General features: G+C 66.6%; 42 protein-coding genes and 1 pseudogene (1 of these 43 running past the window's edge). 31 read left to right on the top strand and 12 right to left on the bottom strand.

Annotated features, from left to right (window positions below):
* Positions 1-2,681 carry the final stretch of a putative Ig domain-containing protein gene (locus AVT10_RS18285; RefSeq protein ID WP_066691626.1) on the top strand. 7,729 nt of this gene lie to the left of the window's left edge, so the window shows 2,681 of its 10,410 coding nt (coding positions 7,730-10,410); the start codon falls outside the window, past its left edge; it ends in the stop codon at positions 2,679-2,681.
* A gap of 65 nt (positions 2,682-2,746) precedes the next feature.
* Here the strand turns inward: AVT10_RS18285 and AVT10_RS11950 are convergent, their stop codons facing one another.
* A complete protein-coding gene (locus AVT10_RS11950) occupies positions 2,747-5,173 on the bottom strand; it encodes an ABC transporter permease (protein ID WP_066691625.1) in 2,427 nt (808 codons plus the stop codon).
* Between the two features lie 180 nt (positions 5,174-5,353).
* Here AVT10_RS11950 and AVT10_RS11945 point away from each other — a divergent pair, with 180 nt between their 5' ends.
* From AVT10_RS11945 to uxuA, 3 genes are all read left to right on the top strand, one after another.
* Complete coding sequence (locus AVT10_RS11945; RefSeq protein ID WP_066691623.1) at positions 5,354-6,595, top strand: sigma-54-dependent transcriptional regulator; 1,242 nt, start codon at positions 5,354-5,356, stop codon at positions 6,593-6,595.
* Between the two features lie 28 nt (positions 6,596-6,623).
* The gene (locus AVT10_RS11940; protein WP_232308007.1) at positions 6,624-7,718 is read left to right on the top strand and encodes a sensor histidine kinase; all 1,095 of its coding nucleotides are present in this window, start codon (positions 6,624-6,626) and stop codon (positions 7,716-7,718) included.
* Between the two features lie 70 nt (positions 7,719-7,788).
* Entirely contained in the window at positions 7,789-8,952 is a 1,164-nt protein-coding gene (gene uxuA, locus AVT10_RS11935) for a mannonate dehydratase (RefSeq protein WP_198158581.1), read from the top strand.
* 63 nt (positions 8,953-9,015) lie between these two features.
* Here the strand turns inward: uxuA and AVT10_RS11930 are convergent, their stop codons facing one another.
* Together AVT10_RS11930 and AVT10_RS11925 are read right to left on the bottom strand one after the other, a co-directional pair.
* Positions 9,016-12,015 carry a glycosyl hydrolase family 28-related protein gene (locus AVT10_RS11930; RefSeq protein WP_066691615.1) on the bottom strand — a complete coding sequence of 1,000 codons (3,000 nt, stop codon included), beginning with the start codon at positions 12,013-12,015 and terminating at the stop codon, positions 9,016-9,018.
* Between the two features lie 59 nt (positions 12,016-12,074).
* The gene (locus AVT10_RS11925; protein ID WP_066691611.1) at positions 12,075-12,323 is read right to left on the bottom strand and encodes a response regulator transcription factor; all 249 of its coding nucleotides are present in this window, start codon (positions 12,321-12,323) and stop codon (positions 12,075-12,077) included.
* Positions 12,324-12,573: 250 nt separating this feature from the next.
* Between AVT10_RS11925 and AVT10_RS11920 the strand changes: the two genes are divergently transcribed.
* Both AVT10_RS11920 and AVT10_RS11915 read left to right on the top strand, forming a co-directional pair.
* Positions 12,574-13,926, top strand: a complete 1,353-nt coding sequence (locus AVT10_RS11920) for a GntT/GntP/DsdX family permease (protein WP_066691608.1) — start codon at positions 12,574-12,576, stop codon at positions 13,924-13,926.
* A 27-nt stretch (positions 13,927-13,953) separates the two neighbouring features.
* Positions 13,954-14,631, top strand: a complete 678-nt coding sequence (locus AVT10_RS11915) for a FadR/GntR family transcriptional regulator (RefSeq protein ID WP_066691660.1) — start codon at positions 13,954-13,956, stop codon at positions 14,629-14,631.
* Positions 14,632-14,751: 120 nt separating this feature from the next.
* Here AVT10_RS11915 and AVT10_RS11910 read toward each other — a convergent pair whose 3' ends face one another.
* Positions 14,752-15,213: a gluconokinase gene (locus tag AVT10_RS11910; protein WP_232308006.1), complete on the bottom strand. Its 462-nt coding sequence runs from the start codon at positions 15,211-15,213 to the stop codon at positions 14,752-14,754.
* Positions 15,214-15,444: 231 nt separating this feature from the next.
* On the opposite strand from AVT10_RS11910, the gene AVT10_RS11905 reads away from it, so the two are divergent.
* From AVT10_RS11905 to AVT10_RS11870, 8 genes are all read left to right on the top strand, one after another.
* The gene (locus AVT10_RS11905; protein ID WP_420038508.1) at positions 15,445-18,519 is read left to right on the top strand and encodes a glycosyl hydrolase family 28-related protein; all 3,075 of its coding nucleotides are present in this window, start codon (positions 15,445-15,447) and stop codon (positions 18,517-18,519) included.
* 127 nt (positions 18,520-18,646) lie between these two features.
* The gene (locus AVT10_RS11900) at positions 18,647-21,616 is read left to right on the top strand and encodes a TonB-dependent receptor plug domain-containing protein (RefSeq protein WP_066691602.1); all 2,970 of its coding nucleotides are present in this window, start codon (positions 18,647-18,649) and stop codon (positions 21,614-21,616) included.
* A gap of 126 nt (positions 21,617-21,742) precedes the next feature.
* Entirely contained in the window at positions 21,743-21,937 is a 195-nt protein-coding gene (locus AVT10_RS11895) for a hypothetical protein (protein ID WP_066691596.1), read from the top strand.
* 253 nt (positions 21,938-22,190) lie between these two features.
* Complete coding sequence (locus AVT10_RS11890; RefSeq protein WP_232308005.1) at positions 22,191-24,320, top strand: M3 family metallopeptidase; 2,130 nt, start codon at positions 22,191-22,193, stop codon at positions 24,318-24,320.
* 225 nt (positions 24,321-24,545) lie between these two features.
* The gene (locus tag AVT10_RS11885) at positions 24,546-26,894 is read left to right on the top strand and encodes a TonB-dependent receptor (RefSeq protein ID WP_198158580.1); all 2,349 of its coding nucleotides are present in this window, start codon (positions 24,546-24,548) and stop codon (positions 26,892-26,894) included.
* Between the two features lie 73 nt (positions 26,895-26,967).
* Positions 26,968-28,266, top strand: coding sequence for a glycoside hydrolase family 1 protein (locus AVT10_RS11880; RefSeq protein ID WP_198158579.1), 1,299 nt, complete (start codon positions 26,968-26,970; stop codon positions 28,264-28,266).
* Between the two features lie 9 nt (positions 28,267-28,275).
* Positions 28,276-28,917: a TetR/AcrR family transcriptional regulator gene (locus AVT10_RS11875; RefSeq protein ID WP_198158578.1), complete on the top strand. Its 642-nt coding sequence runs from the start codon at positions 28,276-28,278 to the stop codon at positions 28,915-28,917.
* A 77-nt stretch (positions 28,918-28,994) separates the two neighbouring features.
* The gene (locus tag AVT10_RS11870) at positions 28,995-31,181 is read left to right on the top strand and encodes a beta-glucosidase (protein ID WP_232308004.1); all 2,187 of its coding nucleotides are present in this window, start codon (positions 28,995-28,997) and stop codon (positions 31,179-31,181) included.
* 85 nt (positions 31,182-31,266) lie between these two features.
* On the opposite strand, the gene AVT10_RS11865 is transcribed toward AVT10_RS11870, so the two are convergent.
* Positions 31,267-32,895: an acyl-CoA synthetase gene (locus AVT10_RS11865; protein ID WP_066691583.1), complete on the bottom strand. Its 1,629-nt coding sequence runs from the start codon at positions 32,893-32,895 to the stop codon at positions 31,267-31,269.
* Positions 32,896-32,897: 2 nt separating this feature from the next.
* The gene (locus tag AVT10_RS18580; RefSeq protein WP_198158577.1) at positions 32,898-33,056 is read right to left on the bottom strand and encodes a hypothetical protein; all 159 of its coding nucleotides are present in this window, start codon (positions 33,054-33,056) and stop codon (positions 32,898-32,900) included.
* Positions 33,057-33,244: 188 nt separating this feature from the next.
* Here AVT10_RS18580 and AVT10_RS11860 point away from each other — a divergent pair, with 188 nt between their 5' ends.
* On the top strand, positions 33,245-33,904 hold the full coding sequence (locus AVT10_RS11860; RefSeq protein WP_066691581.1) for a TetR/AcrR family transcriptional regulator: 660 nt from the start codon (positions 33,245-33,247) through the stop codon (positions 33,902-33,904).
* Between the two features lie 67 nt (positions 33,905-33,971).
* Here the strand turns inward: AVT10_RS11860 and AVT10_RS11855 are convergent, their stop codons facing one another.
* Positions 33,972-34,772, bottom strand: coding sequence for an MBL fold metallo-hydrolase (locus tag AVT10_RS11855; RefSeq protein WP_066691578.1), 801 nt, complete (start codon positions 34,770-34,772; stop codon positions 33,972-33,974).
* 26 nt (positions 34,773-34,798) lie between these two features.
* The gene (locus AVT10_RS11850) at positions 34,799-36,220 is read right to left on the bottom strand and encodes an MFS transporter (protein WP_066691571.1); all 1,422 of its coding nucleotides are present in this window, start codon (positions 36,218-36,220) and stop codon (positions 34,799-34,801) included.
* Between the two features lie 109 nt (positions 36,221-36,329).
* On the opposite strand from AVT10_RS11850, the gene AVT10_RS11845 reads away from it, so the two are divergent.
* The 3 genes from AVT10_RS11845 to AVT10_RS11835 are packed head-to-tail and all read left to right on the top strand — an operon-like array spanning position 36,330 to position 38,979.
* A complete protein-coding gene (locus AVT10_RS11845) occupies positions 36,330-37,562 on the top strand; it encodes an MFS transporter (protein ID WP_084401655.1) in 1,233 nt (410 codons plus the stop codon).
* A gap of 20 nt (positions 37,563-37,582) precedes the next feature.
* A complete protein-coding gene (locus tag AVT10_RS11840) occupies positions 37,583-38,593 on the top strand; it encodes a sugar phosphate isomerase/epimerase family protein (RefSeq protein WP_066691568.1) in 1,011 nt (336 codons plus the stop codon).
* A gap of 11 nt (positions 38,594-38,604) precedes the next feature.
* Positions 38,605-38,979: a C-glycoside deglycosidase beta subunit domain-containing protein gene (locus AVT10_RS11835; RefSeq protein WP_066691565.1), complete on the top strand. Its 375-nt coding sequence runs from the start codon at positions 38,605-38,607 to the stop codon at positions 38,977-38,979.
* A gap of 566 nt (positions 38,980-39,545) precedes the next feature.
* Here AVT10_RS11835 and AVT10_RS11830 read toward each other — a convergent pair.
* The 4 genes from AVT10_RS11830 to AVT10_RS11815 form a co-directional block, all read right to left on the bottom strand.
* Complete coding sequence (locus tag AVT10_RS11830) at positions 39,546-40,862, bottom strand: MFS transporter (RefSeq protein ID WP_198158576.1); 1,317 nt, start codon at positions 40,860-40,862, stop codon at positions 39,546-39,548.
* A 166-nt stretch (positions 40,863-41,028) separates the two neighbouring features.
* Entirely contained in the window at positions 41,029-42,723 is a 1,695-nt protein-coding gene (locus tag AVT10_RS11825; RefSeq protein WP_066691555.1) for a GMC oxidoreductase, read from the bottom strand.
* Positions 42,723-43,364, bottom strand: a complete 642-nt coding sequence (locus AVT10_RS11820) for a gluconate 2-dehydrogenase subunit 3 family protein (RefSeq protein ID WP_232308003.1) — start codon at positions 43,362-43,364, stop codon at positions 42,723-42,725. The genes AVT10_RS11825 and AVT10_RS11820 overlap by 1 nt, the downstream gene beginning before the upstream one ends.
* Positions 43,365-43,439: 75 nt before the next feature.
* Positions 43,440-44,108: a TetR/AcrR family transcriptional regulator gene (locus tag AVT10_RS11815; RefSeq protein WP_066691548.1), complete on the bottom strand. Its 669-nt coding sequence runs from the start codon at positions 44,106-44,108 to the stop codon at positions 43,440-43,442.
* Positions 44,109-44,236: 128 nt separating this feature from the next.
* On the opposite strand from AVT10_RS11815, the gene AVT10_RS11810 reads away from it, so the two are divergent.
* The 13 genes and pseudogenes from AVT10_RS11810 to AVT10_RS11755 all read left to right on the top strand — a co-directional run.
* Entirely contained in the window at positions 44,237-45,340 is a 1,104-nt protein-coding gene (locus tag AVT10_RS11810) for an LLM class flavin-dependent oxidoreductase (protein WP_066691545.1), read from the top strand.
* A 5-nt stretch (positions 45,341-45,345) separates the two neighbouring features.
* Positions 45,346-45,912, top strand: coding sequence for an NADPH-dependent FMN reductase (locus tag AVT10_RS11805; RefSeq protein ID WP_066691533.1), 567 nt, complete (start codon positions 45,346-45,348; stop codon positions 45,910-45,912).
* Positions 45,909-48,254 (top strand): glycoside hydrolase family 3 protein, encoded by a 2,346-nt coding sequence (locus tag AVT10_RS11800; protein ID WP_157092768.1) that lies wholly within the window; start codon positions 45,909-45,911, stop codon positions 48,252-48,254. Before AVT10_RS11805 ends, AVT10_RS11800 begins: the two co-directional genes overlap by 4 nt.
* A complete protein-coding gene (locus AVT10_RS11795; protein ID WP_066691526.1) occupies positions 48,251-48,703 on the top strand; it encodes a nuclear transport factor 2 family protein in 453 nt (150 codons plus the stop codon). The genes AVT10_RS11800 and AVT10_RS11795 overlap by 4 nt, the downstream gene beginning before the upstream one ends.
* A 125-nt stretch (positions 48,704-48,828) precedes the next feature.
* Complete coding sequence (locus AVT10_RS11790; protein WP_066691524.1) at positions 48,829-51,147, top strand: TonB-dependent receptor; 2,319 nt, start codon at positions 48,829-48,831, stop codon at positions 51,145-51,147.
* Positions 51,148-51,209: 62 nt separating this feature from the next.
* Positions 51,210-52,112, top strand: a complete 903-nt coding sequence (locus AVT10_RS11785; RefSeq protein ID WP_066691643.1) for a VOC family protein — start codon at positions 51,210-51,212, stop codon at positions 52,110-52,112.
* Between the two features lie 5 nt (positions 52,113-52,117).
* On the top strand, positions 52,118-53,275 hold the full coding sequence (locus tag AVT10_RS11780; RefSeq protein ID WP_066691522.1) for an alpha/beta hydrolase family protein: 1,158 nt from the start codon (positions 52,118-52,120) through the stop codon (positions 53,273-53,275).
* Positions 53,272-54,057, top strand: a complete 786-nt coding sequence (locus AVT10_RS11775) for a cyclase family protein (protein ID WP_066691521.1) — start codon at positions 53,272-53,274, stop codon at positions 54,055-54,057. Before AVT10_RS11780 ends, AVT10_RS11775 begins: the two co-directional genes overlap by 4 nt.
* Positions 54,054-54,992 carry a fumarylacetoacetate hydrolase family protein gene (locus AVT10_RS11770; RefSeq protein ID WP_066691518.1) on the top strand — a complete coding sequence of 313 codons (939 nt, stop codon included), beginning with the start codon at positions 54,054-54,056 and terminating at the stop codon, positions 54,990-54,992. The genes AVT10_RS11775 and AVT10_RS11770 overlap by 4 nt, the downstream gene beginning before the upstream one ends.
* A gap of 240 nt (positions 54,993-55,232) precedes the next feature.
* Entirely contained in the window at positions 55,233-55,355 is a 123-nt protein-coding gene (locus AVT10_RS18870; RefSeq protein ID WP_269746914.1) for a hypothetical protein, read from the top strand.
* 146 nt (positions 55,356-55,501) lie between these two features.
* On the top strand, positions 55,502-56,275 hold the full coding sequence (locus AVT10_RS11765) for a sugar phosphate isomerase/epimerase family protein (RefSeq protein WP_066691516.1): 774 nt from the start codon (positions 55,502-55,504) through the stop codon (positions 56,273-56,275).
* A gap of 63 nt (positions 56,276-56,338) precedes the next feature.
* Positions 56,339-57,295 carry a sugar phosphate isomerase/epimerase family protein gene (locus AVT10_RS11760; protein WP_066691514.1) on the top strand — a complete coding sequence of 319 codons (957 nt, stop codon included), beginning with the start codon at positions 56,339-56,341 and terminating at the stop codon, positions 57,293-57,295.
* A 19-nt stretch (positions 57,296-57,314) separates the two neighbouring features.
* A pseudogene (locus tag AVT10_RS11755) lies at positions 57,315-57,671 on the top strand (sugar phosphate isomerase/epimerase family protein); the annotation flags it as partial.

Below are 57,671 nucleotides of genomic sequence, written 5' to 3'. Positions count from 1 at the left end.
CCTATAGCCAGACGCTCACCGCATCGGGCGGCACCGCGCCCTATCGCTATGCGGTCACCGACGGCGCGTTGCCGGCGGGGGTGACGCTGGCGGCCGATGGCACGCTGAGCGGAACGCCGAGCACGTTCGGGCGCTTCGCCTTCACCATGACCGCGACCGACAGCTCGACGGGGGCGGGGCCGTATAGCGGGGCCAAGGCCTATAGCCTGGTCATCGCCGCACCCGACGTGCCGGTCGCGGCCAATGTCAGCCTGGCGGTCGGTTACAATGCGGCGGCCACGGTGGTTCCGCTGAAGGTGAGCGGCGGTGCGGCGACCGGTGTCGCCATCGCCACCGCGCCCGCGCACGGCACCGCGACGGTCAACGGCACCGCGATCAGCTATACGCCGGCGGCCGGCTATGCCGGGGCCGACAGCTTCACCTATACCGCGTCGAATGCGGGCGGCGCCTCGGCCCCCGCGACGGTCAGCATCACGGTCGCGCAGCCGAGCCTGGCGCTCACCCCGGCGACGCTGCCGGCGGGCCAGGAGGATGTCGCCTATAGCCAACAACTGAGCACCAGCGGCGGCACCGCGCCCTATGCTTATGCGGTCACCGCCGGGCGGCTGCCGGCCGGGGTGACGCTGTCGACGGGCGGGTTGCTGGCGGGCACGCCGCAGGAGAGCGGGCGCTATACGGTCACCGTCACCGCGACCGACAGCTCGTCGGGCAATGGCCCCTTCACGGCGGCCAATGCCTATACGCTGGAGATCGCGCTGCCCGCCCCGCCGGTCGCTCGGCCGGGTTCCGCCGCGACCGGCGCCGCCACCACGGCGCAGAACGGCGCGGTGGCGATCGACCTGTCGGCGCTGGTCACCGGCGACTATCGCCAGATCCGCATCACCACCCAGCCGCAGCACGGCACGGTGTCGATCGACGGCGGCCAGCAGGGTGTGGCCGAGACGAGCCCGCGCATCACGCCACCGTCGCAGGGTCTGGTCGCTGCCGCCCGCCCGCAGGCCGCGACCGGGTCGAGCCCGCGCATCACCGCCACTTACACCCCCGAGCCGGGCTATATCGGCGAGGACGGCTTCGGCTATGTCGCGATCGGCGACGGCGGGACCTCGAACGAGGCGCGCATCGCGGTGACGGTGACCGGCAGCGCCCCCATCGCGCCCGCGGTCAAGGCCGGCGTCGCCAACGGCCAGACGCAGATCGTCGACCTGACCGGGACCGCGATCGGCGGTCCGTTCGTCGGCGCCGCCATCCTGTCGGTCACGCCGGCCGAGGGCGTCGAGGCGACGCTGGTCGAGAGCGGCAGCGTCGGCGACCGCCGCTATCAGCTGCGCATCACCCCGCGCGGCCGGTTCAGCGGCACCGCAACCGTCCGCTACACGCTGACCAACGCCTATGGCACCTCCGCCCCGGCCGTGGTCAGCATCAGCGTCGTCCAGCGCGCCGACCCGTCGCAGGACGCGACCGTCACCGGCATCTCGGCCGCGCAGGCTGAGGCGACGCGCCGCTTCGCACAGGCCCAGCTCGACAATTTCCAGCGCCGCAACGAGCAGCTGCACAATGGCGGCGCGGGCAGCATGGCCCGGCCGATGGGGATCAGCATCGCGGGCGGCAACAGCTTCGGCGGGCGCGATCCCGATCCGGCGTCGAGCGCGCTCGACGTGGCGATGCTGAAGTCGGAACATGCGACCGAGGTGATGGGGCGCGAGCGGGCGGCGGGGATCATCGCCATCGACGGCGACGGCCGCACGATGCCGGTCGCCGGCCTGGCGGCCGCACGCAGCGAACGGGGTCGGATGCTGCCGGGCGACCGTGCCGCCCCCGCAGGCGCGGACACGACCGATGCGATCGAAGGAACCGGCCGCCCGGTCGGATCGACCGCGCTCTGGTCGGGCGGGGCGATCCTGCTTGGTACGCAGGATGCGACGCGTGGTCGTGGCAAGCTGACCGTCTCCAGCGGCGGGCTCAGCAGCGGCGCCGACGTGAAGCTGTCCGAAACGCTGACGGTGGGCGTCGGCGGCGGCTATGGCGGCGAGCGGACCGAGGTCGGCCGCAACCAGGGTCGCGTCGACAGCAGCAGCTGGATGGGCGCGATCTATGGCAGCCTCGCCCCGGCCGATGGCCTGTTCCTTGACGGCGTCGCCGGCGCGGGGCGGCTGGCGTTCGATACGGTCCGAACCGTGACCGGCGGCAATGCTGTGGCGCGCGGCCATCGCAGCGGGACGATGCTCTTCGGTTCGCTGACCGGCGGCTTCGACCGGACCCGCGATACCCACGCCCTGTCGGCCTATGGCCGGGTCGACCTGCTGTCGGCCGATCTGAACCGCTACACCGAAACCGGAGTCGGCACCGCCAACCTGGTGTTCGACCGTCGCAACCTGACCTCGCTGTCCGGCGTGCTGGGCCTGCGCGGATCGTTCGTCACCGGGCGTTTCGTCCCGCGCCTGCGGGCGGAATGGCGGCACGAGTTCAGGAACGGCGGCGTCCAGGCGCTTGATTATGCCGATCTCGGCGGGTTCACCTATGCCATTCGCGGCGACGACTGGACCCGCGACAATGTCTCGGTCGAGCTTGGCACCGACTATGTCTTCGACAATGGCTGGCGCATCGGGCTGGGGCTAAGCGGTTCGCTGGGACAGGGCAGCCGCTACGCGACCGAGACGATCACGATCCGCAAGCAGTTCTGACCGGTCGGGATCGGGGGGTACGCCACGACGCATGGCGTACCCCCGGTCATCGATCGCTCCGGTCGCTAATCGTGGCGCAAGGCCCAGGCCGGCGCCGCCCGGCTGGCGCGGATCGCCTGTGCCAGTACCGTCAGGACCGCGATGGCGAGTGCGAGCAGCCCCGCTCCGACGAAGTACAGCAGCGACAAGGCGATCCGGTCCGCAAACCCCGCCAGCCACGCCCGCATCGCCAGATAGGCCAACGGCCACGCGATGACGTTGGCGATCAGGACCGGGCGCAGGAACTGGCCGAACAGCAGCCGGACGATGTCGCCCGACGACGCGCCCAGCGTCTTGCGAATGCCGATCTCGCGCGTCCTGCGCGCGGTGTTGAACGCGGCCAGTCCCCACAGGCCGATACAGGCGATGGCCACGGCCAGTCCGCCGCCGATCGCGAACAATCGCATGGCTTGTTCGTCGGCGCGGTAGAATTCTGCCAGCCGATCCTCGGCGGTCTGTGCGACAAAGGGCACGTCGGGGATCAACCGCCGCCACGTCGCCCGAACCCGGTCAAGCATCGCCGCCGGATCGCCGGTGAAGCGGATCGCGGCCACCGGCTTGGCCACGCCATCGCGGTTATACTGATAATAGGTCGCTTGGTCGGCGATCCGCGGCGTGAAGAATCGCAGCGTGTCGATCACCCCGACGATCGTGCGCGGCATGGCGCCGTCCACCGTCCGGCCGACCGCGTCGGCAGGCGAGCGGAACCCCAGCGCGGCCACCGCCGCACGGTTGAGGACGATGTTGCGCCCCTGCGGCCATCGGGTCCAGTCGCTCGCATCGTCGGAACGGTGGGCGTCGTCGAAGAACCGCCCGGCCAGCAGAGTCGGGCTGTAGGTCCGGAAGAATCCGGGCCCCACATTCTGCGCCATCACCGTCACCCCCGGGCCGGCATCGGCCGGCATCGCGATGATATCGACATTGGTCTCGCCATCGCCACCCGCGCCGGTGCCGCCTTCACCCACCGCTACCACCCCCGGCAATTGCCGGAATGCCGCCAGCACCGGACGCGCGCGATCGGCAAAGATCCGCTTGTCGGCCAGCGACGGTACCACCAGCAGCCCGTCCCGACGAAAGCCGAGATCGGCCTGTCGCAGATGTGCGACCTGCACCGACACGACGGCCGTACCGATGATGAACGCGATCGCCATCCCGAACTGGACGATCACCAACGCCTCGCGCAGTCGGTTGCCGGCGCGTCCGCCACCAGGACTGTGCGCGGCGGCCAGCACGGCGGCAGCGGGAAAGCGCGAGAGCAGCAGCGCGGGATACAGCCCGGCCAGCACCCCGATCACCAGCACCAGCACGATCAGGACCGGCACCACCAGTGCATAGGGAAAGGCGAGCGTCAGCCCGCCGGCTGCGTTCAACAGCGGCAGGCTCAGTTCGGCCAGCACCAGCCCGGCAAAAGCCGCGATCGCCACCGTCACCATCGCTTCGCCCAGAAACTGCCGGACCAGCGTAGCGCGGTCCGCGCCCAGCACCTTGCGCATCGCCACTTCGCGGGCGCGCAAGCCGGCACGGGCGGTGGCGAGGTTTACATAATTGACGACCGCGATCAGCAGCGTCAGCACCCCGACGATTCCGAGCGCCACGACGGTCAGCCGCCGCCCGCCGCTCTCCGCGCCCGGCGGTTCCAGGTGCATTCGCGTGATCGGCAGCAGCGACAACGCGATGACCTTGTCCGGCGTCGGCCCCAGATCCTGTTTCGCGCGTCGCCGGACGAACGCGGGCAGCTTCGCCGCAAACGCCCAGTCGTCGGCCGTATCGGCGAAGCGCAGATAGGTGCCGACATCCGCCGTACCCCATCGATACCAGGTCCATTGCGCGGGCGGCGGGGTACGCGGGATGGGTATCACGACCGACAGCTTCATGTCGCTATTGGCCGGCAGGTCGTCGAAAACGCCGACGACATGATAGCGCTCAGGCGCATCGACCGCGATGGTCAGCGTCTGGCCGATCGGGTCGCCATCGCCGAACAGCCGCTGTGCCTGACGGCGGCTGACCAGCGCGGCGGTCGGGTCGGACAGCGCGTCGCCGCCGCGCCCCTGGACGATCGGCAGGGCGAAGATGTCCAGAAAGGTAGGATCGACTTGCGCGACATCGGCACGGATAGCCTCGCCGTCGCGTAGGATCGTGCCGCCATCCGTGCCGCCACGAATGCGCGTGCCGACGACCCCCGGAAAATCCTGCCGCATCTGTTCCAGCATCCCGGCCATCGTACCGGGATAGGCACCGTTCAGCGGACTGCCCGGCAGATGCAGTTCGGTCTGGACCAGATAGATTTCGTCATGGTGCGGCAGCCATGTCTCGAAACTGGTTTCGAACCGGACGTAGAGCGCCAACACGCAGAACACCGCGATGCCGAGCGCCAGCCCGCCGATATTGAGGGTCGCGTACAGCTTGTGACGGACCAGCGAACGGTAGAGCGAAACCCAGGCGGAGCCGTTCATTCCTCGCCCTCCGTCATGGCGTGTCGGCCCCGGTGCCCGCCGATCCGGGCGGTTGCGTCTGTTGCATCTTCGGTCATCATGGACCCGGTTATCACTGTCCAGCTCCGGAAATGCCAAGTCGTTATGAATGAACCGCTTTCCTCCATCGACCTTGCCGATTCGGACGGGGCGTTGGACAGAATGTCCGGCGACGGACACCCGGTCGCCGCGTCAAGCGGCTGGAACATCCTGTTGATCGAGGATGATCCGGTCGTCGCCCGGACGACCAATATCCTGTTCCGCCTTGCCGGACACCGGGTCGAATTGGCCGGCCATCCCGACACAGCCTTTTCGTTGCTCGCGCGGCGTCGCTATGACGCGATCCTGCTCGACCTGAACTTCACGATGGGGCGTTCGGACGGGGCGGAGGGGCTGGCTTGCCTGCGCCGGATCATGGCCGGCGATCCGTCCGCCTGCGTCGTGGTCATCACCGCGCATAGCGGCATCCGCATCGCCATCGAAGCGATGCAGGCGGGTGCCCGCGATTTCGTGATGAAGCCGTGGCGTCGTGAGGTGCTGCTGGACAAGGTCGCCGGCGCGGTCGGCCGGTCCGTACGGCCGGCAGCGGGCCGTCCGACCGGGAATCAGGGTTCGTCCGGTCCCGTGCTGCTGGGTACGTCCGTGCAGATGGCGGCGATCCGCGATCTCGTCCGGCGGGTTGGGCCGACGATTGCGTCGGTCTGCATCTCCGGCAGGTCGGGGACGGGACGGTCGCTTGTCGCGGCGGCGGTGCATGCCGCGTCCGGCGATGCCGACCGGGTGCCGCTGCGCCTCGACCTCCGATCGGCCGAGGACTGGGCGTTGCTCGACGGCGCGAGCGGCACCGCGTTGTTGCGCCATGTCGATCGGCTGGATGCGGTGGGGCAGGGGCGGCTGTTCGATCGCCTGCCCCCGGGCCTGCGGGGTATCACTATCGTCGACGATGCCGCGCGGCTGCTGCCCGCGCTGCGGCGGCGGCTGTGCACGGTGGAGATTGCGGTGCCCCGCCTGATCGATCGGCGCGGCGATGCGGTGCTGCTCGCCCGCCATTTCGCGGCGGTGGCCGGGGAAAGCTATCGGCGGCCTGCGCCGGCCCTGACCCCGGCGGCGGAGGCGATGATCGCCGCGACCGATTGGCCGGACGAGGTACGCGGGCTGGCAATGGCGATCGAGCGTGCGGTGCTGCTGGCCGATGACGGCGTGATCGACGCGGCGGCGATCCGTCCAGCGGATGGCGATGCTCCGCCGCCTGTGCCGGGTACGCCCTTCGGTCTGGGCGATGCGGAACGGCTGCTTATCGCCGCTGCGCTCAAGGATCATCGCCACAACGTATCACGCGCGGCGACGGCGTTAGGGATCAGTCGCGGCACGCTGTACCGGCGCATGGCCCAATATGGCCTCTGACATCTCGCTCACTCACCGGGATCGTGCCGTGCTCGTCGCGGCCCTGCTGCTCGTGCTGTGCGGCGCGGCGATGGGCGGTGCGGCGGCGCATGGCCTGTGGCTGGCTTGCGGCGCGGCGCTGATGGTGGCGCTATGGCTCGGCGGGCATCTGCTCGGCCGGGTCCGGCAACCGCCGATTTCGCCGGCGGTAGCCGCGCCGGTGGAGCGCGACGGTATGATCGACCGCCTGCTGCTCGACGCCGCTCCCACGCCGCTGGTGTCGGTGGAGCAGGGAGTCGTCCGGGTGTTGAACCGCTCGGCCCGCACGCTCTTTGCCGCCGACGATCGCGTCGTTTCGGCACCCCCGGCGCTGTTCGACCGCACATCGACCCATGTCCGCTACGCTGCGCGGCATTGGCGGATGGATCGGGTCGCGGTCGGTCCGAACGACGTGGTCGCGCTGATCGATATCGAGAGCGAGGAACGGACCGCCGAGGCGCGGGCGAGCGCGGACATGGTGCGGGTGCTGGGGCATGAGATGCTGAACGGGCTGGTGCCGATCGTGTCGCTTGCCGAATGCGGGGTGGCCGCTGCCGATCCGCAGCGGGGCGATCCGGCATTGCTGCCGGAGATATTGTCGACCCTCGCCCGCCATGCCGAAGGGTTGCAGCGTTTCACCGAAGCCTATCGCGCGCTCGCCCGGCTGCCGCCGCCGTTCCGGCAGACGGTGTCGGTGGCGGAACTGGTCGACGACCTCGCGCGGCTCTTTGCCGGCCGCTGGCCCGACGCCCGCCTGACCGTCCGCGTCGGTCGCGATCTCTGCGCTGCGCTCGACCGCGATCAGCTGAACCAGGCGCTATGGGCGCTGCTGCAGAACGCGGTCGAGGCCGCCGAACCCGGCAACGCGGCCATCGTCCACCTCAACGCCTATGCCGCCCAGGGCAAGTTGATCCTGGAAATCCAGGACGAAGGCCCCGATTTCCCCACTGACACGTTGAAGATCCGTTGCCCATTCCACTCCACCAAACCCACCGGCACCGGCATCGGGCTCAGTCTGGCTCGGCAGATCGTGCAGGCCCATGGGGGCGTGCTGACGTTTTGCCGAACGGACGTGACGACGTTTTCCTGTACTGTCCCGCTGTAACGTGCGGCCCTATGAAGCAAACCGGTCGCGTGCCGCTCGGGCGGTTGGAGAAGGACGGATAGTCATGTTGATGACCCAGACGATGCGCTGGTTCGGGCCGAACGACCCGGTCCGGCTGCGCGACATCCGACAGGCGGGTGCGACCGGGATCGTGACCGCTCTGCACGAGGTGCCGAATGGCGCGGTGTGGGAGCGGGACGCGATCGCCGTGCGGAAAGCGATGATCGAGGACGCGGGGCTCGAATGGCGGGTGGTCGAAAGTCTGCCGGTCGACGAAGGGATCAAGACCCGTTCGGGCGACTGGGACCGGCTGATCGACCATTACCGCCGCAGCCTGACTCATCTCGCGGCGTGCGGCATCGACGTCGTGACCTACAACTTCATGCCGTTGCTCGACTGGACCCGAACCGATCTGGCGTGGGAGCTACCCTATGGCGCCCGGGCACTGCGGTTCGAAGCGGTGGCGGTCGCGGCATATGATATGTTCATCCTGAAGCGTCCCGGGGCCGAGGCGAGCTATTCGGACGCGATGCGCGCCGCAGCCGAGAAGCGCCACGCATCGATGGACGAACGGGCAAGGATCGCGCTGGAACGCACGATCATCGCCGGACTGCCGGGCAGCGAGGAGGGGTTCACGTCGCCCCAATTCCTGGCGGCGATCGAAACCTATGCCGGGATCGATGCGGCACGGCTACGCGACAATCATGTCGCGTTTCTGGAGGCGGTCTGTCCGGTCGCCGACGATCTCGGCATCCGACTGGTCGTGCATCCCGACGATCCGCCCTTCCCGATTTTCGGCCTGCCGCGCGTGGTCAGCACCGAGGCAGATGTGGCCGAGCTGTTCGCGCGCGTGCCGAACGCGTCGAACGGCCTGTGTTTCTGCACCGGATCGTTCGGCGTGCGTGCCGACAATGATCTGCCGGGCATGGTTGACCGGCTGGGCAGCCGGATCGGATTCCTTCACCTGCGATCGGTCGAGCGCGAGGCGGATGACGCGTTCCACGAAGCCGACCATCTGGGCGGGGACGCCGGCATGGCGGCAGTGGTGGCGGCGGTCCATCGCCTGTCGACCTGCGAAGGCCGCAGCATCCCGATGCGGCCCGATCACGGGCACCAGATGCTCGACGACCTGAACCGCACCGCCAATCCCGGCTATTCGCTGCTCGGCCGGATGCGGGGGCTGGCCGAATTGCGCGGGCTTGAACGCGGGATTGCGCACGGCGCGGCATCATAGCGTCGGCGGCGACCGCTTTCGTGGCCGACATCCGCCGACGCGCCGTACGCCTATCAGGACCGATCAAAGATCGATCGCGTACAGCGCATGATGCGCCAGGATGAAGAGCGTGCGCGACTCCTTGCCACCGATCAGTAGCTGGAGGGGGCGTTCGGGCACGTCGATGCGCCGTATTTCGCGACCGTCCTTGTCGTACACCCATATCTGCCCATTGGCGACGTACAGTTCGCCGCCCGGCCCGCGTACCACGCTTTCGCCGCCGCGCGGGGCGACGACGCGCAGGTCGGTCAGCGCACCGCCGGTCGTAACCCGGCCGCTATAGGTAAGGTTCTCCGATGCGTTGGTCAGGGTCACCCGCTCGCCCATCCGTGCGGTGACCAGCCCGTAGCTGTCGAGCGTGTCGGACCAGCGCCAGCCCTGATGATCGTCCGGCCCCTGGTTCCAGACGCGGAAGGCCGGGATCGCGACCGATCCGTCGGGGGAGACATAGGCTTGTCGCTTCGCCTCGGCCATCTTGCTGGTGAAGAAGCTCGACAGCGGCAGGAAGGCGTAGGTCTTCTGGTCGATACGATCGGCGAACTCGCCATTGGCCCAGACATTGACCGGCAGGGCGATGGCGTTCTCGGAGCGAAAGCTCGTGGCCGGGATGGCGCGGACATCGTCCGGTGCCCTAGGATCGATGCTGTAGACCGTCCCGTCCCGCCCGGCGCTGGAGAGGATCAGCAACCGTCCCGATCGATCGATGGTCAGGTTCACCGGGTCGAGGCTCGCCTGCGAAACGGTGGTGAGCCCTTCGGCGGCCGACCAGCCGTGAATGCGCTGATGGAACCGGTCGATGAAGTAGAGCTTGCCCTGCGCATCGATGGCGCCGCCGGCGATCGAATAGAAGCCGTCCGCCAATCGGGTCACGCCGGGTGTCGCCGGCACCGCAGCAACGGTGGCGGGGCGCGGCGTAGCGGCGGGCACGTCGAGCTTTGCGAATTCCCGCTCGCGTACTTCCTGTCCGGTGGTCAGGTCGCGGATCGCGTTCTCGAACGGATATTTGCTCGCCCGGACAAAGGTACCGCAGCCTTCGGTGTCGCAATGGGCATAGGCGCTTTCGGCATTCACATGGACGTTGCGGAAGCGGATGTCGCCCGAATTGACCAGCCGTACCGCCGTGTCCATCGGCTTGGCGGTCCGGGTGACGCGGTAGCCATGATAATTGGCGAACAGGATGTTGCGGCTGTTGTGGAACTCGGTCGACACCGCATAGACGCCGTCGCGCACCTCCTGTTCGGTCTGGGGGGCGAGAAACTCCCAATTCTCGACGTTGCGCAGCACGATCTCGTTCTTGAAATGATGCTCGGCCGACAGTTCATAGACATGGCCGGGCGTCTTCGTATCGCTGACATAGAAGCCGGTGGAGGCGAGCCCGTTCGGCGTCCAGATGGCGTTGAACGTGCCGCCGCCGCCATCGGTCACCCAGATGCTGGCCTTTTGCCCGTCCCAGCGCGCCTCGGGGTCGATCCCGCCGCCGCTCGCCTTGCCCTGGTTGTAGATGACCGGCCCGTGGATGCGGACGTCGTTGACCATTGACCCTTCGCCAGCGCGCCAGATAATGTTGGACGCACGGGGGTTCACGCCGCCGGCATAGAGACCGAGGCCGTAGACGATCGCGTTACCGCCCTTCGCGCTTTCCACCATCGCCTTGGCCGCGCCGACGCCGGCAAAGCGCGGGGCGTTGTCGGGCAGATAGAGCTGCGTCCGGTTCGGGTGGAGCGCGATCAGCACGCTGTCGGGGCGGAGCTTCAGCGTGTCGCTGATGCGGTAGCGGCCGGTCGGCAGGTACACGACGCGGTGCTTGTCCACCGCGCGTTGCAAGGCGGCCGTGTCGTCGGTCCGGTCGTCGCCCCTGGCACCGAGCGCGCGGGCGTTGGCCCATTCGCTGACCGGGGGCAGCAGCGGGAGCGCAGGGGCTGAACGCGCCGGAACCGTGGTCAGCGGGCTCATGGTAATGTCGGTCGCGGTCCTGCCCATCTCCCCGACCCGCGCGAGCTTCAGCCCGTGCGAAAAGTCGGCGACACGCCATTGCTGGCCGGCTCCGGCAATGGTGCGGCCGCTTTCCCGAAATCTTGCGAACACCGGCGTGTTGATGCCGATGGCGTTATCGAAGCCGACCTGGGTGAATACGCTCTGTTCGCTGGAGATGACGACGCCGGCATCGCGGACGTTTTCGAACCGCACATTCTTGCCCCAGAGTGAGTCCGAATAGCCGCGATCGATCTCGATCCCGACGGGTGTATCGCGGATCGCGACGTTGACCAGCGTCAGGTCGACCTCATGTTCGCGGATCGCGGCGTCGCGCTGGCCGGTAAACTCCGAATCGATCAGCGTGAACTGCCACGCCGGCGACGTCTTTTCGGTGACGATGCCATAGCGTCCGCCGAAGAAGCGCAGATTGTCGGCTTCGTTCCCCGCCTGGTAAATGCCGGCAAAACCCGAGCCGAGCCGGAAATCGATGTGGCGCAGAAAGCCGTGTTGCGCGACGCGGAAGCGCACCGCGACCGCACCGGCATTGCCCTCGCCGATCTCGAAATCGACATTGGCCAGCGCCGAATAGAAGGTGGTCGAGGTCGCGTCGAACACCGCGTCGTTGGCCGGCACGCTGGTGGGCGGCGGCACCGGCGGCTTGCCCGCACGATATTGATCCTCCCCGGTGAAGCTCAGCATCGCGCCGATGCCCGACGCATAGCCCGGCGTATGGTCGGCGAGCAGCAGCACGGGGCGGGTCGGACCGACGCCGAACATCCGCACGCCCGATCGCAGGAACAGGGTGCGCGAGATGCGATACCGGCCGGACGGAAGGAACACGACGCCGCCACCGCCGCTCTGCCGGTCGGCGGCGACCGCGTCGATCGCCCGCTGGATGGCGGCGGTATCGTCCGCGCGACCGTCGCCGATGCCGCGGACGGTCACCGCACGCGGATCGTCCGGGGCGGTAAGGAAGACCGACGTCGATTGCGCGGCGGCAGGCATGGGGGCGAGCAGGATCGCAGCGAACAGCAGGCTGTGCACCTTCATGGGGAAGCTCCGTCGATGGAGGAGCCCGGTGCAGGGATCGGCCCCGTACCGGGCAGGGGTCAGGCGGTGTGCGGCACCAGCGATTGTGCCGCGATCGCCACCTGTGTGCGGTTCTGCACGTTCAGCTTGCGCATCAGCGCGGTCATGTGCGCCTTCACCGTCGCCTCGGCGATGCCCAGGTCGTGTGCGATCTGCTTGTTGAACTGTCCGGAACGGACGCCGTGGAGCACCTTTGCCTCGGTCGGTGTCAGTCGCACCCGGGTGCCGACGTCGCGTGCCGATGGCTGTGCGGTTGCGAGCGCTACCATTGCTGCCCTTTCATTGCTCTCTCTCCCTCGTCATACGGATCTGACGCGCGGGCAAAGCCGCCGGAAGATCCTGCCATTACGTTCCGGTTGGTCCGGAATCGGTTGGACAGGTTTGAGTATGTCTGACTATAACTGCTTTGTTCAAGCGGTTTTTTCAATGAAGTCGGTTTGATCTGTTGGACAACTCGCGCAACAGCGAGGGCCATGGGGAGGGTGTGATGACGCAGCGGAATGTGCGTGGAGGGGCGGAATGACGGGTGGCGACGACCTGCGGCTGGCGGTGGCGGCAATCGCCGGGATCGCGCTGGCGATCATCCTGATCGTGCGTGGCCGGCTGCATCCTTTTATCGGCCTGTTGTGCGGCGCCTTCGCCGTCGGCCTGTTTGCCGGACTGCCGCTGATCGACACGGCGAAGGCGGTTCAGAAGGGCGTCGGCGATATCATCGGCGGCACCGGGCTGGTGGTGGCGCTCGGCCTGTCGCTCGGTGCGATGCTGCATCTGTCGGGCGCGGCATCGGCGCTGGCGACCAGTGCGCTGCGTCTCACCGGCCCGCGCGCCGCGCCATGGGCGACGCTGGGCATCGCCATCGTCATCGGCCTGCCGCTGTTCTTCGAAACGGGACTGGTGCTGCTGCTGCCGATCGTGGTCGCCGCCGCCAAGGAAATGGCGAGCGGAGCGACGGCGGAGGAGCGCGATGCGGCGAAGCTGCGGCTCATCATGCCGGCGCTTGCGGGGTTGGGCGTCGTCCATGCGCTGGTGCCGCCGCATCCCGGACCGCTGCTTGCGGTCGAGGCGCTGGGCGCCAATCTCGGCCTGACCATGCTCTATGGCGTGGCGATCGCCATTCCGATCGCGATCCTCGCCGGCCCGGTGCTGGCCCGGTTCGTCACACCCGGCATCCGGCTGACCGAACCGGTACTGAGCAACCCGGTGACCGATCTGGTCACCCCGTCGCGCGCCAGTGCGCTGTTCATCGTGCTGCTGCCGATCGTGCTGATCGCCAGCGGCGAACTGGCCAAGCTGGTCCCGGCGCTTGTGGATTCGGCGATCCTTGCGGCGGCGGCGAACCCGGTGCTGGCGCTACTGATCGCCAACCTCGTCGCGCTGCCGGTGCTGTTCGGGCGGCGGTTGAGCGAAGCGGCGATCCAAGAATCGATCTGGCACGAAACCATGGGTGCGGCCGGCGCGATCCTGCTGGCGATCGGGGCGGGCGGGGCATTGAAGCAAGTGCTGGTCAGCGCCGGCCTGTCCGACCTGCTCGCGCGACTGGTAATGATGTACCCGATCTCGCCGCTGCTGCTCGGATGGCTGGTCGCGGTCGGCATCCGCCTGGCGGCAGGGTCGGCGACGGTCGCCACCATCACCGCGGTCGGCGTGATGCCGGGCGTCGTCGCCGCCTCGGGCGCCTCGCCCGAACTGGTCGTGCTGGCGATCGGCGCGGGGTCGGTGTTCTTCAGCCATGTCAACGATCCGGGCTTCTGGCTGGTGAAGGGCTATATGGGCACCAGCACCGCTGATACGTTCCGCACCTGGTCCTTGCTGGAGACCGTGATTTCGGTCGCTGGACTCATCATGGTCGCAGGGTTGAGCTACATCGTCTGACCGGATGCAATGGAGATACGGAAGCGCGTGACGGGGGAACGACTGGCGGATCGCGCCTATACGGCGATCGTCCGCATCATCGACGAGGACGACCTCGCCCCCGGCGACCGGCTGCCGTCCGAGGCGCGGCTGGCGGAAATGTTCGGCATGTCGCGCACCATCGTGCGCGAGGCGCTGGTCCGCCTTGCCGCTGATGGCATCACCGAGGCGCGGCGCGGCGCCGGTTCCTATGTGAAGCGGCGCCCGTCCGAGCGGCTGGGCGCGCATGTCCCGCTCGACGGACTGGCCGCGACGCTCGGCACCTATGAGGTGCGCTTCGTGGTCGAGGCGGAGGCGGCACGGCTGGCGGCGCAGCGGCGGTCGCACCACGACCTCGAAGTGATCGAGAAGCGGCTGGCGGCACTACGCGGCGCGTTGCTGTCGAGCGCGCCGGCGCATGAAGAGGACTGGCAGCTTCACCGCGCCATTTCGGAGGCGACCGGCAACGACGCCTTCGTCGCGATCTTCGACCAGTTGCAGGAAGGCGTGATGCGCATCCTGCGCGCCGGCGTCGACATTTCCCGCGCCCGTCCGCCGCACGTGATCGAGGCGATGATGGAGGAGCATGACGCTATCGTCGACGCGATCCGCACGCAGGACGGCGACGGTGCCGCCCTGGCGATGCGCTGGCACCTGTCGCAGGGGCGCAAGCGGTTGATGCCGTAGGGGGGATCGAACCGCCCGACCCCAACGTCACCCCGGGCTTGACCCGGGGTCCCGCTTCTTCTCCGCCCGCCGCAGCAAGCGGGACCCCAACCTTCGCTGGGGTGACGTCTGGATCGAACGTTAGATCGCAGCCTCGCTCCGCACCCGACCCAGCACCGCATCACGCAGCCGCCTGACCGGCCACGAACAGGGCAGCACCACCGCCCTCTCGTCAACCGCAGGCCGTTCCAGCGTGGCAAGCTGGCTGTCGAGCAGGCTGGGCGGCATATAATGCCCCTTGCGCCGCCCAAGCCGCTCCGCGAAATCGGCCCGCTCGCCGTCGAGCAGCACGAACAGCAGCGGCACCCCCGCCGCCTGTTCCAGCCGCTCGCGATAGCTCCGCTTCAGCGCCGAACACGCCGCGACCGCCTGTCCCTCGCTGCGCACCGCATCGCCGATCGCGCTGCCGAGCCGGTCGAGCCACGGCCAGCGATCGGCATCGTCGAGCGGATGGCCGGCGCGCATCTTGGCGACGTTCGCCTCACCGTGGAACGCATCCCCTTCGAACCCCACGCAGTTCAGCCGATCCGCGAGCTTGCGCATCAGCGTCGACTTGCCGCAACCGCACACGCCCATGACGATGATGGCACTATGGCGCAGGGCAACGCGGGGCGGGGGCGATGACAGGTGATTCGTCCTTGCTGGCGACCCGGCCGGGTTCGTTCGTGCGTGCTGCCCGCTTCGGCGCGTGCTGACCACCACGACCTTGGTCGCGGTCACGCAGGCGCTGTGCAGTGCTAAGGCCGATAATGATAGAGCGGAAAGGAAGTTTCGATGGGCAGACTGGCATTCTCGATCTGGAGCGGCGTCATGCTCGCCGCGCTGCCCGTCGGTGCAGCCGCCATCGCCCAGCCGACGCGGGGACCATCGGTGTTTCAGAGTGCGCCGAACGATCCCCGCGCCGTCACGGTTCGGGCGAAGGGCGATGGCGTCGCCGACGACAGCGCCGCGCTCCAACAGGCGATCGATACCGCGTCGGCGAAGCCCGGCGGCGGGATCGTGTTCCTGCCCGCCGGCAAATACCGCATCACCCGCACGCTGTTCATCTGGCCGGGCGTGCGCGTGTTCGGCGTGGGACGAACGCGGCCGGTGCTGATGCTCGCGGCCAATACGCCCGGCTTCCAGCGCGGCGTCGGCACGATGGTGCTGTTCGCCGGCAACAATCCGCGCGGGGTGACGCTCGACAATTGGGGCAATCCGATCAAGGGCACGCCGACCGTCCCGGTGCCGCCGCCGAACAGCGTGCCGTTCGACGCCAGCATCGCCGACGCCAATTCGGGCACCTTCTATTCCGCGCTGTCGAACGTCGATTTCGAGATCGGCGAGGGTAATCCGGCGGCGACCGGCGTACGGCAACATACCGCCCAGCACACCTATCTGGCGCATATCGACTTCCGCCTCGGCTCGGCGCTGGCCGGGGTGTATCAGGTCGGCAATCTGGGCATGGACCTACGCTTCTTCGGCGGGCGTTATGGCATCCTCGCCGAAAAGACGTCGCCGGCATGGCAGTACACGCTGCTCGATTCGACCTTCGACGGACAGCGTGATGCGGCGATCCGCGAACATGACGCCAGCTTCACTCTCGTCAACACGCTGATCCGCAATACGCCGGTCGGCATCGACATCGACCGGGGCCATAGCGACCGCCTGTGGGGCAGCGACGTCCGGTTCGAAAATGTGTCGCAGGCCGGTGTCGTCATCAGCAACGAAGGCAGCGTCTTCACCCAGATCGGATTTGCCGGCGCGCTGGCCAGCAATACGCCGACCTTCGCCCGGTTTCGCGACAGCGGCCGCACGGTGGCGGGGAAGGGGGCGCGCTACCGCGTGGGCGAGTTCACCCATGGCTTGACCGTCGACGGCCTGAACCAGCCGGGCAGCTACCAGACGCGCTTCGACGCTGCCCCGATCACCAGCCTGCCCAAGCGTCGCGACCCGGCGATCCGCGCGCTGCCGCCGGTGTCGAGCTGGGTCGATGTCCGCACGCTGGGCGTGAAGGGCGACAACACGGCCGACGATACGCAGGCGATCCAGCGGGCAATCGACCGCAACCGCGTGCTCTATTTCCCCGCCGGCTTCTACCGCGTCACCCATACGCTGAAGCTCCGCCCCGATACCGTGTTGATCGGCCTGCATCCCGGGCTGACCCAGATCGTGCTGCCCGACGACCTGCCGAACTACCGCGACGTCGGCTCGCCCAAGGCGCTGATCGAAAGTGCGAAGGGCGGCGATGCGATCGTCAGCGGCGTCGGGCTGTTCACCGGCGGCGTCAATCCACGCGCGACCGCGATGCTGTGGCGGGCGGGCGAACGTTCGCTGGTCGACGATGTGAAGTTCCAGGGCGGGCACGGCACCACGCTGGCCGATGGCAGCCGGTTCGAACCTTATAACCCCAACCATACCGCCGACGCCGATGTGACCAAGCGGTGGGACGGGCAGTTTTCCAGCCTGTGGGTCACCGACAATGGCGGCGGCACCTTCAACGGGCTGTGGACGCCCAATACCTATGCCCATGCCGGGCTGTACGTGTCGAACACCAGCACGCCGGGCCATGTGTACGAAATGTCAGCCGAGCATCACGCCCGTGCCGAGATCGTGCTCGATGGCGTGCGCAACTGGAATTTCTATGCACCCCAGACCGAGGAGGAAGCGGGCGAGAGCCGCAATGCCGTCGCGCTGGAGGTGCGCAATTCGCGCAACATCCTGTTTGCCAATTTCCACGGCTATCGCGTCACCCGATCGATCCAGCCCGCCCCGGCGGCGGTCAAGCTGTACGGGTCGACCGATATCCGCTTCCGCAACGTCCATGTGAACGCGGAAAGCGGCTTTGCGACCTGCGACGACAATGGCTGCGGCACCTATTTGCGGGCGAGCAAATTCCCTTACGAGAATGCACTGACCGACGTGACGCGCGGCGGAAGCGTGCGGGAGCGCGAATTCGCGGTGCTCGATATCTCCGATGCGACCGGGACGATCCCGACCACAGCGACGATGGCGCCGGTCAGCAAGCTGGCGGACGGATTCTATTCGATCGGTGGCGGCGCGGTGGACCAGAGTGGCAAGCTGTATTTCATCGACCGCCAGTTCCAGCGCATTCATGGCTGGAGCGACCGGGACCGGCTGTCGGTCGTCGCAGACGCGCCGCTGGACGCGATCAATCTGGCGGTGGACGGGTCGAGCGACCTGCTGGTGATGTCGTCGGATGGACCCGAAACCACGGTCTATGCGATCGATCCCAAGACGCCGAACGCGGTTCGCCCGATCGCTCCGACAGCTGCACGGGGCGGACGCAGCGCCCGCGTCGCGCTGCCCGGCAGCTTCTGGAACAATGGCGAGTTCCGCGACCAATATGATCCGGCGCGCGACCATTTCACGACGCTGCCCGAAATGTTCGCGCGTGACATGGCCGCACCCAAGCCCCGCGAATATGTCTCGCCGGACGGCAGCTTGGTCCTGCCCGCCTGGCGCGTGTGGCAGCAGGGGCCGGCCAACCATCTCGGCTGGCGTTTCTCCGACCTGCTCGACACCTATGGCTGGATCACCGGCAAGGTCGGCGACCGGATCCACGTCATCAACGCGTCGGAGAACCGCACCTATAGCGGTTTGCTGGGCGCGGGCGGGGCGGTCAGCGACCTCAAACCCTTCGCCCCGCGCGGCGGGGAGAGCGTGGCGGCCGGTCCCGATGGCCGCGTCTATGTCGCGAATGGGCAAGTGTTCGTCTATGACGCCGCAGGTGTCGAGGTAGGCCGCATCGACGTTCCCGACCGTCCGCTCCAGCTATTGTTTGGGGGAGAGGATAAGCGGACACTGTACATCCTGACCCACCATGCGCTTTACTCTGCCCGTCCCTGACGACAGCTGATTGCCAATACCCAAGACCATGGTCGTAGATGTTAGCGCGAACAGTATCCGCTACATCTGATTCAACGGTCTGCTGCTGAAAAGTTGACGGACCGGCCATGAGCTTGGGGGTTGGATCATGTATCGTTTCTCGCCGGATCACCGTCGCCTGGGAACTGCGACGAGCCTGTTCGCACTGGCCTTCGTCCTCGGCACATCGCCGGCCGTCGCACAGGATAGTGCGAATGTCGCGACGGCTGCGCCGCAGGAGGCTCCCGCTGCCGATCAGGACCGGGATTCGTCCGAGATCGTGGTCACCGGAAGCCGCATCGTCGCCAACGGCTTCAATGCGCCGACGCCGACCACCGTGATCGGCGAGGAGCAGATCGCCAACAACGCCCAGCCCAACATCTTCAACACCATCCAGCAGTTGCCCTCGCTGCAGGGATCGACCGGCGCATCGACCGGCACGTTCAGCACGTCGAGCGGGACGCAGGGCCTCAGCTCCTTCTCGCTGCGCGGCCTGCAGCCGATCCGGACGCTGACCCTGCTCGACGGGCAGCGCGTCGTTGGTGCCAACGTCACCGGCGTGCCCGACATCAGCATGTTCCCGCAGCTGCTCGTGAAGCGGGTCGACATCGTCAATGGCGGTGCATCGGCGTCCTATGGCTCGGATGCGGTCGGCGGCGTGGTGAACTTCATCACCGATACCCGGTTCAAGGGGTTCAAGGCCAATGTGCTGGGCAGCATCACCACCTATGGCGATGACGAGACCGCGCTGGTGCAGGCCGCCTATGGCACGTCGCTGTTCGGCGACCGGCTGCACCTGATCGTCAGCGGCGAATATGATAATGAGGGCGGGGTGGGGCCTGGCAATTACGGCATCGACCTGGCCGGTCGTCGCGACTGGCATCGCGCCTCGACCTTGCTCAACACCGGCATCACCAACGGACCCGGGCCGCAGTTCATCTATTCCGATTTCGCGCAACCCTATCAGTACGCGAAATACGGCCTGATCAACAATGGCCCGCTACAGGGGATTGCGTTCGACGCGAACGGGACGCCGGTCAATTTCAACTATGGTTCGGGCGGCGTGCCGCTGGGCAATGGTCGCGTGTCGAACTGCTATCCGGGCAACAGCTTTTGCGTCGGTGGCGACCTGTCGGGTGCGCCGGGGTCGAGCGCGTCGCTCAAGTCCAAGCTGGAACGGATCAACGGTTATGGCCGGATCGGCTACGACCTCGACGCGACCAACGAGGTCTATGCGACCGTCAACATCGCGCAGGTGCAGACCAGCAACCAGCCCAGCCCGGGCTATAACCGTCCCAATCTGACCGTGCAGTGCGCCAACCCGTTCCTGCCGCAGCTGATCCGCGATCGCTGTGCCGCTGCCGGGATCACGTCGTTCAACTTCGGGTCGAGCAATGGGCAGCTGCCCAACCAGCTGGTCCAGACCGACCGCGACCAGTATCGCTTTGTCGTGGGCGCCAAGGGCAAGGTCGACCTGGCCGGCACCGGCTGGACCTATGACGCCTATTATCAGCACGGCACGACCAAGGTCGCGATCGATGTCGACCGCATCGTGCTCCAGCCCCGCTATGTCGCCGCGACCAATGCGGTGGTGCTGAACGGCGCGATCGTCTGCGCCGACGAACGCGCCCGCGCGCTGGGGTGCCAGCCGATCAACATCTTCGGCAATTTTCGGCCGAGCCAGGCGGCGCTCGACTATATCATGCCGCAGGCGGGGCCGCTCCAGCGCACGACGTTGAAGCAGGATGTCGTCAGCCTGAACTTCTCCGGCCAGCCGGTCGACCTGTGGGCCGGGCCGCTGTCGGTCGCATTCGGTGGCGAATATCGCCGCGAATATTATCGGGTGCGCGGTGACGCCTATGGCGCCGGAGTCGCGGCGGTCAGCCCGAACAATGCCCTCTATCCCGCCGACCCGCTGCTGAATTCGGCGCAGGGCAGCAACTGGGCGGCCGGCAACTATAAGAACGGCACCGGCAAGTACGACGTTCTCGAAGGGTTCGTCGAAGTCGATCTGCCGCTGTTCGACAGCGACGCCGCCGGGCGCGCCAACCTGAACGCCGCCGCGCGCCTGACCGATTACAGCACCTCGGGGACCATCTGGGCGTGGAAGGTCGGCGGTACGTGGAACACGCCGCTCGACGGCCTGACGTTGCGCGCGGTGACGTCGCGCGACGTCCGTGCGCCCAACCTGTCGGAACTGTTCGCCGCGCCGACCGTCACCACGCTGCCGAGCTTCAACGATCCGTTCCGCAACGTCGCGGTGCAGGTGTTCCAGAACACGGTCGGCAACCCCAATCTGAAGCCTGAAACCGCGCGCGATACCGAACTGGGCATCGTCTATTCACGGCCGTCGTGGCTGCCGGGGCTGAGCCTGTCGGTAGATTACTACCAGATCAAGCTGAGCGGCGTCGTCTCCAGCCTCTCGCCCGATCAGATCGTGCGCTTCTGCTTCGAAGGCGACCAGACCTTCTGCGGCGGGTTCCAGCTCGACGGGCCGCAGGGCAGCAATTTCGTCAATGTCCAGCCGTTCAACCTGGCATCGTGGAAGACGAGCGGCTTCAATCTCGAGGCGAGCTACCAATGGCGGCAGCCGCTGGGCCTGCCGGGCAACTTCACCGTCCGGGCGCTCGGCACCCATGTCCGCGATTTCATCGTCGATGCCGGGATCGCGGGCGTCGCCAAGCGGGACGATGCCGGCGCGAACAGCGGCGCCATCCCCGACTGGAAATGGCTGGCGACGCAAACCTATGACAGCGGCCGCTTCACGTTGACGGTGCAGGAACGCTGGTTCTCGGATGGCGTGTTCAATAACAACTATGTCGTCTGCCAGACGAACTGCCCGGTTTCGACCGGCAACTACAACACGGTCAATTTCAACAAGATGAAGGGCGAATTCTATCTCGACCTCGGCGCGTCGTTCAAGATTACCGACAATGCCGTCCTGTACGGCAAGATCGACAATGTGGCGGACAATGATCCGACCCCGTCGCCGCAGACCAATACCGGGCTCGACGTGAACCCGGCGCTCTACGACACGCTCGGGCGGACCTATCGCGCCGGGATCCGGTTCAACTTCTAGGACCGGAGTCCGGCTTCGGTCGCGCGATCCGCGCGACCTGACGCGACCGTGCCGTTGGCGAGGGAGCGCTATGGCACGTCGCTCGTTTCGGCACGACGCGCATTTTCGCGCATCGACGGAGTTTCCATGACCGACCCCACGACTGTCACCGAAAGCAACCCCAAGACCGGCCTGACCGACGCATTCCGGGAGCATTTTGCCGGCGACGCCCCGATCACGCAGAAGGCGACGAACTTCGCCAAGGCGCGGCCGTGGACCAGCGCCGCATTTGCCGGGGTCGCCGTCATGGCGGTGCTGAACAGCCTGCGCGGTCGCCGCTGAACCCGGCCACGGGAGGGCCGAAGCGTCCTCCCGTCGGTCGCAATCTTCAGAGCATCACGGAGGCCGGATGGGCAGGCGTTTGCCCTATCGTCCAATGCGCCCGTTGCCGCTAAACCGGCTTATCCACCTTAGCCGGAGCATCAACTGCCTGCCACCCCATTGATCCGACGCCGCGCCGGGTGCACACCGCGGGCATATTCGATTGATGGGACCTTCGATGCGTCATTTCGCCTCCGCCGCCTTGCTTCTGCTCATGTCGTCCACGGTACTCGCGCAAGGCACTGCGCCTTCGGCGACGCCCGCTACCGCGCTGCCGGCGTCCAGCCCCTTCGCGAAGGCCAGCACCTTGCCGTTCGAAGCGCCGCCGTTCGACCGGATCAAGAGCACCGATTACAAACCCGCGCTGCTCGCCGGGATGGCGGCACAGCGGGCGGAGATCAATGCGATCACCCGGGCGCGTAGCGCGCCGACGTTCGAAAACACCATCGCCGCGATGGAGCGGTCGGGACGCCTGCTCGAACGTGCCAGCCTGGCATTCTATGGCGTCGTCGGGGCGAATACCGACGACACGCTGCAACAGACGCAGGCCGACCTGGCGCCGGTGTTCGCCGCGCATCAGGATGCGATCAACCTCGATCCGGCACTTTTTGCGCGGGTGAAGACGCTGTACGACCAGCGCCGGACGCTGGGCCTCGACGCCGAACAGCTGCAGGTGCTGACCCTGACCTATCAGGGGATGGTCCGGGCCGGTGCGCAGCTGTCGCCGGCCGACAAGGCGACGCTCAGCCGGTACAATGGTCAGCTCTCGACGCTGGAGACGGCGTTCCAGCAAAAGCTGCTGGCGGCGGCGAAGGCCGGCGCACTGGTGGTCGACGACAAGGCAAAGCTCGCCGGATTGTCCGAGGGCGAGATCGCCGCCGCGGCCGCTGCGGCCAAGGATCGCGGGCTGGCCGGCAAATATGTGCTGACGTTGCAGAACACGACGCAACAGCCCGAACTGGCGACTCTCAAGGACCGGGCGACGCGCGAGGCACTGTTCAAGGCCAGCTGGACGCGGGCGGCGAAGGGCGATGCAAACGACACGCGCGCGACGATCGCGGATATCGCGCTGCTGCGCGCGCAGAAGGCGAAGCTGATCGGCTTTGCGACCTGGGCCGATTACGTGTTGCAGGACCAGATGGCGAAGACGCCGAAGACCGCGCTGGGGTTCATGCAGCAGCTGGGTACCCCGGTCGCCGCCGAACAGCGTCGCGAGGCGGCGGAGCTGCAGGCGCAGATCAAGGCGACCGGCGGCAATTTCGAACTGAAACCATGGGATTGGGATTTTTATTCGGAACAGGTCCGCAAGGCGAAATACGACCTGAACCAGGACGAGCTGAAGCCCTATTTCGAGATCAACAAGGTCCTGACCGACGGCGTCTTCTATGCCGCCAACCAGCTGTACGGCGTGACGTTCAAGCGCCGCACCGACCTGCCGGTCTATCACCCCGACGTCATGGTCTATGAAGTGAACGAAGCGAACGGCGCGTCCGTCGGCCTGATGTATTTCGATTTCTGGAAGCGCGACAACAAGAATGGCGGCGCGTGGATGTCGAACTTCGTCAACCAGTCGAAGCTGCTCGGCACCAAGCCGGTGATCTACAACGTCTCCAACTTCACCAAGCCGGCGGCGGGACAGCCCGGGCTCATCAGCTTCGACGACGTGACCACGATGTTCCACGAATTCGGCCACGCGTTGCATGGCCTGTTCGCGAACCAGACCTATCCAAGCATCTCGGGCACCAATACGGCGCGCGACTTCGTCGAATTCCCGTCGCAGTTCAACGAACATTGGGCACTCGATCCCAAGGTGCTGCCGAACTACGCGGTCAATTATCGCACCGGGCAGGTGATCCCGCAGGCGCTGGTGGACAAGATCAAGCGCGCCGCGACGTTCAATTCGGGCTATTCGTTCGGCGAAGCGCTGGCCGCGGCCGAGATGGACATGAGCTGGCATTCGCTGAGTGCGGTGCAGGGCAAGCAGAACCCCGATGCGTTCGAGGCACAGGCGCTGGCCGCCACCGGACTCGACATCGCCAACGTGCCGCCGCGCTATCGCTCGACCTATTTCCTGCACATCTGGGGCAACGGCTATTCGGCCGGCTATTACGCCTATAGCTGGACGAAGATGCTGAGCGCGAACGCGTTCAACTGGTTCGAGGAACATGGCGGGATGACCCGCGCCAACGGGCAGCGCTTCCGCGACATGATCCTGTCGAAGGGGCATACCGAGGATTACGCTACGATGTTCCGCAACTTCAACGGCGCCGATCCGCAGGTCGGTCCGTTGTTGAAGGACCTTGGGCTGAACGCGGATGGGTCGCGGATCAAGACGACCGGCTGATCAGGTATCGCGTAAAAATAGACCTTGGCAGGCACCAGTTTCGGCGACTGGTGCCTGCCGACCGGTCGCGCCGATAGAACCGGCGCTTCGAGAACATCACATAGTCCAATCCGAAACCGACAAAAGCCCACACCTATTTGTAACATACGTGCATGCTTGACAGTATGTTTGTTGGGTGGCAGCGTGCTTCTCAGGCCGCGGATGACGGCGTTGGGAGAGGGAATGATGAGGGGTTGGATTTTGCTGGCCGGCGCCAGTCTGGTCGCCGTTTCCGGTGCCGCGCAGGCCCAAGGGCAGGCGGCGTCGCCGTCCGATCCCGCAACCGCGCTGCAGGATGCGTCCGACGATAGCACGGGCGAGATCATCGTCACGGCGCAGCGCCGCAGCGAGCGTCTGCGCGACGTTCCGATCGCTATTACGGTCGTCGACGGCGCGTCGATCCGCGAAACCGGCGCGAACCAGCTGGCCGACATCACCCAGCGCGCGCCCAGTCTGAACTTTACCGCGACGCCCGGCGTGCCCAATTTCGCGATCCGCGGCGTCGGCACCAACTCGTTCGACTATGGCATTGAATCGGCGGTCGGCATTGCCGTGGACGACGTCAACATCACGCTCCCCCGCTTCGTGCCGCTCAATTCGCTGGCCGATGTCGAACGGGTGGAGGTGCTGCGCGGACCGCAGGGCCTGCTGTTCGGCAAGAACACCACCGCCGGCCTTATCTCGATCACGACCGCGCGTCCCGAACTCGGCAAGCTCGGGTCGAGCGGGCGGGTCCAGGTCGGCGAGCGCGATCAGGTGCAGTCGCAGGCGGTGGTCAATCTGCCGCTGGGGCAGAATGCCGCGCTGCGCGTCGTCGGTGGCTATCAATACCAGCGACCGGTGACGGAACTGGTTGGGCCGGGCCGGCTCGATCCCGTCCGCCGCTGGTTCGGCACGGCCAAGCTGCTCTGGGAACCGACCGACCGGTTGAGCCTGTACGCGATCGCCGATTACCAGAAGAACAGCGGGATCGAGGCCTATTCGACGATCCGCAAGTTCGGCGGCAACGACCCGACCCCGATCCCCGCCGTGCTGCGTCCGCTGGCGCCCGCCAACTTCGTTCGCGTGCAGAATGCTGCGCGCGGCGTCGTCGCGTCGCCGACGAACAACCGGACCGCGATCGGCAGCAACGATGTGGTGCGCGACGAACGCAGTTTCGGCGCGCAGTTCATCGCGTCCTACGATGCCGGGGCCGTCGCGATCACATCGGTCACCGCCTATCGCGACCTGACGGCGCGCGCGAACAACGATGTCGACCAGACGCCGATCCCGTTCTTCGACACCAACATCGCCAATTCGCAGTCGAACCAGTTTTCACAGGAGCTGCGCTTCAACAACAACGATCGCGGCTTCGTCGACTATACCGCCGGCCTCTATTATTTCCGGCAGCATATCGAAGCGCAGATCCTGCAGGCCGGGACGTTCGGGGTATTCCCGGCGAGCACGCCGGTCCGCTTGTCGCCGGTCAACGGCCAGTCGAATTTCGATTACGATACGAAGAGCTATGCCGCCTTCGCGCAGCTGACCTTCAACCTGACGCCGGAACTGCGCCTGATCGCCGGTGGCCGCTACACCCGCGACGAGATCGATTCGACGACCACCGTCACGCGGGTCGCCGGGGTGTGCAACCTGGTTACCTTCCTGTTGAGCGGTGGGCGCAACTGCGTCGGCACGCTGGCCGCGCCGATCACCGCCGCGCGGGGCGTCGCCGGCTTTTCGGGCCGGGCCGGGATCGAATATGCGATCGGCACGGCCAATCTCTACGCGACCTATACCCGTGGCTACAAAGGACCGGCGATCAGTTCGGCGGCCGGGGTCGCGTTCGCGGTCGATCCGGAAAAGGTCGATGCCTATGAAGTGGGCGTGAAGGCCGACCTGCTCGACCGTCGGCTCAGCCTGAACATCGCAGGGTTCATCAACGACTTCCGCGATTTCCAGGCGCAGGTGTTCGATCCAGCGCTGAACGGTGGTCTTGGCAGTTTCCGCACCGGCAATGCCAGCACGCTGAAGACGCGCGGGGTCGAGGCGGAGGCGACTGTGCGCCCGGCGCGCGGGTTCAGCCTGACGGGCGGCGTCACCTATCTCGACACCGAATATGGCGATTACAACGTCGCCTGTTACTTCGGGCAAACGGCGGCGCAGGGATGTTCGCTGCCGGGGCCGAGCTTCAACGCCGCCGGATCGCCGCTGGTCGGTGCGTCGAAATGGACGACGAGCCTGGCGGCCAGCGTCGATCAGCCGGTCGGCGATGCGCTGCGTCTCTTCGCCAATGCCGACTGGCGGTATCGCAGCAGCTTCTATTACGCGATCAACGATCCCAACACGATCCAGCCCGGCTTTTCGGTGGTCAATGCGACCGTCGGGATCGGCGATGTCGATGGCCGGGCGCGGGTCAGCGTGTTCGTGCGCAACCTGTTCGACCAGCGTTATGCCGCCGCGATCTTTCCGGGCAACTTCTCGGCGGGGCAATATGTCCAGTCGTTGCCCGACAACGCATTCCGCCGGATCGGCGCGGCGTTCGAGTGGCGCTTCTGAATCCTCCCCTGGGCGTCGGTGCTCCCGCTGGGACGCATCGACGCCTTTTTCCGAAGAGGCGGGAGGCGCAGGCGTGCCGGTCGCGACACGATCCTTTCCGGTCGATTTCCTGTGGGGTTCGGCAACCGCCGGCCATCAGGTCGAAGGCAACAACCGGAACAGCGATTGCTGGGCGCTGGAACACGCCCGGCCGTCGCTGTTCGCGGAACCCTCCGGCGATGCGGTCGACCAGTGGAACCGCTTCGACGACGACATGGCCCTCCTCGCCGCGATCGGTCTGAAGGCCTATCGCTTCGGGATCGAATGGGCGCGGATCGAGCCGGAGGAGGGGGTGTTCGCCCGCCCGGCGCTCGATCATTATCAGCGCTGCATCGATGCGTGTCACCGCCGTGGCATCACGCCGGTCGTGACCTTCCATCATTTCACGGTCCCGCTCTGGCTGGCACGCGCCGGCGGCATGACCAGCGATCGTTTTCCGGCGCTGTTCGCGCGCTATTGCGACCGGGTGACCCGGCACCTGCGCGGACTGGTCGTCGTATGCACCATCAACGAGCTGAACGTTCCGCTGGTCATCCGCCATGTGGCGCAGGTGCTGCTGGCGGGCGAGGCCGGCGCGGAACGACAGCGCGCGGCGGAGGCGGCGCTGGGCGGACCGATGAGGGGCAATTTCCTGTTCACGCCGCCTGAGGCATTGCTCGGCAAAGGCCTCGCCGCGCATGCGGCGGGTCGCGACGCGATTAAGTCGGTCATGCCGGAGGTGCAGGTCGGCATTACCCTGGCGCTGCAGGACGAACAGGCGGAGCCCGGCGCGGAACACATCCGCGACGCACGACTTGCCACGATGGTCGATCCGTTTCTCGACCGGGTTGCGGGAGACGACTTCATCGGCGTGCAGACCTATACCCGCATCACGTCCCGCGCGGACGGCACCCATGGCCCGCGCGCCGGTGAACCGGTGACGATCATGGGCTATGAGGACCGACCCGATGCGCTGGCGGCCGTCTGCCGCTATGTCTGGCAGCGGACGAATACCCCGATCATCGTCACCGAGAGCGGCTATGCGGGCATCGACGACGCACGGCGGGCGGCGTTCGTGAAGGAAGCGCTCGGCGCGTTGCACGGCGCGATGGCGGACGGGGTCGACGTGCGCGGCTATTTCTATTGGTCGCTGCTCGACAATTTCGAATGGTTGTCGGGCTATGGACCGAAGTTCGGGCTCATCGGCGTCGACCGTGCCACCCAGAGGCGGCAGATCAAGCCGTCCGCCCTGGCCTATGGCGCGATCGCGCGGGCAGGCGGGATCGATACGGGATCGACCGGGTCAGCTAGACTTGTCGCTCCCGGTATCGCTTCCCGTGCAAAGCTGACCTAGACCATGACCATGACGACTGCCGAGCCTTCCACCCCGACCAAGCCCGTCCGCCGCACGCAGGAACAGCGTACCGCCGATACCCGTGCCGCACTGTTCGCCGCCGCCGTGCAGACGATCGATCGACTGGGCTATGCCGGCGCCAACAACGCGTCGATCGCCGATGAGGCGGGGGTCAGTCGCGGGGCGATCACCCATCACTTCACCACCCGCGCCGCCTTCATGGCCGAAGTCGTCCATTGGGTGTTCGAGCAGGAAACGCGCATCTTCCGCGAACTGATGGAACAGGCGCACACCGGTTCGCGCGTCGCGGACTGGCCGGCGCTGCTGTGGGACGTGTTCTCCCGGCCTTCGGGCGTGGCGGTGATGGAAATCCTCGTCGCGTCGCGCAGCGATCCGGAACTCGCCGCGCTCGTCTTGCCGATGCAGGCCGAAGTCGAACGCACCGGTGCCGCCAACTTCCTGCAGACCATCGGTGGCAAGCAGCTCGACATGTCGGCGATCCGCCTGGTCGTATGGGCGGTTCGCGGGATGACGATGGGGCGGACCTTCATCGGCGATCCGCAGGGCATGGAGAATGCCGTGGCGCTATTTTCCCGCCTAATCGACCAGGCAGTCCCGAGCGGCCGTTTCGAGGATATGGCCAAGCTGTAAACCTACGTGCATGCTTGCACGTTTATGAAAGTCGTGTAGCCTCGTCCGATCGCAAACTGGCGATCGGGAGAGGAATGATGACGATCCGACCCATATTGGCGGCGGCGCTGGTGTTCGGCTGCACGCCCGCGATGGGCCAGACGAAGGACGACGCCGACGCCCGCGCGGCGGCGACCGAGGCGCAGATGCGCCAGGACGAGCGGACGGTGCTGACGCACGGCCTCTGGGCGATCCCGCTGATCCCGGGCGTCGTGATCCCGCCGGAGGCGGTGACCGGGGCCGGTTATGTGTCGGGCATCCCCCGGCTCGGCGTACCCGCGCTGTTCGAAACCGATGCCAGCCTGGGCGTGTCCTATATCGCCGGGTTGCGCGGGGACGGTGCGACCGCGCTGCCCTCCGGCATGGCGATGGGCGCGACGTGGAACGCCGATCTGATGCGGCGCGGCGGCGCGATGATCGCCGACGAGGCGCGCGCCAAGGGCTTCAATACGTTGCTGGGCGGCGGGATCAACCTGATCCGCGACCCGCGCAACGGCCGTACGTTCGAATATATGGGCGAGGATCCGCTCCATTCCGGCCTGCTCGGCGGAGCGGCGGTCGCGGGTATCCAGTCGCGCCATGTCCTCGCCACCGTCAAGCATTTCGCGCTCAACGCGCAGGAAAGCGGCCGCCATGTGGTCGACAGCGTGATCGGCGACGACGCCTTTCGCATGAGCGACCTGCTGGCGTTCCAGATCGCGATCGAGGAAGGGCGACCGGGTGCGGTCATGTGCGCGTACAACCGCGTCAACGGCGCGCAGGCGTGTGGCAGCAATTACCTCCTCAACCAGGTCCTGAAGCGCGACTGGCGCTATCCCGGCTTCGTCATGTCCGACTGGGGTGCGGTCCGCGCGACCGACTTCGCGCTGGCGGGCCTCGACCAGCAATCGGGCGCGCAGATCGACAAAGGGCGCTGGCTGGCCGCGCCGCTGGCCGCGGCGGCGGCGCGCGATCCCGCTTATGCCGCGCGGGTGCGCGACATGAACCGGCGCATCCTCCGTTCGATCTACGCGGTCGGGCTCGACCGGAACCCGCCGGTCAAGGCGCCGATCGACTTCGCCGCCAATGCGGCGGTCGCGCGCGCGGTCGCCGACGAAGCCATCGTCCTGCTGCGCAACCAGAACGCTCTGCTGCCGCTGTCGAAGTCGGTGAAGTCGATCGCGATCATCGGCGGCCATGCCGATGCGGGCGTACTGTCGGGCGGCGGATCGACCCAGGTGGAGGCCGTTGGTGGCCCCGCCGTATCGATCCCGATGGGCGGCGAAGGGCCGCTCGCCAAGTACAATAACCAGACCTACGCCCCGTCGTCGCCCATGGCCGCGATCCGCGCGCTCGCGCCTAGTGCCAGCGTTACCTATCGCGACGGCCGCTACCTGACCGACGCCGTCGCCGCCGCGCGTACCGCCGAGATCGCGATCGTGTTCGCGACGCAGTGGATGCGGGAGGGGGCGGACGTGCCCGACCTGTCGCTGCCCGAGGGGCAGGACGCGCTGATCGCCGCCGTCGCCGCCGCGAACCCCAGGACGATCGTCGTGCTCGAGACCGGGGGACCGGTGCTGATGCCGTGGCTGGAGCGGACGCCGGCGGTGGTCGAGGCCTGGTATCCGGGCATCCGTGGGGGCGAGGCGATCGCCGGGGTGCTGTTCGGCGATACCAATCCGTCGGGCCGGTTGCCGGTGAGCTTCCCGGCGTCGACCGCCGACCTGCCGCGCCCGGAACTGCCCTATGCCGGCGACAGCGACGCCGCCTTTGCCAAGGCCGATGCCGCCGGCCAGCGGTTCCCGATCGACTACGACATCGAGGGCGCCGATGTCGGCTATCGCTGGCATGCGCGCACGGGGCGGGCGCCGCTCTACGCCTTCGGTCATGGGCTGAGCTATACCAGCTTCGACCATTCGGCACCGGCGGTCACCGCGGGCACCAAGCCACGGGCGCGGCTGACCGTGCGCAACACCGGTACGCGGGCGGGACGCGACGTGCCGCAGCTCTATCTGGTCTCGACCCCCGGCGGGACGACCCGTCGCCTCGCCGGCTTTGCGCAGGCGATGCTCCAGCCCGGCGAGGCGCGAACGCTGGATATCGCGATCGAGCCGCGCATCCTCGCCGACCGGCGCGATGGCGCGTGGGTGTTGCGCGGCGGTCGCTATGGCTTTGCGGTCGGGCGGTCGGCGAGCGATCTCGGCCCGGTGACCTATGTGACGCTGCGGGAGCGCCGCTGGAACTGAGACAGGCTGGGGGAAGGCGACGCCCGATGACCGCGGAGATTCTCGCACCGGGCGCCGCGGCTCCCGGCCGGCCTGATCCGTTCGCTCAGTTCGCTTCCTCCGCCGCCAACCGCCGCAGTTCCGGTTTGAAGATCTTGCCGACGGCGGTCAGCGGCAGGGCCGGCAGGATCCGCACCCCCTTCGGCCGGGCCGCGCGTTCGTCGATCGCCGCTTCGGCAAAGGCCAGCAGCGCCGCTTCGTCGACCATCGCATCGGGGCGAAGCTGGACGAAGGCGACCGGCACCTCGCCGGCATGGGCATCGGGGCGACCGACGGCGGCGGCCAGCAGGACGGCGGGATGGCCGCTCAGCGCCTCCTCGATCACCGCCGGGTCGATATTGTGGCCGCCGCGGATGATCAGGTCCTTGGCCCGGCCGGTCAGCCACAGATAGCCGTCGGCATCGATCCGTGCGAGATCGCCGGTGTTCAGCCAGCGTCGACCATCGGGATGGTCGATCCATATCCCCCGGTCATGCGCTACCGACCGGTAGCCTATGAACACATTGTCGCCCGATATCGCCAGCGCGCCGACCTCGCCGACCGCCGCATCGCGCACCCAGCGGCCATCGTCGTCGAGGATCATCGGCCGGGCACGCTGTCCCGGCAGCACGCGGCCGATCGACCCCGGCCGGCGATCGTCCGCCGGATTGAGGCTGGTCGCGCACGTCCCCTCGGTCAGGCCATAGCCTTCGAGGACCGGCACGCCGAGCGCACGCTCCGCCACGGCATGCTGCGCCGCCGACAGCGGTGCCGCGCCGCAGATCGCGAAGCGCAGCGATGCGGCGGCACCCTCGGGCTTGGGAATCTGCGCCAGCGCCGACAGCAGGGTCGGCACCGCACTGAAGCTGGTAATGCCGAAGCGATCGACCAGCGGCCAGAAGCCGGCGAGCAGCCCTGGCGTGCGAAACCCCATCGCGGTCGCCAACACCACCTCGCCCCCGATCGCGAAGGGCAGCAGGCCCGACACCATCGCCGCATTGACATGGAACATCGGCAGGCCGCTCAGCATCGCATCGCCTTCGCCGAGCAGGCCGGTAACGGCGGTCGCGATCTGCGCGACATTGGCCAGTTCGTTGGCATGGCTGCGCCGGGCGATCTTGGGCAGGCCGGTCGTGCCGCCGGTGCAGAACCACGAGGAATCGTCGCTCGACCGCGCGTCTGCGAACCGCAGCCGGTCCCGGTCCGATGCAGTGCAAAGCGCATCGAAGTCATGAACGGCGACCGTCCCCGCGCACACCGCCGACGCGGGACTGTCGACCAGGATCAGGTGGCTGAGCGACGGCACGGCCGACAGGACTGCCTCGAGTTCGCTGGGCGAAGGGGTGATGGCGGACGCCTGCGTGACCAGCACGCTTGCGCCCGCTTCACGCAGGATGGCCGCCAGCGTTGCGACACCCAGCGCGGGGTTGAGCGGAAGGGCGATCCCGACCGCCTCCGCTCCCCACAGGGCGACATGCGTTTCGGAAAGGTTGGGCAGGGCAAAGGCGACCACGCTGGTCCGGTCGACGCCGAGCAGGTGGAGACCATTGGCGAAGGCGGTAATGCGCCCCACCAGCTCTGCGTAGGTCCACGCTGCAACCTCGTCCCCCTCGGGCGAGGCAATGAAGCGGAGCGCGGTCCGCCCGGCGAAGCGGTCGGCCGATGCGGCGATCAGGCGGTAGCTGTTCTGGAGCATGGTCAGCGGGCGATGGCAGGGCGGCCGATCGCGCGGGACGCGGTCAGGCCGGACGACCGACAAAGGCTTTCCGGGGCGGCGAGTGCGTCCTGCCGGTCGAACTGGGCCACATAGGGCACCAGCCGCACGCTTTCGCCGCAGCGTCGTGCAGGGACAACCATTCCTCCCATCGGATGTGCCGCCATACCTATCTCCTCTCCATCGCGCGCCCGATAGCGTCGTCGATTGAAGGACTACTCCCGCGATTGCAGGCCGGTCAATATTTCTTCCTGCATGAAGGAAGAAAATTCGGGTGCGCCGGCCGGCTGATTGCGGGTAGGTCGTGACGGAACGCGGGGAGGAGAGCGACATGGGCGGGCGAACGCCGCAGGCGAAGCGACGGCAGATCTCGCGCGGGACGATCCTCGATGCGGCCGAGCGACTGTTCGCCGCGCATGGCCGGGACGGCGTGACGTTGAAGGCGATTGCGGCGGCGGCCGATGTCGATGCGGCGCTGGTACGCTATTATTTCGGCGACAAGGAAGCCGTGTTTCACGAGATGTTCGAACGTCGCGCGGTCGTCCTGAACGGCGAACGCCATGCGGCGATGGACCGCATGGAGGCGCGCTGCGGCGACGCGATCACGGTGCGCGATGCGCTCGACACCTTCCTGCGCCCGATGTTCGAAACGGCGTTCAATCGCGGGCAGGGCTGGGCCGATTTTGCGGCGATCGCCGCCACGATCAATTCGTCGCGGGCCGGCGGCGCGGCGGTCATGCGCGATAATTTCGATCCGATCGTCCAGCGGTTCATCGGCCACCTGCGCCGCGCCGCGCCGAGCGTACCCGACAAGGTACTGTATCGTTATTTCGATCACCTGACCGGGGCACTGACCCACTGCATCGCCCAGACCGGACGCATCGATACGCTGTCGGGCGGGCAGGTGCTGTCGAACGATATGGACGACGCATTATCAAGCCTGCTGACGATCTTCGACGCCGGGTTCGCCGCGCTGCAAGCCGGGGACTAGCGCCGACCTGCCTCCGCGGGATGGCGGCATCTGCCGAAGTCGGCACCCGTGTCGACGGTACATCGGATCAGCGGTGCGGGTCGAGGCAGGCCACGTATCGCCCTGCCGAGCGGAGCACGATTGCCTTCGCCGCCGTCTCGATGTCCTGACCCGCGAACGCACCGTACATCCGATCGAAATCGATCCCGGCGATACGATCGGCGATCCCGCTGACCGTTGCGGCTGGCAGGGGCAGCATGTTGGGATAGCTCCACATGAAGGATACCGCGTCGCCGCCCGGCGTGATCTGCAGAATGTCTCCCGCCAGCAGCATATCGTCCGCGCCCCGCCAGTGCAGCACCGTCCCGCCGGGAAAGTGGCCGCCCAGACGAAGCAGCCGAACGTCGCCGGGCAAGTCCAGCGTTTCGCCCTCCCAGAACCGAAGATACGGACTCGGCCGCATGACCCATTCGCGGTCGGCGGCATGCACGAAGACGGGAGCGTCGAACGCCGCCGCCCAGTCCTGCATCGTGGTGTAGTAATGCGGATGGGACAGGGCGATGGCGTGAAGACCGCCCAGCGCCGTGATCAGCCGTGTCGTGGCACTATCGAGGTTGGCGATACAGTCCCACAGGATGTTGCCGCCGGGCGACGTCAACAGGAACGCCCGCTGCCCGATGGCGAAGCGCGGCGTCGTTTCGATGCTGAACAAGCCCGGCCGATGTTCGCGCCACTGGTTGCTGTGCCGCGCGGCGATCCGTTCCCGGTCGGTCCAGTGCTGTCCGGAGCGGGGAACATATTGGCGTTCGTCGGTGCAGATCGCGCAATGCCCGGGCGGGCCGCCATCGCGTTCGTACGACGTGCCGCAGGTTGCGCAGACATGGATCATGGTCGTCTCCTCCTTGCCCGCCGCATCTACCGTTCGAAGAGGTGCCGGGGCAGGCCGCGCAGCAGCAGCGCCAGCAGCACCAGGTCGAACGCGACGATGCCGGACGTTACCAGGAATGCCGTCGGCATCCATTCGCCCGCGCCACCTGCCGCGACCATGAAATACACCGTCGCGATCACGGCGGTGCCGAGCGCGCCGCCGATCTGCTGCACCGTCTTGTGCATCGCGCCGGCCACCCCGGCATGGTTGCGATCGACGCGGGCAAGCGTGATCGGGCCCAGCGGTCCGCTCAGGCTCCCCATGCCGATCCCGGCGACCAGCAGCAACGCACCGATCCCCGCCGGGGACAACGCCAGCCGGACCGCCAGCGCCGTGGCAAGACAGCCGGCCGCCATCACGATCGCCCCGATGATCGGCACGCGCCGCCCGTGCCGGGGCAGCGCCTTGCGTCCGATCTGGCTGATCCCCGCCATGACCCCCAGACCGAAGGGGATATGGAGCAACGCGACGTCGATCGGCGTATAGCCAAGGCCGCGCTGCAACGTCAGGCTGAAGGTCAGCAGGAAGCCGCCCGAAGCGATGGCGAACCCCATGGTCGCGGTCAGCCCGATGCGGAAGCTACGATCGGAGAACAGCGCCGGCTCGATCAGGGCGGACCCGAGCCGCGCCCGCCGCCTGCCTTCGTAGCGCCAGAACCCCCACCACAGCGCGATGCTGGCAAGGCCCAGCGCGGCGGTCCACCACGGCCATCCCGCCGCGCGCCCCTCGATCAGCGGCAGCAGCAGCGCGCCGAGCGCGGCGAACAGCAGCAGCGACCCCGGCACGTCCGGGCGCAGCGCTTGGCCCGAACGGCCCGGTGGCAGCAAGGTCAGCCCGGCGACCAGCGCCAGCATACCGAAGGGCAGGTTGATCAGGAACACGCTGCGCCAGCCGAGCCCCAACGGACTCCATTCGATCAGCAGCCCGCCTAGAACCGGCCCGCCGATCGCCGCCAGCCCGCCGATGACGCCGAACGCCGCCAGCCGCGCGATGCGTTCGGTCGGCGTGTAGAGCAACTGGATCAGGGCGACACCCTGCGGCGCCATCACCGCCGCGGCGGCCCCTTGCGCGAGGCGCGCGACCGCCAGCGAGGCGCCGTCGGTCGCCAGCCCGCACGCCATCGACGCGACGGTGAACCCGACCACCCCCACCACGAACATCCGCGCATAGCCGAACAGGTCGCCCAGCCGCCCGCCGACGATCAGCAGCACGGCAAAGGTCAGGAAATAGCCCGAAACCACCCATTGCATCACATGGTCGGACGCGCCGAGGCCGTTCTGGATGGCGGGCAGGGCGGTGTTGACGATCGTCGAATCGACCACGTCCATGACGAACGCCACCAGCACCGTCGCGAACGCCAGCGTGCGCTGCCGGCCGGTCAGCCGATCCGAAACCGCTCTTGCTACCATCAGATCGATCCTCGCTTGACAGGGTCGCAGGTCATGGCGATACCACGTATCAGAATGCAAGTTCTAATTAAGCCGGCAAACCGGTCGATGGGTTAGGGAGAGGATTCGGATGACCGCCGACACAGGACAGATGGGATTACGCCGCCCGGGCATCGGGCAGGGGCTGACCGTCATCATCGCCGGCTTCCTGCCGATCCTCGCCATCGTATCGCTGTTCCCGGCGGTCCCGTCGATCATCGACCATTTCGCCGCCGAGCCGACCGCCGCGTGGAAGGTGCCGGCGATGGTGTCGGCGCCGGGGCTGACCATCGCGATCTTCGCGCTGTTCGCCGGGATCCTCGTCGACCGGTTTGGCCGGCGCAAATTGCTGCTGGCGGCGACATTGCTGTTCGGGGTGTTCGGAACGGCGCCGTTCTTCCTGAACGATCTGAATGCGATCTACGCCTCGCGGCTCCTGCTGGGCATTGCCGAAGCCGCGATCCTGACCACGATGAATACGCTGATCGGCGATTATTGGGATGAAAAGGGGCGGCGCAACTGGCTGACGCTGCAGGGGCTGGCCGGACCGTTCCTCGCCAGCGGCGTCATCCTGGCGTCGGGGTTCCTTACCGGCCTGCGCTGGAACGGGATCTTCCTGATCTATCTGATCGCCTTCCCGACGTTCCTCGCCGCTGCCAAGTTCCTGTATGAGCCGACCAGCGACGCCACCGCACGCAAGATGCTGGGCATCGGCGCCGAACCGGCGCGCAGTCCCTTTCCGGCGGCATCGGTCGCGATCATCGGCGCGGTCACGCTGTTCGCGTCGGCGCTCTATTATGTCTTCATCATCAACGGCGGCATGGCGTTCCGCGAAGTCGGCATCCAGTCGTCGCAGGAACTGAGCAAGCTGACCTTCATCCCCAGCCTGTTCGTCATGGTCGGGTCGGCGATCTTCTGGGCGACCGGCCGTGCGCGTCCGGTGGTGCAACTCGGCATCTTCCTGTCGCTGATCGGTGGCGGGCTGGCGATGATCGGGCTGGCGCCCGACTGGCGCTGGATGGTCGCGGGGCTGGTCGTGCAGCAGACCGGCGCCGGCATGGCCGTGCCGACGCTGATCGCCTGGGCACAGACCAAGCTGCCCTTCGAACATCGCGGGCGCGGCATGGGCGTGTGGACCGCCTGCTTCTTCTTCGGGCAATTCTCCAGTCCGTTCCTGGTGTCGCTGTTCCGCGTCCAGACGGGCGCGATGCAGGGCGCGTTCCTGATCATGGGCGCGGCCGGCGTCGTCGGCGCGGTCGCGGCCTTCCTTCTCGCGGTGACGCGGCATGGCGGGGACAACCCTGCCCAGCCGGCGGTCGCCTGATCCACCCCCATTGCAGGACGATGGTCATGACGATCAAACGGGGCGTCAGCCTCTACAGCTACCAGAACGAAACCTTTCTCGGCAAAATGACGCTGGAGGACTGCATCCGCACCAGCGTCGAACTGGGCGCACCGGGGATCGAGGTGATCGGCGAACAGACCTTCTGGGGCTGGCCGGAAGCGGGCGTGGCCGACGAAAAGATCGCCGAATGGCACCAGCTGATCGCGAAGTACGGCGCGGTGCCGGTCGCCCACGACTTCATGCTCGATTACAAGCGGTACAAGGGCCGCGAGATGCCGTTCGACGAACAGGTCGCGAGCATCCGCAAGGACATCGACTTCGGCGCGCGCCTCGGCGTGAAATATCTCCGCGCCCTCGTCTCGATCGCCCCCGACGTGCTGGTCGCGGCGGCACCCTATGCCGAGGAGAAGGGCGTCAAGCTGCTGATCGAGGTGCACGCCCCGCTGCATTTCGATCACCCGTGGATCGTCCGCCATGCCGAGGCTTTCGAGAAGTCGGGCAGCGATGCGCTGGGCTTTCTGCCCGACATGGGCATGTTCCTCACCGCCTTTCCGCCGGTGTGGAAGGAACGCTTCATCCGCAACGGCGTGCCGCAACACATCGCCGACTATATCGTGAAGGCGTATGAGGACCGGGTCCTGAGCGAATATGTCATCCTGAACGTGCGCGACATGGGCGGCACCGGACCCGCACTGGCCATGGCCGAAACGCTGCGCCACAATGCCGCCTACGAGCCGAAGCGGATGCTCGATTACATGCACCGTATCCATCACATCCACGGCAAATTCTATCAGATGGATGCCGATCTGGTCGAACCGTCGATCGACTATGCCAGGATCGTGGGCGTGCTGAACCAGGGCGGCTATGACGGCTATATCTGTTCGGAATATGAAGGAAATCGCTGGATCGAGGACGCGTACGAGGTCGACTCGGTCGAACAGGTCCGCCGGCATCAGGAGATGCTGAAGCGCCTGATCGATGCCCCCGCCACCAACGCCATCGCTGCCTGAAGGACACCGACATGTTCGATAACAAGATGATCGTGGACGACAGCCTGAAGGCGACCGACGACGGCTTCAGCATCGAGGCGCGGCTTCCCTATTATCGCGGCCTCGGCGTCTCGATGATCGAGAATGTCGCGGTCAGCGTCGATGGCGAACCGGTGCCGCGCGACGACATCACCGTGACCCTGCGCGGCCGGACCTGGACGCTCGACCAGATGGAGAGCGAATATGGCGACCGCTGGAACTTCGGCGAGAAGGCCGTGGTCGGCGTGAAGCGCAGCGGCGGACTGACGCCCGGTGACCATCGCATCGAGCTGGCCGAGACGATGCGGATCTCCTACCTGCCGTTCGTGCCGACGACCAAGGATGCGAAGACGCTGACGCTGCGCTGACGGGCCTTTGCGGCGCGAGTGCGGGGGCGGGTCCTACAGGACGCCGCCCCCATTTCGTTGGCCAAAAGCCCGTCACCCCAGCGAAAGCTGGGGTCTCCCCGTAATAGCACGTCGCGTCCGACAGGGATGAAGCCTGACCTGACCTGCAACGGGGCTTGCCCGGACAGTTCCCCGATCGTCACTCCTGCGTAGGTGGGAGGCCGTAAACGTCAGTGTGGCGACGTGAAACGAAACGGGTGCGCCCATGGATTTTCGACTGTGCGAGACCTTTGCGACAGTCCACTCCCTATCCACCGACCCGCCCGTACCCCCGCGCAGGCGGGGGTCCAGACCGCGCGATTGACGCGGCAACCAAAGCATACGGCGTACCCCCGCGGAGGCGGGGACCCAGAGCCACATTCGCAAGCCATGGTTTTGTTTGGCCCTGGACCCCCGCCTGCGCGGGGGTACGCGACAACCGCGCCGCCGGAGAGTGCGTGGCATAGCTGGGCCCCCCGCCTGCGCGGGAATAACGACCATGGACGCATGCCGATCGCGCCCGGCAGGAACGGCATGCCGCCCCCAAATCACGCCGGCCGCGCGATCGCCGGATAGCGTGCGATCACCACCATCTGCGCAACCAGACACGCTACGATCGGCGCATAATACAGCCACCGCAGCCCGGTTACGACCTCGCCGCCGCCCTTGCCGGGCACATAGCCGATGCTTGCCAGGCCGAACGCGACCAGCGCACCGCCGACCGCCATGCCGATCTTGGTCGACAGGCTGATGCCCGACGACAGCAGCCCTTCGTTGCGCGTGCCGGTCAGCTGTTCGTGATATTCGATCGCCTCCGCCGCCATCGCAAAGATCGCGGTCATGGTGATGCTCAGCAGCACCGATCCCAGCAGGTAGAGCGTCAGGAACCCGGCGGTCGATCCTTCGACCAGCGGCAGCGCGGCGAACAGCGGCAATGCCGCCAGCAGCGCGATCAGGTTGCCGCGCCGCATCCCCAGCCGCTTGAAATAGGGCGGGGCGATGACCGATCCGATCAACAGCGTGCCCGATACCGCCGGCAGCAGGATCGAGATCATCCACGGCTTGCCCAGTACGTTGATCGCGAAGAACGGCGTGATCGCCAGCACCGCGCCGAACCGGACGAAATTGAGCAGCGCGAACAGGAACACGGTGTTCCACGCCCGGTTGCCCAGCATCGCGCGCACCTGCGGCCAGATCGCCTGGGCGACCGGCGGTTCGACGGCATGGACCTGTTCGGGACAGCGCAGCAGGTTGAGCGTCGTCACGGTGGTGATCAGGCCGAACAGCCCGCCGACGATCAGGAACCCCAGCCGCTGATCGCCACCCCCCAGTGCTCCCACCAGCGGCATGGTCGCGGCGGTGGCGACGATGACCGAGATCGCGGTGCCGGCGGCGCGCAGGCTGCCGAGCGTCAGCCGCTCGCCATTGCGGTTGGTCATCATCGGCAGCAGCGCGCCATAGGGAATGTTGATCGCCGAAAACAGGATGCCGAGCGCGGCGAAGGTCGCGATCGCCCAGAGCAGCCGGCCATTCTCGCCCAGCGGCGGCATCCAGAAGGTCGCGGCGCACAGCAGCCCGAATGGGATCGCGCCCCATTTGAACCACGGCCGCGCCCGTCCGCTGCGCCCACGCGTCCGGTCGACCAGCACCCCGATCACCGGATCGATCGCGGCATCGGCCAGTCGCGACACCAGCAGCAACGTGCCGACCGCCGCCGCCGGCAGCAGCGCGACATCGGTGTAGAAGAACAGCAGGAACGCGCCCACCATGTTCCACGACAGGCCGAACCCGAAGTCGCCCAGCCCGTAAGCGAGCTTGGCCGATCGCCGCAGCGGCGGCGAAGCAAGCGGAAGGTCTTCCCGCATCGCCTGCATGACTTAACGCTCCGCTACGGTACGGGAGCGGCGGGGAGCGCGCGGCTCCCCGGCGGCGAGCGGCCTTTGGGCGGATGCGGCAACGGTCATCTTCTTTCACTCCGGGCGGCACCGACGCTGCGGTGCCTGGCGGGATGTGCCCGCTAGCAGACTGGGATCAGAGCGCGCCTTCCTTCAGCATCGACACCGCCGTCGCACAGGCGCGCGCCGTCAGCGCCATGTAGGTCAGCGACGGGTTCTGGCAGGCCGAGGACGACATCTGCGCGCCGTCGGTGACGAACAGGTTGGCGACGTCGTGCGCCTGGCTCCACTTGTTCAGCACGCTGGTGCGGGGATCATGGCCCATCCGCGCGCCGCCCATCTCGTGAATCGCGGAACCGCCGGGGCTGGGCTGGTCGAGGCCCATGATCACATGGCCGCCGGCTGCGGTCAGCATCGCCGCGGCTTCCGCCTTCGCATCGGCCAGCGCGGCGCGTTCCTCCGCGCCATGTTCGAACGCGATGCGCAGCGCGGGCAGGCCGATCGAATCCTTCACCGTCGGGTCGAGCGTGATGCGGTTGGTCGCGCGCGGGATCGAATCGGCAAAGGCGACCAGCACCATCCGCCACGGACCCGGCTCGCGCAGGCCGTTCTTGTAGTCCGCGCCGATCCCGGCATCGCGCTTGCCCCGCGTCCATGCCGCGCGGAACGCGCCACCCTGATAGGAAAAGCCGCGCGTGTGTCCGTTGCCGTCGATGGTGCCGAGGTTGCGGAAGCGGGGGATGACGACGCCGGTCGGGCGGTTGCCGAAATAGGTATGGTCCTCGAACCCCGGCATGATCGCGATGCCGGCAACGGTTTGCGCATGGTCCATGATATGGGTGCCGAGCACGCCGCTCGAATTGGCGAGGCCGTTCGGGTTGGCTTCGGTCGCCGAGCGCAGCAGCACGCCGACGCTGTTGAATGATCCCGCATTCAGGAACACGATTCGTGCCGTCGCCCGTTTGCGCTCGCCGCTCTTGGTATCGATGAAGCGCACGCCGGTCGCGCGGCCGGTGGCGGGGTCATGCTCGATCGCCTCGACCGCCGCATCGGTGATCAGCGTCAGGTTGCCGGTCTTCTGCGCCGCCGGCAGCGTCGAACTCTGCGTCGAGAAATAGGCGCCATAGGAACAGCCGCGCGGGCAGATCGAGCGATATTGGCACGCCGCGCGACCTTGATCGGGCCTGGCCTCGGTCAGGTTCGCGTTGCGCCCGACCGTCAGCCGCCGTCCGGGCCAGCGCTCACCGATCACCGATCGCACATGTTGCTCGACCGGGTTCAGCGCCATCGGTGGCAGGAAGCGGCCATCGGGCAGCTGCGGCAGCCCCTCCGCCATGCCCGCCACGCCGACGAACTCCTCGACCTTGTCATACCACGGCGCAATATCGGCATAGCGGATCGGCCAGTCGGTGCCGTGCCCGTCGCGGCGATTGGCGTCGAAGTCGTAATCCGACCAGCGATAGCATTGCCGCCCCCAGGACAGCGATCGTCCGCCCAAGCCGTGGCTGCGCCACCAGTTGAACTGGGTATCGCCGTCGGTCGTGTACGGGTTCTCGCGGTCGTTGACGAAGCGGTCCTGGGTGAATTCGGTGAAATGCCGGTTCTTGCGCTGGAACGCATAGTCGGTCTCGTACAGCGCGGCGTCGCCCAGTCCCCGGAACTCCAGATCCCACGGCGCCTTCGTCTCGTTCACATAGCCCGCGCCATGTTCGATCATCGCCCCGCGTTCGAGCATCAGGACCTTCAGCCCCGCCTCGGTCAGCTCCTTGGCCGCCCAGCCGCCGGTAATTCCCGACCCGATCACGATCGCGTCGAACAATGCATCGCTCATCAGCTGAACTCCACCGCGGTCCAGTCGCTCGACCATGCGCGACTGCCGGGAACAAAGGGGAGGTCCGGTTCCCATTTCCCGGGGACCAGCTCATATTGCAGCTCGCGCGAGCCGCCGGTTTCCGACGTGTAATAGGCGGTGAGGATCAGCGCCTTCAGCTTCTTCCACGGCGATTCGGGCGCATCGCGATCGGCCTGTGCAAAGGCTTCCGCATCGATCGCACCGACCGCCGCCTGCCGCCGGGCAGGGGTGGCGGCCAGGAAGTCGCCCTGCGCGCGCGAGTCGAGCTGCCATTCGAGCCAGTCGAGATAGTCGAGCGTGCCGTCCTGCCGCAGGTGGCGCGCCATGGTCGCGGGCAACGCCGCCCCCGCCGCCGGTGCCCGCGTCCCGTCGAGGCCGTGCGCGAGGCCGAGAATTACGAAGTCATGTGCACCGATATCGCCGGCGCCGGGCGTCGCGGTGCGCGGGATGACGGTCTGCGCGACGTGGCGCAGCATCAGGCGCTGGCGATCGGTCACCCCTTCCGCCGCATCGTCCATCCGTATCGCGGCAACGGGTATCCCCACCGCCAGCGCGAACAGCGCGGCACCGCCCAGCGTCTCGCGCCGGGTCCAGCCCTTTTCGGCCATGACGCTCCTCATCCTCGTCCCGCGCACCGACGAATGTGGCGCTTATCAGAATTATTATTCTGATTTGAACGTGGATCGGTGCCGTTGTCAAGCGGCCCCGTGGCTTCCCTTCGGCGCGGTGCGCAAATAGGCGGCGAGCATGTCGCCGAGGTCGTTCTTTAACTGATTCCAGTCGCCTTCGCCCGCCGCGTCGAGCGACGAACCGAACCCCAGATAGCGAGCGATCGCGGCATAGACGATGCGGAAACCGGCATCGGCGGCATGGCGCGGATCGGGGTGGCGGATTTCCTTCTCGCACGTCAGCAGCGCGTCGATCACCGCCTCGCTGGTCCGCGAATAGCTGCGCTTGCCGATCGAGGCGATGACCGGATCGCCGCTCGCGCGCAGCATCAGCGGACGCATCACCTCGGCATAGCGGCGCAGCACGTCCGCGATCGAATCGACCAGGTCGTGCACCATGTCGATCAGGTCGCCGCCGCGTTCCTGCACCCCCGCGATCGCCGCCAGCATGTCGGTATCGACTCGCTCCAGCACGCGCAGCTGCACGACATGGACCAGGTCCTCCTTGCTGTCGAACCGGCAATAGATCGATCCGATCGAAACCTTCCCGTGCTTCGCCACCTCGTTCAGCGTGAATTCGTCCGATCCGCGCTGCTTCATCAGTTCCTCGGCGGTCGTCAGCATCCGCTCGAAGCTGGCCTTGCTGCGCCCCTGCTGCGGCGCGCGCGCCTTCGCCATGATCGTTTCGATATCCATCGGCACCCCATTGACAGCCCCCGGAACGACGGCATATCAGAATAACAGTTCTAATTTCAGTTTAGTCCACCCGGCATCGGGCGGCAACCGCGCACCGCGACAAGCGGGCGTGAAAAGGGAGAGGTCGGATGCGTTTCTCGGTGTTCCTCAATGCACGTTCGATGGCGCCGGAGCAGGACCGGGCGCTGATACACAACCTGACCAGCCACGCCGAACGCGCCGCCGCGCTGGGTTTCGACGCGCTGTTCCTGCCGGACCATCACTTCAACGGCTATATGCCGATCGCCAGCGACAGCTACATGTTCGCGGCGTATCTGGCGGCGAAATTCCCGCACATGCATTTCGGCTTTTCCGTGACCTCGGTGCCGCTCCACCATCCGGTCCGCTTCGTCGAGCGTATCAACATCCTCGACCAGCTGACCGACGGCAAGCTGCTGGTCGGCGTCGGATCGGGCACCACGCCCGAGGAGATGATCGGCTTCGGCGTCGATTACCGCGATGCCGGCGCGATTTCCGAAAAGAACCTGGCCATCGCCGAACAGCTCTGGGCCAAGACGATGGACGACCCGGCGGTCGAAATCGACAACGGCCCGCACCAGGGCCGCGTCCTGCAACGCATCGCGCCGGCCGCCTATAGCGAGGGCCATGCCCGGCTGATGCCGGTGGCGATGAAGGAATCGAGCGCCCGGCGCGCCGCCGAGAACGCATGGCCGGCGTTCATCCCCGCCTTTACCCCGCCCAAGATCGGCGGGACCGAGCCGATGACCCATGTCGCCAAATTCTTCGGCATCTATCGCACGATGCTGGAGGAGGCGGGGCATAGCGCCGACAAGATTGCCCGCGCGCTCGACTGGACGACGCACACCTATCAGCTGGTTCATGTCGCCGACAGCGACGAACAGGCCCGCGACGAGATGATGGCGATCCTGCGCGCCTATCAGGACGCGATCGAGCGTGAAGCGGAATTCAACGCCCGCGCCGAATCGAACGACGCGAACAAGAAGACCGACCGGACACCCAACGCGCTGACCGAGGACTGGATCGGTACCTGGTGCCTGTACGGATCGCCCGAAACGGTGATCGAGCACCTCAAGCCCTACGAAGAACTCGGCATCGGCAACATCCTGTGCGGCACGACCACCGGACCGCTGACCGACGAACGGCTGCGGCTGGGCGACCAGACGCTCCGGCTGCTGTCGGAAAAGGTAATGCCCGCGTTCAGGAAGGCGTAACGGCGATGGCACGACACATCGTTGGCATCGGCGGCACCTTCCGCCCGCGATCGTCGAGCGAGATGCTCGTGCGGGCGGTGCTGACCGAATGCGAGGAACTGGGCGCACGGACGACGATGTTCGACGGCCCGGCACTGGCGGCGCTACCCCATTTCAACCCCGAACGGCCCGAGCGTACGCCCGAGCAGGCGGCGTTCGTCGCGGCGTTGCGCGCGGCGGACGGCCTGGTGATCGGCACGCCCGGTTATCATGGCGGGGTGTCGGGCGTGGTCAAGAACGCGATCGACCTGCTGGAGGATCTGCGCGGCGACGACCGCGTCTATTTCGACGGGATGCCGGTCGGGCTGATCGTATCGGCGGCGGGATGGCAGGCGGGCGGCGTCACGCTGGCTGCGCTGCGTGGGATCGTCCACGCGATGCGCGGCTGGCCGACCCCCGCCGGCATCGCGATCAACTCCATCGCGCAAAAGCCGTTCGCTGCCGACGGTGCCCTGGCCGATAACGGCATCGGCGGACAGATTGCGACCATGGCGCGGCAGATCATGGCCTTTCGGCTGGAGCCGGTGGCGTGATCCCGCTGACCCTCGCCGAACAGGCCAGCCTGACCGCCGGTGCGTCGATGTGGCGCACGGCCGCGATCCCGCACGCCGACATCCCGTCGCTGCACCTGAGCGACGGGCCGATGGGCATTGCCAGCGGGCGCGTGGACGAACGCGATGTCGCGCGGCTGTCGCCCTGCGCCACGGCACTGGGCGCCAGCTTCGACCTGTCGCTGATCGAACGGATCGGCGCGCTGGTCGGCGGCGAAGCGATACGCTGCACCGTCGACATGGTGCTGGCCCCCAACGTCAATCTGGCGCGCAGCCCGCTGGCCGGCCGCGCGTTCGAATATTATTCGGAAGACCCGCTGCTGACCGGCCTTGCCGGGGCGGCGTGGACGCGCGGACTGCAATCGACCGGCACCGGTGCCTGCGTGAAGCATCTGGTGTGCAACGACAGCGAAACCGACCGCGACCGGATGAACGCCGTCGTCGGCGAACGTGCGCTGCGTGAAATCTATCTGTTGCCCTTCGAATTGTGCGCGGCGGCCGGGGCGGGGGCGATGCTCACCGCCTATAACCGGGTCAACGGGACCTGGTGCGCCGAACACGGCCACATCTCGACCATCGTCAAACGGGAATGGGGCTTCGATGGTCCGTTCATCAGTGACTGGTTCGGCACCCATTCGACCGCCGGCAGCCTGAATGGCGGGCTGGATATCGAGATGCCCGGCCCCGCGCGCTTCGTCGGCGCAAAGGCGGTCGGCGCGGTGGAGGCAGGGGACGTAGCGGCGGAACGTGTGGCCGATGCCGCCGATCGCGCCGCGCGCGCCGGGCGGCGCTGGTCGGGGACCAAGACGCCGCCGACCGAAGATGCCGACGCGCTCCTCGTCGAGGCGGCGGCCGCCGGCATGGTGCTGCTGCGCAACGAGGGCGATCTGCTGCCGCTCGTCCCCGGCCGACATGCCCGCATCGCCGTCATCGGCCCCAATGCCGCCGCGCCCTGCTATCAGGGCGGCACCTTTGCCAAGATTGCGCTGTCCCCCGACGCGCTGCGACCGCTCGATGCGATCCGCGCGCGCTATGGCGATGCCGCCATCGTCTATGAACCGGGCGTCGATCCGCAACCGCGCCTGCCGTCGATGCCGGTCACGCCGCGCGACGGTGAAGCGCGGGGGATGACCGTCGATTATTTCGCCGACACCGACCTGACCGGCGATCCGATCTTTCGCGAGGTCCGCGATACCAATTCGCTCGTGTGGTTTGTCGGCGTCCATGACGAAGGGGTGTTCGATCGTCCCGCCGGCGTGCGGGCCAGCGGCTGGTTCACCGCAAAGGCGGACGGCGCGCACCGTTTCTATGTCGGCGCGACCGGTGCCGTGCGGATGCGGGTCGATGGCCGCGTCGTCCACGACCACGCCGAACGCATGGCGGCGTCGGACGTCATGGGGTCGCTGAAACGCGGCGATGCCGACAGCGTCGAGGTGCAGCTTGCCGCCGGTCAGCGGGTGCTGGTCGAGGTCGAATTCACCTATGACGGCGCGCGGGTCCATGGCCTGTGGTACGGCATCCGGACTCCCGACAGCGCGGCCGCGATGCTGGCGCGTGCGGTCGATGCGGCGCGGACCGCCGATGCGGTGATCCTGATGGTCGGCGAAACGTCGGACTCCAGCGTCGAGAGCAAGGACCGCGCCGATTCCGCGCTGGCCGCGGATCAGGTCGCGCTGATCGAGGCGGTGTGCGCCGCGAACCGCAACGTCGCGATCGTCGCCAATATCGGGCATGCCTTCGATGCCGGCTGGGGCGACCGCGCTTCGGCGTTGCTCTCCGCCTGGTATCCGGGGGAGGGGTTCGGCCCCGCCCTGGCCGCCGTGCTGGCGGGCGACAGCGAGCCGGGCGGGCGTCTGCCGGTGACGCTGGCGCGCAGCGAAGGCGACTATCCGGCGTTGTCCCTGCAACCCGATGCCACCGGCGACCTGCGCTATGACGACGACGTGCTGGTCGGCTATCGCGGGCTGGTCGCGCGCGGGCGGACGCCGCTTCATGCCTTTGGCGCCGGGCGGGGCTATACCCGGTTCGACTGGATCGATGCGACGACCGATGGCGGCGACGTGCTCGTCACGCTGCGCAATATCGGGTCGCGGTCGGGTAGCGAGGTCGTCCAGCTCTACCGCCACGATCCCGAATTCGCGCTGGTTGGTTTTGCGAAGGTTACGCTTGCGCCCGGGGAAACGGGCGTCGTTCGCGTGACGCCCGAACCGCGCCTGTTCCGCATCTGGCAGGGGCAGGGGTGGCAGGATCGCGCGGCCACCGCGCGCGTCTCCGTCGGCCCCGCCAGCGACCATCTGCCCTTCACCCTGGAGATTGCGCTATGAACCGTCTTGTCGCCTCCGCGCTGATCGCGACGACGCTGGTCGCATCGACCGTCGCCGCCCGGCCGCGCTCGTCGGAAACCGAACGCAACCGGGCGATCGTCTCTGCCTTTGCCGAGCAATTCTATGGCCGTCGCGACGTTGCCGGCGCGTTCGAGAAGTTCGTGGTGGCCGACTATATCCAGCATAATCCAGGCATTCCCGACGGGCGCGCCGCCGCGATCGCTGCGCTGGCGCAAAAGTTTGCGACGCCGGGCGCGCGCTTCGACGTGAAACGGATCATCGTCGATGGCGATCTGGCCGTCATCCACCTGCACGGCCGGACCGATCCGGCCAGTCCCGGCGGTGCGGTCGCCGACATCTACCGGCTGAAGGACGGCAAGATCGTCGAGCATTGGGACGTGATCCAGCCGATGCCGACCACGGCGCGCAATCCGCATCCGATGTTCTGACGACCGCCGAAATTAAATCGACCCGGCGCTCGATTCAGCCGCTTGACCTGACCAATAAATAGAATACCAATTCTAGTTCTGAACGAGGGGCGGATACGCCTCCGATATCATGGAGAGGGGATCGTATGACGACGTTCCGCCGCATCGCCAGCATGGCGCTTGCTAGCACTGCACTCGGGCTGGTCGCTCCGGCATGGGCGCAGACCGCCGAACCGACCGGCGCCACGCCGCCGACCACGGCGAACGACACCACCGTCGGCCAGGGCGACGACAACCAGCTCGAGGAAATCGTCGTCACCGCGACCAAGGTCACGACCCGGCTGCAGGACACGCCGATCGCGATCCGCGCCGTCAGCGGTGCCGACCTGACCAAGGCGGCGGTGACCGACGTCAGCGGGCTGCAGCGTCTCGCCCCCGATCTCGGCATCACGCCCGACTCGGTCTTCACCAAGATCGCGATCCGCGGCGTGTCCAGCCAGGACATTTCCGAAAGCGCCGACCCGGCGCTCACCGTGTCGATCGACGGTGAATATGTGAACCGACCCGTGGCACTCAACGCCAACTTCTTCGACCTCGAACGCATCGAGGTGCTGCGCGGGCCGCAGGGGACGCTGTTCGGCCGCAACTCGACCGCCGGTGCACTGAACATCGTCGCGGCGAAGCCGGTGCTGGGCAGCTTCGAAGGGTCGGCGACCGCGGGCTATGGCAATTACAACGCGATCTACGCAACCGGTGCGGTCAACGTGCCGCTGGGGAATGACGTCGCGATCCGCATCGCCGGGCTGCACAACGAACATGACGGCTATGTCGACAATGGCGCATTGGCCGGTCGGGGCGATGACGCCAATGTCGATGCAGTGCGCGGCAGCATCCTGTTGGCGCCCGGCGCGCTCGAAGTGTATCTGGCCGGCGAATATGTCGACGTGAACCAGACCGGCCCGGTCCAATATGGCCTTCCGGTCAATACGGCCACGCCGGGGCTTACCGAACTGCCGGCGTCGGTCGCGCCGCCCGCTACCTATACGACGCTGTCGCAACGCCTGGTACCGAGCTTCGTCGATCTGCCCCAGACGTTCGATCCGGCGAGCTTCCCGCTCGGCCGTCGCGGCAATTTCAAGAGCCAGCAATATGCGGTGCGGGGCCGGGTCGCTTACGACTTCGGGCCGGCGACGCTGACCTATATCGGCGGCTATCGCCACGTCGACAATCAGGTGATCCTGCCGCAGAACGGGTTCCTGCCCGAACAGTTCACCTTCTATAACGACCGTTACGACACCCGCACCCACAGCCACGAAGTCCGGCTGAACGGTGGGGCGCAGGGCAGTTTCGTCTGGCAGGTCGGCGGCTTCTATTTCCATGAGAACCAGATCATCGCGCGCGGCCTGTACCTGCCGCTCGCCAGCGCCTTCGCCAACTTCTTCTATCGCCCCTATGTGAAGTCGGAATCCAAGTCCGCCTTTGCCCAGGCGACCTATTGGGTCGTCCCCGATACGCTGAGCTTCACCGGCGGCGTGCGCTATACCGACGACAAGAAGAACGCCGAATACATCAACTACGGCTTCTTCCGGACGCAGAATATGGTTCGTCCGCCGTCGGACGGCAGCGGCCCCGGCGCGGTGTTCCGCTTCCCGACCTATGCGGAAGACAAGGTCACCTGGACCGCCGGCGTCGAATATAAGCCGGCGCGCGACAATCTGCTCTATGCGAAGGTCAGCACCGGGTTCAAAAGCGGCGGCTTCGATCTTGTCGGCGCGTTCAATGCGGAAAACCTGACCGCCTATGAAATCGGATCGAAGAACCGGTTCCTGAACAACACGCTAGAGTTCAACGCATCCGCGTTCTACTATGATTACCAGGACCAGCAGGTGCAGGTCTATATCGACACAACCGTCGGCGCGCGCACGTTCAATGCGGGCAAGAGCCGGGTATGGGGTATCGAAACCGACACCACGATCAAGCTGTCGCCGAATGACCGGGTGAGCCTGATCGTCAACTATATCGATGCCAAGTTGCAGGAATTCGCCGGCATCCCGGCGCCGACGCTGACCAATCCGCCGACGAACGTCCCGCGGCTGACGCTGGATCTGGCGGGCAACACCGCACCGCAGGCGCCGAAATGGACGATCGGGATCAACTACAACAAGTCGATCGACCTCGGGCAAGGGTATGAACTGGTCGCCAACGGGTTCAGCCGGTTCAAGTCGGAATATTATCTGACCGCATTCAACTATCGTGGCGACCGGGTCGAAGCGTTCACCACCACCGACCTCAGCCTCGAACTGAAGCTGCCGGGCGATGCGCTCAGCATCCAGGGCTATGTCCGCAACGTCGAGAACAACCGGGTGAAGACCTATGCCGGGTTCACCGGCGGCGGGATCAACATCTACAACTGGAACTTCGGCCAGCCGCGCACCTATGGCGTGCAGGGCACGTTCCGCTTCTGACACCCCCCCGACTGGGCCGGCATCGCGAATGCCGGCCCCCATTCTTCTCCATGGAGGCGAGCATGGCCCGCGTTTCTGAAATCCGCTTCGTCGGCTATGCCGTTCCCGATCTTGCCGCCGAACGCCGCTTCTATGCCGATGTGTGGGGCCTGACCGAGGTCCCGAGCGACGACGAGATGGTCTATTTCGCGGCCGAAGGGACCGACGAAAAATACGTCGTCCGCCTGCGCGAGGATGCGATGCAGCGGATCGACGTCATCGGCTGGGCGGCCGAAACGCGCGCCGATGTCGATGCGCTGTTCGAACAGGTGAAGGCCAATGACGGCAAGATCATCAGCGAGCCGCACGAGCTGGACACGCTCGGCGGCGGCTATGGCTTCCGCTTCTTCGACCCCAACGGCTTCACGCTGCAGATTTCGGCGGATGTCGAGCGCGGCAGCAAACGCGAACTTGCCAAGGGCGAGGCGATCCCGGTCAAGATCAGCCATGTCGTCATGCACTCGCCCGACCACAAGGCGCTGGTCGCGTGGTATGAAAAGGCGCTGGGTTTCCGCGTGTCGGACTGGCTGGGTGACTTCATGTGCTTCATGCGCTGCAACAGCTGGCACCACCGGCTGGCGTTCCTGCCCGGGCCGCCCTGCTTCAACCATGTCGCCTATGACGTGCTGACGATGGACGACATGATGCGCGGCGTCGGCCGGCTCAAGCGCAACGATGTCGACATCAAATGGGGGCCGGGTCGCCATACGGCGGGCAACAACACGTTCAGTTACTTCACGACGCCCAACAATAACGTCGTCGAATACACATCCGAGCTGGAGGAGGTCGATGACGACCATCACCAGCATCAGGTCCACATTCCAAAGCCCGAAACGATGGATCAATGGGGCAGCGGCATCGGGGGTCCGCAGACCATGCCCAAGCCTTCGCCCGATGCCGGGCTTTGGCAGGCGGCAGTGGCGTAAGCATCATGGCGCTCTACGAACCCTTCCCCAACTACATCTGGAACCTGTCGGTCGCGATCGCGATGGAGAGCGGTGCGCAACTCGGTGAAATCATCGATATGTGCCGGCTGCTGAAGGACGCCACCACCAATGGTGCCGATGCCGGCACGCCCCAATTCATGGCGGCGTGGGCAGCGATGGGCGCCAAGCTGATCGAACTGGGCGCCGAAGACGAGGCGAAGGGGCGCGCCTTCTCCGCTTCGAACAAGCTGGAGCGGGCGTCGCTATACCTGTTCACTGCCGAGCGGATGCAGGGCCACGGCGCGCCGGGTCGCAAGGAGACGTACGCCAAGGCACGCGAAGCGTTCGACCGGTCGACGGTGCTGGGCAAGCTGCACCGCGAACGGGTCGAGATTCCGCTCGAAACCGGCACGATGCCGGCCCTCTACACCCGCGCCCCGGGCGTGGGCCGCAAGCCTGTCGTCGTGTTCTGCAACGGGCTGGACAGCTGCAAGGAACTGCTGTTCTGGACCCGCCTGCCGCATGAACTGGCACGGCGGGGCATCTCGACCCTGTGCGTCGACCAGCCCGGCTCTGGCGAGGCGCTGCGGTTGCAGGACCTGCCCGTCGATCCGCACAGCGAACACTGGGCGAGCAGGGCGGTCGACTGGCTGGAGCAGCAGAGCGATGTCGATCCGAAGCGGATCGGAATGACCGGCATTTCGCTGGGCGGCCACTTTGCCCCGCGCGCGGTCGCCTATGAACCGCGCTTTTCCAGCGGCGCCGTCTGGGGTGCCAACCACAATTGGCGCGAGGTGCAGGACAAGCGCATGGCCCGCGAGGGTGAGAACCCGGTCCCGCATTACTGGAAACACGTCCACTGGGCGTTCGGTGCCCAGGACCAGGACGATTTCCTGGCGAAGTCGGCAGCGATGAACCTCAATGGTCACATGGACCGGATCACGGTTCCGTTCCTCGTGACCCACGGGGCGAACGATCGCCAGATCAACGTCGCCTACGCCGACGACCTGTATGACCAACTCGTCAACAGCCCACGCCGCGAGAAGGTGATCTTCACCGCCCGCGAAGGGGGTGTGGAGCATGTCGGCGCCGACAATATGGCGTACGGCCGCGATCTGTTGGCCGACTGGTTCGTCGAAACGCTGGGCGGGCGGGCCGCATGACCCGCCGCATCGTCGACCTGTCGATCGCGATCGATCCGGACGTCGTTACCGACCCCCCGTTCATGCGCCCGACCATTACCCGGCAGACCCATGCCGAAACCGTCGCGGAAGCGGCGATGTTCTTCCCCGGTATCACGGCAGAGGCGATGGCGGGGGGGCAGGGCTTTGCCGCGTCGGAAACGCTGACGCTGAGCACTCACAACGGCACGCATCTCGACGCGCCATGGCATTATCATCCGACGCAGGATGGCGGGAAGCCGGCGCTGACCATCGACGAGGTGCCATTGGAATGGTGCCTGCAACCCGGCGTGAAGCTCGACTTCCGCCATCTGCCCGATGGGCATGTGGTCACGGCAGCGGAGGTGGAGGCAGAGCTCGAACGCGTCGGCCACGACCTGCAACCGCTCGACATCGTGCTGGTGAACACCGCAGCCGGTGCGGCGCTGGGACGCGCGGACTTTCTGGGGAAGGGTTGTGGCATGGGCTATGAGGCGACCTTGTACCTGACTTCTCGCGGGGTCCGGGTAACCGGCACCGATGCGTGGAGCTGGGACGCGCCGTTCAGTCATACCGCCGCCAAGGTGGCGGAAACCGGCGACTATTCGCTGGTATGGGAAGGGCACAAGGCGGGCCGCGACATCGGCTATTGCCACATGGAGAAGCTGACCAATCTCGACCGGCTGCCCGCGACCGGCTTCACCGTGTCGTGTTTGCCGGTCAAGGTGAAGCGTGGCTCGGCGGGCTGGTGCCGCGCTATCGCGATCTTCGAGGACGACCAATGAGGCTCGCGACCCGCGCCGATGGCAGCCGCGACGGAACGCTGGTGGTGGTGTCCGACGACGCCGCACGTTGCCTGCCTGCCGACATGACCTTGCAGGCGGCGCTCGACGACTGGGGCCGGGCCGAGCCGGTGCTGCGGGCGCTGGCCGAGCGACTGGCGGCGGGGCAGGGTGACTTGCTTGACCAGGAGACGCTGCTCGCACCCTTGCCGCGCGCATGGCAATGGCTCGACGGATCGGCGTTCCCGACCCATGGCGAACTGATGCAGCAGGCGTTCAACCTGCCGCCGATCGAGACGGACAAGCCGTTGATGTACCAGGGCATGTCGCATCGCTTTTTGTCGGCGACGCAGGACGTGCCGTTCCCGAGCGAGGCGGACGGCATCGACTTCGAGGGCGAGTTCGCGGTCGTTACCGGCGACGTCCCGATGGGATGCAGGGCGGACGACGCGCTTGCGCACGTTCGACTGATCCTCCTGCTCAACGACTGGTCGCTGCGGACCATCGCACCGATCGAGATGAAGACCGGTTTCGGGTGGGTACAGGCGAAACCCGCCTGTTCGGTCGCCTCGTTCGCGGTCACGCCAGATGCACTGGGCGACGCATGGCGGAACGGCCGCGTCTGCCTGCCGCTGACCGTCGAGATCAACGGCGAATGGTTCGGCAGTCCGATCGGTGACGCGATGGCCTATGGTTTCGAGGAACTGATTGCCCACGCTGCGCGCACCCGCGATCTACCCGCCGGAACCATTATCGGATCGGGCACCGTTTCCAACGCGAACCATGCGGAGGTCGGATCGACCTGCCTGTCCGAGCGCCGCGCCATCGACGTCATTGCCGGACGGTCGATGACTCCCTTCCTTCGCTTCGGCGACCGCGTGACGATGCGCGCAGCAGATGCTTTCGGCGTCATCGATCAGCGGATCGTGAAGGCCTGAGCCGCGGATGCGCCTCTTTCCGCCTCCGAAGCAGCCATCGAGGGCGGCGTGACAAGCGGATACTCGCCCGGGCGACGACGAGGAGGACGAGAGGTAACGGTGACCCAGGGGTCCCGGCGCAACTGGCGATGCCGCTTGCGGCAAATTTCGGTGCCGAATGGTCGTAGCGTCGGCAGTTGTTACGAGTGAGAAGCGCCGGACCTGCAGGAATAATGCGGGACGGAACTTGAGGAGAGAGACATGTTGCAATCATCCGGGAAACATCCGGTGCGGCGGTTCGAGAATCTGCGCTGCGCATCGATGGCGTTGACTACCATGACCATCTTCGTGGGGTCGTTCTGGCTGGCGGGAATCCTGTTCTGAACGCTGGCCAACGCGCTGCACGGACATCGTCGAACTTGCTTTCCGCGCCGAACGCCGTAAACAATACCGAACAAAATAGCGGGAATGACCCCGCCAGGCATACGGACGCGATCAGCGTTACGGGGCCGTAGAATGGGAAGAGTCCTATGTCTGCGGTCTATCCACTATCCTCCTGTATTGAATGGCAGTTTGCCGAAGCGGGCGACCTTGCCGCGCGCCTGCGCGCCGTCAAGGACGCCGGGCTCGACCTCGCCGAATTTCATCTGTGGCGGGACAAGCCAATCGAGGCGATGGCCGAAGCACTTGCCGATACCGGCATGCGGCTGACCAGCCTGTGCGTCGACCCGCGCAAATCGATCGTCGACCCGACCGAGCGCGACGCGATGGTGACTGCCGTGCGCGAAACGATCGAGGCAACGGCGATCCTCGGCAAACCCAACCTGATCGTGGCATCGGGCTTTCGCGTCGACGGATTGAGCGAGGAAGAGCATTTCGCCAACGCCGTGACCGCGCTGCGCGCTGCCGCCGATGCGGCGGAAGAGGCCGGCGTGATGCTGCTGCTCGAACCGCTCAACACGCGGCTGTTCGCGACCATGTATCTGGTCAGCACCAAGCTCGGCCTCGACCTGGTCGAGGCGGTGAACAGCCCGAACCTGCGGTTGCTGTACGACGTCTGGCACAGCGCGGTGATGGGTGAGGATATGGCGACTGTATTGGCTGGTCGCATCCACCTTGTCGGCCATGTGCAGGTGGCTGACATGCCCGATCGCAACGAACCGGGCACCGGTACGCTGGATTGGGCCGAGGTCATGCGGACGCTGCGGGCGGTCGGATATGACGGGGCGATCGGCCTCGAATATTTTCCGACGATACCGATGGCGCAGTCGCTCGATCAGTCGCGGCGGATGCTTGCCGGTTAATGGCGAGCCGTACTCTCCTGTCTTCGGTGCGTCCAAACGCGCCCGTCAATCCTGGATTCAAGCATGCACAGCGATCAATTCGCGATCAGCCTCGACCTGATCAACCGTCATTATCAAGAACCCAATCGAAACCGCTACGAAAGCAAGTATTTTTGGGAAGAGCTCTACCCGCTGATCGGTGCGGCGGGGTTTCGGTCGGTCGAGATTCCTTACGAACCGGTGTGGCAGTTCGGCGGGCGCAGCGGCGTCCCGATGAACCGCTATTGCATCAACGCCAAATATGAGAATGCCGACAATTATCGTGCCGCGCTGGCGAAGGGCGATATCGATCGGGTTACCGGCGTGACGTTCGATTCGAACCTGTTCCTGCGCAACGCCAACCTCGACTTCTACTTCGGTGCGACCGGCCATTTCGCGGGCGAGGCGCTGGCGCATGCCGCCGATCTGAAGGCCGATTACCTCGCGATCAGTCCGTCGGGCTATTACGGGCGCATCGCTCATTACCATCCCGATCTGGCGGACAAGCTCGCATCCTTCACCGATCGCGTGGCTACTCTGCTCGGCGGCCTCGCAGAAAAGGCTCGGGCGGCGGGCGTCGCGCTGGTGGTGCGCAACGAATATTGGAGCGTGTTCCGTGGCGACCGCATCTTGACGCTGCTGGAACGGCTGCCGGACGACGTGAAGCTGGATGTCGATACCGCCAGCCTGACCATCGCCGGGATCGATCCGGCGGCCTTCATCACCGCGCACCGCGAGCGGATCGGGTGCGTCCACCTGACCGACACGGCGTTCGTGGACGATACGGAGACGTGGAAGACTCCCAATCCGGAGTTCCCCGAGCACCGCGCGACGCAGGTTTTCCGCGATCCGGGTACTGGTAATGTCGATCTGCCGGCTATCGTCGGCCTACTCGGCCAGCTGGGCTATGCCGGACCGATCATCTGCAGCGCCCGCCAGACGCGCGACCCGTTCCGGGCATTGCTGCGCACGCGCGCGTTCCTGAGCCATCTCCAGAATTAAGCCGGACGGAGTCTCCGCGATGCCCAATATCCGCTATGCCAATATGTGCCATTGGAAGAGCATTCCCTATCGGCAGATCAATAACTTCCGAGAGTTCTACTACGAAGACAAGACCAATACCGCCTATTATTCGGACTGGGATACGATCCTGAAATATCAGGCGGCGCTCGGTTTCGACGGGATCGAGATCGCTCCGTGGGATCTGGCCGACATCCTGCCGCTGTTCGGGTCGCCCGAAGCCTTCACCGCCTTTGCAAAGGATCGCGGGGTCGAGGTCATCGGCATGTTCCACGGCGCGCATGCCTCGCATCAGGCCGATCATTTCGATGAAGCGGTTCGTTCGGTGTCAATCGGCGTCCAAAAAGGACCCCCTATC

The organism is Sphingomonas hankookensis, assembly GCF_001619955.1.
Lineage (GTDB): Bacteria > Pseudomonadota > Alphaproteobacteria > Sphingomonadales > Sphingomonadaceae > Sphingomonas > Sphingomonas hankookensis_A.
This window is presented reverse-complemented; position numbering and strand designations above follow the sequence as displayed.

Bases quoted from the DNA above. Each gene is read 5' to 3' on its own strand.
- AVT10_RS11805 (WP_066691533.1), top strand. From the start codon at position 45,346: ATGGCACGACACATCGTTGGCATCGGCGGCACCTTCCGCCCGCGATCG.
- AVT10_RS11820 (WP_232308003.1), bottom strand. From the start codon at position 43,364: ATGAGGAGCGTCATGGCCGAAAAGGGCTGGACCCGGCGCGAGACGCTG.
- uxuA (WP_198158581.1), top strand. From the start codon at position 7,789: ATGACCCAGACGATGCGCTGGTTCGGGCCGAACGACCCGGTCCGGCTG.
- AVT10_RS11905 (WP_420038508.1), top strand. From the start codon at position 15,445: ATGGGCAGACTGGCATTCTCGATCTGGAGCGGCGTCATGCTCGCCGCG.
- AVT10_RS11885 (WP_198158580.1), top strand. From the start codon at position 24,546: ATGAGGGGTTGGATTTTGCTGGCCGGCGCCAGTCTGGTCGCCGTTTCC.
- AVT10_RS18580 (WP_198158577.1), bottom strand. From the start codon at position 33,056: ATGGTTGTCCCTGCACGACGCTGCGGCGAAAGCGTGCGGCTGGTGCCC.
- AVT10_RS11865 (WP_066691583.1), bottom strand. From the start codon at position 32,895: ATGCTCCAGAACAGCTACCGCCTGATCGCCGCATCGGCCGACCGCTTC.
- AVT10_RS11835 (WP_066691565.1), top strand. From the start codon at position 38,605: ATGTTCGATAACAAGATGATCGTGGACGACAGCCTGAAGGCGACCGAC.
- AVT10_RS11815 (WP_066691548.1), bottom strand. From the start codon at position 44,108: ATGGATATCGAAACGATCATGGCGAAGGCGCGCGCGCCGCAGCAGGGG.
- AVT10_RS11790 (WP_066691524.1), top strand. From the start codon at position 48,829: ATGACGACGTTCCGCCGCATCGCCAGCATGGCGCTTGCTAGCACTGCA.
- AVT10_RS11830 (WP_198158576.1), bottom strand. From the start codon at position 40,862: ATGCGGGAAGACCTTCCGCTTGCTTCGCCGCCGCTGCGGCGATCGGCC.
- AVT10_RS11780 (WP_066691522.1), top strand. From the start codon at position 52,118: ATGGCGCTCTACGAACCCTTCCCCAACTACATCTGGAACCTGTCGGTC.
- AVT10_RS11785 (WP_066691643.1), top strand. From the start codon at position 51,210: ATGGCCCGCGTTTCTGAAATCCGCTTCGTCGGCTATGCCGTTCCCGAT.
- AVT10_RS11810 (WP_066691545.1), top strand. From the start codon at position 44,237: ATGCGTTTCTCGGTGTTCCTCAATGCACGTTCGATGGCGCCGGAGCAG.
- AVT10_RS11950 (WP_066691625.1), bottom strand. From the start codon at position 5,173: ATGAACGGCTCCGCCTGGGTTTCGCTCTACCGTTCGCTGGTCCGTCAC.
- AVT10_RS11895 (WP_066691596.1), top strand. From the start codon at position 21,743: ATGACCGACCCCACGACTGTCACCGAAAGCAACCCCAAGACCGGCCTG.
- AVT10_RS11845 (WP_084401655.1), top strand. From the start codon at position 36,330: ATGACCGCCGACACAGGACAGATGGGATTACGCCGCCCGGGCATCGGG.
- AVT10_RS18870 (WP_269746914.1), top strand. From the start codon at position 55,233: ATGTTGCAATCATCCGGGAAACATCCGGTGCGGCGGTTCGAGAATCTG.
- AVT10_RS11775 (WP_066691521.1), top strand. From the start codon at position 53,272: ATGACCCGCCGCATCGTCGACCTGTCGATCGCGATCGATCCGGACGTC.
- AVT10_RS11855 (WP_066691578.1), bottom strand. From the start codon at position 34,772: ATGATCCATGTCTGCGCAACCTGCGGCACGTCGTACGAACGCGATGGC.
- AVT10_RS11760 (WP_066691514.1), top strand. From the start codon at position 56,339: ATGCACAGCGATCAATTCGCGATCAGCCTCGACCTGATCAACCGTCAT.
- AVT10_RS11920 (WP_066691608.1), top strand. From the start codon at position 12,574: ATGACGGGTGGCGACGACCTGCGGCTGGCGGTGGCGGCAATCGCCGGG.
- AVT10_RS11875 (WP_198158578.1), top strand. From the start codon at position 28,276: ATGACGACTGCCGAGCCTTCCACCCCGACCAAGCCCGTCCGCCGCACG.
- AVT10_RS11910 (WP_232308006.1), bottom strand. From the start codon at position 15,213: ATGCGCAAGCTCGCGGATCGGCTGAACTGCGTGGGGTTCGAAGGGGAT.
- AVT10_RS11860 (WP_066691581.1), top strand. From the start codon at position 33,245: ATGGGCGGGCGAACGCCGCAGGCGAAGCGACGGCAGATCTCGCGCGGG.
- AVT10_RS11765 (WP_066691516.1), top strand. From the start codon at position 55,502: ATGTCTGCGGTCTATCCACTATCCTCCTGTATTGAATGGCAGTTTGCC.
- AVT10_RS11770 (WP_066691518.1), top strand. From the start codon at position 54,054: ATGAGGCTCGCGACCCGCGCCGATGGCAGCCGCGACGGAACGCTGGTG.
- AVT10_RS11825 (WP_066691555.1), bottom strand. From the start codon at position 42,723: ATGAGCGATGCATTGTTCGACGCGATCGTGATCGGGTCGGGAATTACC.
- AVT10_RS11930 (WP_066691615.1), bottom strand. From the start codon at position 12,015: ATGAAGGTGCACAGCCTGCTGTTCGCTGCGATCCTGCTCGCCCCCATG.
- AVT10_RS11890 (WP_232308005.1), top strand. From the start codon at position 22,191: ATGTCGTCCACGGTACTCGCGCAAGGCACTGCGCCTTCGGCGACGCCC.
- AVT10_RS11795 (WP_066691526.1), top strand. From the start codon at position 48,251: ATGAACCGTCTTGTCGCCTCCGCGCTGATCGCGACGACGCTGGTCGCA.
- AVT10_RS11925 (WP_066691611.1), bottom strand. From the start codon at position 12,323: ATGGTAGCGCTCGCAACCGCACAGCCATCGGCACGCGACGTCGGCACC.
- AVT10_RS11850 (WP_066691571.1), bottom strand. From the start codon at position 36,220: ATGGTAGCAAGAGCGGTTTCGGATCGGCTGACCGGCCGGCAGCGCACG.
- AVT10_RS11840 (WP_066691568.1), top strand. From the start codon at position 37,583: ATGGTCATGACGATCAAACGGGGCGTCAGCCTCTACAGCTACCAGAAC.
- AVT10_RS11945 (WP_066691623.1), top strand. From the start codon at position 5,354: ATGTCCGGCGACGGACACCCGGTCGCCGCGTCAAGCGGCTGGAACATC.
- AVT10_RS11870 (WP_232308004.1), top strand. From the start codon at position 28,995: ATGACGATCCGACCCATATTGGCGGCGGCGCTGGTGTTCGGCTGCACG.
- AVT10_RS11900 (WP_066691602.1), top strand. From the start codon at position 18,647: ATGTATCGTTTCTCGCCGGATCACCGTCGCCTGGGAACTGCGACGAGC.